This is a genomic window from Geodermatophilus sp. SYSU D00710 (assembly GCF_054050195.1).
In genome coordinates, this window is record NZ_JBJGYX010000017.1 from 1 (window position 1) to 57,671 (window position 57,671).

The 57,671-nt window shown below is 69.4% G+C and carries 48 protein-coding genes and 1 pseudogene (1 of these 49 running past the window's edge); 37 read left to right on the forward strand and 12 right to left on the reverse strand.

Translation table 11 applies throughout. The features are described from left to right. Positions 1-113: 113 nt before the first annotated feature. Positions 114-935 carry an SDR family oxidoreductase gene (locus ACI78U_RS10220; protein WP_456875196.1) on the reverse strand — a complete coding sequence of 274 codons (822 nt, stop codon included), beginning with the start codon at positions 933-935 and terminating at the stop codon, positions 114-116. After that, positions 932-3,001, reverse strand: a complete 2,070-nt coding sequence (locus ACI78U_RS10225; protein ID WP_456875197.1) for a SpoIIE family protein phosphatase — start codon at positions 2,999-3,001, stop codon at positions 932-934. The genes ACI78U_RS10220 and ACI78U_RS10225 overlap by 4 nt, the downstream gene beginning before the upstream one ends. 477 nt (positions 3,002-3,478) lie before the next feature. Here ACI78U_RS10225 and ACI78U_RS10230 point away from each other — a divergent pair, with 477 nt between their 5' ends. After that, a complete protein-coding gene (locus ACI78U_RS10230; RefSeq protein WP_456875198.1) occupies positions 3,479-3,772 on the forward strand; it encodes a hypothetical protein in 294 nt (97 codons plus the stop codon). On the opposite strand, the gene ACI78U_RS10235 is transcribed toward ACI78U_RS10230, so the two are convergent. After that, positions 3,738-4,769, reverse strand: a complete 1,032-nt coding sequence (locus tag ACI78U_RS10235; protein WP_456875199.1) for a glycoside hydrolase family 3 N-terminal domain-containing protein — start codon at positions 4,767-4,769, stop codon at positions 3,738-3,740. The genes ACI78U_RS10230 and ACI78U_RS10235 overlap by 35 nt on opposite strands. Before the next feature lie 244 nt (positions 4,770-5,013). Here ACI78U_RS10235 and ACI78U_RS10240 point away from each other — a divergent pair, with 244 nt between their 5' ends. Beyond that, a complete protein-coding gene (locus ACI78U_RS10240) occupies positions 5,014-5,679 on the forward strand; it encodes a TVP38/TMEM64 family protein (protein ID WP_456875200.1) in 666 nt (221 codons plus the stop codon). A gap of 69 nt (positions 5,680-5,748) precedes the next feature. Here the strand turns inward: ACI78U_RS10240 and galE are convergent, their stop codons facing one another. Then, a complete protein-coding gene (galE, locus tag ACI78U_RS10245; protein WP_456875201.1) occupies positions 5,749-6,726 on the reverse strand; it encodes a UDP-glucose 4-epimerase GalE in 978 nt (325 codons plus the stop codon). A 131-nt stretch (positions 6,727-6,857) separates the two neighbouring features. Here galE and ACI78U_RS10250 point away from each other — a divergent pair, with 131 nt between their 5' ends. The 17 genes from ACI78U_RS10250 to ACI78U_RS10330 all read left to right on the forward strand — a co-directional run bounded on the left by ACI78U_RS10250 (position 6,858) and on the right by ACI78U_RS10330 (position 25,977). Continuing rightward, a complete protein-coding gene (locus ACI78U_RS10250) occupies positions 6,858-7,802 on the forward strand; it encodes a UDP-glucuronic acid decarboxylase family protein (RefSeq protein ID WP_456875202.1) in 945 nt (314 codons plus the stop codon). Between the two features lie 61 nt (positions 7,803-7,863). Beyond that, the gene (locus ACI78U_RS10255) at positions 7,864-8,709 is read left to right on the forward strand and encodes an ABC transporter permease (RefSeq protein ID WP_456875203.1); all 846 of its coding nucleotides are present in this window, start codon (positions 7,864-7,866) and stop codon (positions 8,707-8,709) included. Beyond that, entirely contained in the window at positions 8,699-10,012 is a 1,314-nt protein-coding gene (locus ACI78U_RS10260) for an ABC transporter ATP-binding protein (protein WP_456875204.1), read from the forward strand. The genes ACI78U_RS10255 and ACI78U_RS10260 overlap by 11 nt, the downstream gene beginning before the upstream one ends. Continuing rightward, on the forward strand, positions 9,981-10,931 hold the full coding sequence (locus tag ACI78U_RS10265) for a GNAT family N-acetyltransferase (protein WP_456875205.1): 951 nt from the start codon (positions 9,981-9,983) through the stop codon (positions 10,929-10,931). Before ACI78U_RS10260 ends, ACI78U_RS10265 begins: the two co-directional genes overlap by 32 nt. A 133-nt stretch (positions 10,932-11,064) precedes the next feature. Then, positions 11,065-12,192 (forward strand): DegT/DnrJ/EryC1/StrS family aminotransferase, encoded by a 1,128-nt coding sequence (locus ACI78U_RS10270; RefSeq protein WP_456875206.1) that lies wholly within the window; start codon positions 11,065-11,067, stop codon positions 12,190-12,192. Next, on the forward strand, positions 12,192-13,226 hold the full coding sequence (locus tag ACI78U_RS10275; protein WP_456875207.1) for a glycosyltransferase: 1,035 nt from the start codon (positions 12,192-12,194) through the stop codon (positions 13,224-13,226). Before ACI78U_RS10270 ends, ACI78U_RS10275 begins: the two co-directional genes overlap by 1 nt. Beyond that, positions 13,210-14,253, forward strand: coding sequence for a hypothetical protein (locus ACI78U_RS10280; protein WP_456875208.1), 1,044 nt, complete (start codon positions 13,210-13,212; stop codon positions 14,251-14,253). Before ACI78U_RS10275 ends, ACI78U_RS10280 begins: the two co-directional genes overlap by 17 nt. A 25-nt stretch (positions 14,254-14,278) precedes the next feature. After that, positions 14,279-15,040 (forward strand): class I SAM-dependent DNA methyltransferase, encoded by a 762-nt coding sequence (locus tag ACI78U_RS10285; protein ID WP_456875209.1) that lies wholly within the window; start codon positions 14,279-14,281, stop codon positions 15,038-15,040. Continuing rightward, positions 15,040-16,677, forward strand: a complete 1,638-nt coding sequence (locus ACI78U_RS10290; RefSeq protein ID WP_456875210.1) for a glycosyltransferase family 2 protein — start codon at positions 15,040-15,042, stop codon at positions 16,675-16,677. The genes ACI78U_RS10285 and ACI78U_RS10290 overlap by 1 nt, the downstream gene beginning before the upstream one ends. 223 nt (positions 16,678-16,900) lie before the next feature. Then, complete coding sequence (locus ACI78U_RS10295) at positions 16,901-18,376, forward strand: glycosyltransferase family 2 protein (protein WP_456875211.1); 1,476 nt, start codon at positions 16,901-16,903, stop codon at positions 18,374-18,376. A 149-nt stretch (positions 18,377-18,525) separates the two neighbouring features. After that, positions 18,526-19,797: an O-antigen ligase family protein gene (locus ACI78U_RS10300; protein ID WP_456875212.1), complete on the forward strand. Its 1,272-nt coding sequence runs from the start codon at positions 18,526-18,528 to the stop codon at positions 19,795-19,797. Next, positions 19,794-20,867 (forward strand): polysaccharide pyruvyl transferase family protein, encoded by a 1,074-nt coding sequence (locus ACI78U_RS10305; RefSeq protein WP_456875213.1) that lies wholly within the window; start codon positions 19,794-19,796, stop codon positions 20,865-20,867. Before ACI78U_RS10300 ends, ACI78U_RS10305 begins: the two co-directional genes overlap by 4 nt. An 88-nt stretch (positions 20,868-20,955) precedes the next feature. Then, complete coding sequence (locus tag ACI78U_RS10310) at positions 20,956-22,098, forward strand: Coenzyme F420 hydrogenase/dehydrogenase, beta subunit C-terminal domain (RefSeq protein WP_456875214.1); 1,143 nt, start codon at positions 20,956-20,958, stop codon at positions 22,096-22,098. Continuing rightward, positions 22,095-23,345, forward strand: coding sequence for a hypothetical protein (locus tag ACI78U_RS10315; RefSeq protein WP_456875215.1), 1,251 nt, complete (start codon positions 22,095-22,097; stop codon positions 23,343-23,345). Before ACI78U_RS10310 ends, ACI78U_RS10315 begins: the two co-directional genes overlap by 4 nt. Continuing rightward, positions 23,342-24,235 (forward strand): glycosyltransferase family 2 protein, encoded by an 894-nt coding sequence (locus ACI78U_RS10320; RefSeq protein WP_456875216.1) that lies wholly within the window; start codon positions 23,342-23,344, stop codon positions 24,233-24,235. The genes ACI78U_RS10315 and ACI78U_RS10320 overlap by 4 nt, the downstream gene beginning before the upstream one ends. Then, positions 24,232-25,341, forward strand: coding sequence for a glycosyltransferase (locus ACI78U_RS10325; protein WP_456875217.1), 1,110 nt, complete (start codon positions 24,232-24,234; stop codon positions 25,339-25,341). Before ACI78U_RS10320 ends, ACI78U_RS10325 begins: the two co-directional genes overlap by 4 nt. A gap of 345 nt (positions 25,342-25,686) precedes the next feature. Further along, a complete protein-coding gene (locus ACI78U_RS10330) occupies positions 25,687-25,977 on the forward strand; it encodes a hypothetical protein (protein ID WP_456875218.1) in 291 nt (96 codons plus the stop codon). Between the two features lie 536 nt (positions 25,978-26,513). Here the strand turns inward: ACI78U_RS10330 and ACI78U_RS10335 are convergent. Further along, entirely contained in the window at positions 26,514-27,056 is a 543-nt protein-coding gene (locus tag ACI78U_RS10335) for an acyltransferase (RefSeq protein WP_456875219.1), read from the reverse strand. A 385-nt stretch (positions 27,057-27,441) separates the two neighbouring features. Beyond that, positions 27,442-28,566 carry a glycosyltransferase gene (locus tag ACI78U_RS10340; protein ID WP_456875220.1) on the reverse strand — a complete coding sequence of 375 codons (1,125 nt, stop codon included), beginning with the start codon at positions 28,564-28,566 and terminating at the stop codon, positions 27,442-27,444. Between the two features lie 350 nt (positions 28,567-28,916). Here ACI78U_RS10340 and ACI78U_RS10345 point away from each other — a divergent pair, with 350 nt between their 5' ends. Beyond that, positions 28,917-30,290 (forward strand): polysaccharide biosynthesis tyrosine autokinase, encoded by a 1,374-nt coding sequence (locus ACI78U_RS10345; protein WP_456875221.1) that lies wholly within the window; start codon positions 28,917-28,919, stop codon positions 30,288-30,290. A gap of 83 nt (positions 30,291-30,373) precedes the next feature. Then, a complete protein-coding gene (locus tag ACI78U_RS10350) occupies positions 30,374-31,468 on the forward strand; it encodes a glycosyltransferase family 4 protein (RefSeq protein ID WP_456875222.1) in 1,095 nt (364 codons plus the stop codon). Between the two features lie 37 nt (positions 31,469-31,505). Here the strand turns inward: ACI78U_RS10350 and ACI78U_RS10355 are convergent, their stop codons facing one another. Continuing rightward, entirely contained in the window at positions 31,506-32,507 is a 1,002-nt protein-coding gene (locus ACI78U_RS10355; protein WP_456875223.1) for a hypothetical protein, read from the reverse strand. A gap of 444 nt (positions 32,508-32,951) precedes the next feature. On the opposite strand from ACI78U_RS10355, the gene ACI78U_RS10360 reads away from it, so the two are divergent. Then, the gene (locus tag ACI78U_RS10360) at positions 32,952-33,614 is read left to right on the forward strand and encodes an arsenate reductase/protein-tyrosine-phosphatase family protein (RefSeq protein ID WP_456875224.1); all 663 of its coding nucleotides are present in this window, start codon (positions 32,952-32,954) and stop codon (positions 33,612-33,614) included. A 22-nt stretch (positions 33,615-33,636) separates the two neighbouring features. On the opposite strand, the gene ACI78U_RS10365 is transcribed toward ACI78U_RS10360, so the two are convergent. After that, the gene (locus ACI78U_RS10365) at positions 33,637-34,242 is read right to left on the reverse strand and encodes an arsenate reductase/protein-tyrosine-phosphatase family protein (protein WP_456875225.1); all 606 of its coding nucleotides are present in this window, start codon (positions 34,240-34,242) and stop codon (positions 33,637-33,639) included. Between the two features lie 283 nt (positions 34,243-34,525). Between ACI78U_RS10365 and ACI78U_RS10370 the strand changes: the two genes are divergently transcribed. Continuing rightward, a complete protein-coding gene (locus ACI78U_RS10370; protein ID WP_456875226.1) occupies positions 34,526-35,281 on the forward strand; it encodes an SGNH/GDSL hydrolase family protein in 756 nt (251 codons plus the stop codon). Between the two features lie 293 nt (positions 35,282-35,574). Continuing rightward, entirely contained in the window at positions 35,575-37,173 is a 1,599-nt protein-coding gene (locus ACI78U_RS10375; RefSeq protein ID WP_456875227.1) for a sugar transferase, read from the forward strand. Positions 37,174-37,689: 516 nt separating this feature from the next. On the opposite strand, the gene ACI78U_RS10380 is transcribed toward ACI78U_RS10375, so the two are convergent. After that, entirely contained in the window at positions 37,690-38,766 is a 1,077-nt protein-coding gene (locus tag ACI78U_RS10380; RefSeq protein WP_456875228.1) for an LCP family protein, read from the reverse strand. Positions 38,767-38,982: 216 nt separating this feature from the next. On the opposite strand from ACI78U_RS10380, the gene rfbB reads away from it, so the two are divergent. The 12 genes and pseudogenes from rfbB (at position 38,983) to ACI78U_RS10440 (ending at position 51,832) form a co-directional block, all read left to right on the forward strand. After that, a complete protein-coding gene (rfbB, locus tag ACI78U_RS10385) occupies positions 38,983-39,978 on the forward strand; it encodes a dTDP-glucose 4,6-dehydratase (protein WP_456875229.1) in 996 nt (331 codons plus the stop codon). Further along, positions 39,975-40,820: an SDR family oxidoreductase gene (locus ACI78U_RS10390; RefSeq protein WP_456875230.1), complete on the forward strand. Its 846-nt coding sequence runs from the start codon at positions 39,975-39,977 to the stop codon at positions 40,818-40,820. Before rfbB ends, ACI78U_RS10390 begins: the two co-directional genes overlap by 4 nt. A gap of 277 nt (positions 40,821-41,097) precedes the next feature. Next, on the forward strand, positions 41,098-42,420 hold the full coding sequence (locus tag ACI78U_RS10395) for a UDP-glucose dehydrogenase family protein (RefSeq protein WP_456875231.1): 1,323 nt from the start codon (positions 41,098-41,100) through the stop codon (positions 42,418-42,420). A 302-nt stretch (positions 42,421-42,722) separates the two neighbouring features. Next, positions 42,723-43,607, forward strand: coding sequence for an LCP family protein (locus ACI78U_RS10400; protein ID WP_456875232.1), 885 nt, complete (start codon positions 42,723-42,725; stop codon positions 43,605-43,607). After that, the gene (locus tag ACI78U_RS10405; RefSeq protein ID WP_456875233.1) at positions 43,604-43,855 is read left to right on the forward strand and encodes a hypothetical protein; all 252 of its coding nucleotides are present in this window, start codon (positions 43,604-43,606) and stop codon (positions 43,853-43,855) included. The genes ACI78U_RS10400 and ACI78U_RS10405 overlap by 4 nt, the downstream gene beginning before the upstream one ends. A 161-nt stretch (positions 43,856-44,016) precedes the next feature. Continuing rightward, positions 44,017-44,721 (forward strand): sensor histidine kinase, encoded by a 705-nt coding sequence (locus ACI78U_RS10410; RefSeq protein ID WP_456875234.1) that lies wholly within the window; start codon positions 44,017-44,019, stop codon positions 44,719-44,721. Positions 44,722-44,728: 7 nt separating this feature from the next. Further along, positions 44,729-45,382, forward strand: a complete 654-nt coding sequence (locus ACI78U_RS10415) for a response regulator (protein WP_456875235.1) — start codon at positions 44,729-44,731, stop codon at positions 45,380-45,382. A 43-nt stretch (positions 45,383-45,425) separates the two neighbouring features. Further along, positions 45,426-46,091 carry a response regulator transcription factor gene (locus tag ACI78U_RS10420; protein WP_456875236.1) on the forward strand — a complete coding sequence of 222 codons (666 nt, stop codon included), beginning with the start codon at positions 45,426-45,428 and terminating at the stop codon, positions 46,089-46,091. Between the two features lie 473 nt (positions 46,092-46,564). Next, positions 46,565-47,923, forward strand: coding sequence for a sugar transferase (locus ACI78U_RS10425; RefSeq protein WP_456875237.1), 1,359 nt, complete (start codon positions 46,565-46,567; stop codon positions 47,921-47,923). 166 nt (positions 47,924-48,089) lie between these two features. Next, positions 48,090-50,651 carry an Ig-like domain-containing protein gene (locus ACI78U_RS10430; protein WP_456875238.1) on the forward strand — a complete coding sequence of 854 codons (2,562 nt, stop codon included), beginning with the start codon at positions 48,090-48,092 and terminating at the stop codon, positions 50,649-50,651. A gap of 215 nt (positions 50,652-50,866) precedes the next feature. Then, positions 50,867-50,995, forward strand: a pseudogene (locus ACI78U_RS10435) (DUF1565 domain-containing protein); the annotation flags it as partial. A 78-nt stretch (positions 50,996-51,073) separates the two neighbouring features. Continuing rightward, positions 51,074-51,832, forward strand: a complete 759-nt coding sequence (locus tag ACI78U_RS10440) for a right-handed parallel beta-helix repeat-containing protein (protein WP_456875275.1) — start codon at positions 51,074-51,076, stop codon at positions 51,830-51,832. 46 nt (positions 51,833-51,878) lie between these two features. On the opposite strand, the gene ACI78U_RS10445 is transcribed toward ACI78U_RS10440, so the two are convergent. Further along, positions 51,879-53,231 (reverse strand): hypothetical protein, encoded by a 1,353-nt coding sequence (locus ACI78U_RS10445; RefSeq protein WP_456875239.1) that lies wholly within the window; start codon positions 53,229-53,231, stop codon positions 51,879-51,881. A gap of 147 nt (positions 53,232-53,378) precedes the next feature. Continuing rightward, positions 53,379-54,836, reverse strand: coding sequence for an O-antigen ligase family protein (locus tag ACI78U_RS10450; RefSeq protein ID WP_456875240.1), 1,458 nt, complete (start codon positions 54,834-54,836; stop codon positions 53,379-53,381). Between the two features lie 280 nt (positions 54,837-55,116). Between ACI78U_RS10450 and ACI78U_RS10455 the strand changes: the two genes are divergently transcribed. Then, entirely contained in the window at positions 55,117-56,631 is a 1,515-nt protein-coding gene (locus ACI78U_RS10455; protein WP_456875241.1) for a lipopolysaccharide biosynthesis protein, read from the forward strand. 32 nt (positions 56,632-56,663) lie between these two features. Here the strand turns inward: ACI78U_RS10455 and ACI78U_RS10460 are convergent, their stop codons facing one another. Next, a protein-coding gene (locus ACI78U_RS10460) for a sugar-transfer associated ATP-grasp domain-containing protein (RefSeq protein WP_456875242.1) crosses the window boundary here: on the reverse strand, positions 56,664-57,671 show its 3' portion. It continues 48 nt past the right edge of the window; only the last 1,008 of its 1,056 coding nucleotides appear in the window; its start codon lies off the right edge, out of view — the gene reads right to left on this strand; it ends in the stop codon at positions 56,664-56,666.

Below are 57,671 nucleotides of genomic sequence, written 5' to 3' on the forward strand. Positions count from 1 at the left end.
CGCGCCGACCCCCCCCCCCCCGCCCCCCGCCCCCGCCGCCCCCCACCCGGCCCCCCCCCCCCCCCCCCCCCCCCCCCCCCCCCCCCCCCCCCCCCCGCCCCCCCCCCCCACGACTACGCGCGGAGGTGGTCGGAGAAGGTCCGCGGCGGGCGGCCCAGCAGCGCGGCGAGCACCCGCGGGCTGCCCGTGAACCCGTGCGCCCGGTACTCGGCGAACATCGTCCGCAGGCAGCGCCGCGCGTAGCTGCCGTCGTCGTCGGGCGGGTCGGCGTCGACGGCGGTCACCTCGCGCCCCAGGTGCGGGGTGAGCAACGCGGCGACGTCGGGCGCGGTGAGCTCCTCGGGCCCGGCTGCCTCGAACGTGCCGCTGTCGAGGCCGTCCTCGGTGAGCAGCACGGCGGCGGCCTCGGCGACGTCGCGCAGGTCGACGAACGACTGCGCCCGCTCCAGTCCCCACGGGCTGCGCAGCTCCCCGGAGCGCGCGGCGGCGGGAACGGCGGTGTCGAGGTTGTCGGCGTAGGCGCACGGCTGCAGCACCCGCCAGCGGGCGCCGGTGCCCGCGACGGCGCCGTCGAGCGCCTCCTCGACGCGGTCCTTGGCGGCGTGGTGCGGCATCGCCCGCACCTGCGGGCGCAGCACCGAGTGGTACACCAGCCGCCCGACCCCGGCGCGGGCCGCGGCGCGCAGCACCGCCGGGGCGGCGTCCTGCTCGCGGGGGTCGAAGTTGGGCCACACCAGGTACAGCGCGGCGGCGCCGGCCAGCGCGGCCGAGACGTCGCCGGCCAGGTCCGCGACCACGACCTCCGCACCCAGCGCGTCGAGCTCCGGCCGGGGGCCGGGCGTGGCGACGACGGCGCGCACCCGTTCCCCCCGGTCGCGCAGGGCGCGCACGACCGCGGTGCCGGTGGGGCCGCCCGCGGCGGTCACGACGATCACCCGCCCGACCCCGCCGGGCGCGGCCGGTCCTGCGGGTGCAGCCGGACGGCGACCAGGGCGACGTCGTCGTCGGGTCGGCCGTCGACCATGCGCTCGACGAGCAGGTCGCACAGCTCCGGCAGGGGGCGCCCGGACAGCTCGGCCAACGTCTCGACGAGCCGGGCCTGCCCGGCGTCGAGGTCCTCGTCGCGTCGCTCGACCAGGCCGTCGGTGTAGAGCAGGACGGTGGCGCCCCGGTCGAGGCGGGCCACCGACTCCCGCCGTTCGCGGTCGGGGTCGACCCCGAGCAGCATGTCGGCGCGGCCCCCGGCGAGGACGGTGACCGCGCCGTCGGGGCCGAGCACCACCGGCGGCGGGTGCCCGGCGTTGGACCAGCGCAGCCGGGTGGTCCCGTCGCCGACCTCCTCGGGGGTCTGCTCCAGCCGGGCGACGGCGGCGGTGGCCAGCGTCGGCAGCCGCAGCAGGGCCATGGACCGGTCGAGGTCGCACAGGACGTCGGCCGGCCCGGCCCCGGTGCCGATCGCGATGCCGCGCAGCAGGCTGCGCAGCTGCCCCATCGTGGCGGCGGCCGCGGTGTCGTGACCGGCGACGTCGCCGATGACCAGGACCGTCGCCCCGTCGGGGGTGAGGAAGGCGTCGTACCAGTCGCCGCCGACCGCGGCCGCCTCGGCGGCGGGGAGGTAGCGGACGACGATCTCGGCGTGGTCGGGCTCCGGGGGCGCGGTGAGCATGGAGCGCTGCAACTCCAGGGCGAGCTGCCGCTGGGTGCCGTAGAGGCGCGCGTTGTCCAGCGCCATGCCCAGCCGGTCGGCGACGTCGCGCAGCGTCGCGACCTCCTGCTCGGTGGGGACCCGGTCGCCGGTGTAGAGCAGCGAGACCAGGCCCAGCGGGCGGTCCCGGCCGCGGAGCGGGAGGGCCAGGGCGGCACTCGGCCGCAGGGCCCTCAGGAGCTCGCGAGGCTCGCCGTCGGGCGTGGTGGCCACCGCGTCGTGGCCGGGGAGGCTCAGGACCTCGCCCCCGGAGATGGTGCGGGTCACCGCCGGGATGGAGGTCAGCGAGGACAGTCGCGACCGGGCGTAGCGCTCGAGCAGGTCGCGCTGCGCCTCGTCGGCGTGCCAGGTGCTCACCGACCGGCCGTGTCCGTGCTCGTCGAGGACGCTGACGATGCAGGCGTCGGCCAGCACCGGGACCACCAGCCGCGGCACCTGCCCGGTGGCGACCTCGGCGTCGAGGGACCCGGCCAGCTCGGTGCTGACCCGGGCCACCGTGGCCACGCGCTCCGCGGCGCGGCGGAGCTCCTCCTGGGCCCGGACCCGCTCGGTGACCTCCAGGAAGTAGACCGACAACCCCTCGGCCGTCGGCCAGGTGCGCACCTCGTACCAGCCGTCGAGCGGGGCGGGGTAGTAGGCGTCGAAGGTCACCGGCTCGCCGGTGGCGGCCGCGCGGCGGTAGGCCTGCTCGAACACCGAGCCGCGGGCCGCCGGGAAGGCCTCCCAGATCACCTGGCCGACCAGTTCGTCCCGGGAGCGGCCGAGCATGCGCTCGGCCTCGGCGTTGACGTGCGCGAAGCGCCAGTCGGGGGTCAGCGCGTAGAAGCCGGCCGGCATCGCCTCGAGGACGCGGGCCACGCCGAGCTGGTCGGTGACGTCGGAGGCCGCGCCCAGCAGCCGGGTGGCGACGCCCGTCACGTCGCCCAGCGCGCGGCCACGGGCGGAGATCCACCGGGTGGTGCCGCCGGGGAGCCGGACCCGGTAGAGCGCCTCGAAACCACCGCACGTGTCGATCGCGCGCTGGACGGCCGCGGCGACGTCGTCCCGGTCGTCGGGGTGGACCCGGGCGGTGAAGGTGTCGACGGCGCGTCCGGTGGGGGTCCCGTCGTCCTCGAACACCCCGGCCAGCCGCTGGTCGCGCTCCAGCACCCCGCTGACGAGGTCCCAGTCGAAGGTGCCGATGCCGGCGGCCTCCATGGCGAGTTCGGCGCGCAGCGCCGTGGCGATCTCGTCGACGTGCCGCTGCGCCTGCCGCGTGTCCGCACCGAGCGGATCCGGTCCTGCTGAGTCCTCCACTGCGCCTTTCCTGCTCCGCCTGTCCGGGGAGGTGCCGTCCCGGTGGCTGGAGACGCGCTCGACGGGCCTGTTTACCCCACGGGTCCGATCGTGTGCAACGGATCGGGTGGACGTCCCCATCCGGGAACGCTGCGCGACCGCCGATCGTCTCCTGGATGGCGTCGACGCGCAGCACGGGGGCCGGGGACGACGGCTGGGGGACACGTGCCGTGGTGGGGATGGGCGCTCCTGGGATGGGCCGCCCTCGCGCTCGTCCTGGGTGTCGTCTTCGGCAGGGTGATCCGGACGGCCGAGCGCCGGGAATCCGGCGACGGCGGCTCGGACGAGGCCGAGGAGGACGGTTCCCCTCGGATGGGTCGCCTCGGGCGAGGCAGTGATCCCCGGCAGGCCCCCGGACGGGCTCGGCGCCCCCACCAGGATCACCTGACCGGGTAGGTCTGCGCGGCGTCCCCGCGTGACGCGGCTACCGTGCTGCTGGTGTCTCGCTGGACCTGTGCCGTCGTCGTGGGCGTGGTGCTGTCCGGCTTCACCGTCCTGCTCCTCACCGGCGAGTACGTGAGCGAGGGCCCCATCCTCGTGCAGGTGGTACCGGATCACGGCCTGCACCTGGGGGACGTGTTCGTCCTCGCCGCGTGGGCGGTGGCGATGGCGCTGCTGGTGGTCCTGGTGCGGACGCACCGACGACCGCCCGGCGACGCGGGCTCGCCGTGGAACGCTGCACCCGACCCGTCGCGCGTCAGTCCAGGAGTCCCGCCTCGGCCTTGGCGGTGAGCGCCGTGCGCACGGCGGCGTCGACGACGGTGGAGAAGGTGGGGTCGGCCTCAGCGCGGGCGAGGACGGCGTCGACCATCTCCGGGTAGACGTCCTCGGTCACGGTGAGCACGAGGGTGCCGCCGGCCTCGAGGAAGCGGACCGCGCGGTCACCCGGCGGGACGTCGTCGAAGGCGACGGCCGCGCCGACGTCGTCGGTGATGACCACGCCGTCGAAGCCGAGGAAGCCCCGCAGCAGCGTGGTGATCACCTGCCGCGAGAAGGTGGCCGGCGCGTCGGGGTCCAACCGCGGGTAGGTCGCCGACGACACCATGACGAACGGGTCGGCCTCGGCGCGGGCGAGCTCGCCGAAGGCGGCCACCTGCTCGCTGTCGGCGGTGGTGACGGGGTCGGTGACACCGGCGGCCTCGTCGGTGTTCCGGTCGACCAGACCCAGGCCCGGGAAGTGCTTGACGGTGGCGGTGACGTCGTGGGCCGCCAGCCCGTCGACGACGGCCCGCACGTCGGGGACGGCCTCGGCGGGCGTGGCGGCGTACTGCCGCCCAAAGGCGCCGATCGGGTCGTTGGCGGCTTCGGTGCCGGCCGGGACGACGTCGGCGACCGGCGCGAGGTCGAGGTTGATCCCGGCCGCGGCCAGCGAGGCACCGAGGCGGTCGGCCAGCGCGGCCAGCTCCTCGGGCGGCAGCCGCCCCTGGTCGACGGCGGGTGGCAGCCGCTCGAAGCCGGGGCCCTTCAACGCCTGCACCGCGCCGCCCTCCTGGTCGACGGCGATCCACGGCCGGGGGCCGGGGGCCGACTCCGCCCAGCGGCCGGTGACGGCGGCGAGGTCGGCGGCCGGGGCCTGCGAGCGACCGGCGAGGAAGAGCCCGCCCACGCCGTCGGCGACCAACGCGTCGCCGGGGGAGAGGTCCTCGAGCTGCACGCCGACGACGAAGAGCTGCGCGACCTCGGCGCGACGGTCGAGGTCGGCGAGCGCGGCGTCGACCTGCGCCTGCACCGGGTCGGCGGGTGTCGGCGGTGCGGTGCTGCTGGCGGCCGTGCTGTTCGGAGCGGTACTCGTGCCGGGACCGGCGGTCTCCCGCTCGGCGGAACCGGAGCAGGCGGTGAGGAGGCAGAGCAGCGCGCCGAGGGCGGCCGGGCGGGTGCGGGCGGGCAGGGCGTTCCTCTCCTCGGTGCGGCGGGACCACGGTGCTCCCAGTGTGCCTGCCGGGGTGGTGGCGGTCGTGGGTCACCATGGTCGGGTGCGGGGGACGTGGGTGCGGGCCGGCGCGCTCATCCTCGTCCTCGCCGTCGCCACGCTCGCTGCGCTGACCCTCGACCTGCCCGACGTCGCCGCGGTGCGCGGGTGGGTCGAGCGCGCCGGCACCCCCGGGCTCGTGCTGCTCACCCTGGCCAAGGGGCTCGTGGTCGTGGGCCCGGTGCCGCGGTCGGCCCTGTGCTTCCTGCTCGGCGTCGTCCTCGGCTTCCCCGCGGGACTCGCGGTGTGCCTCGCCGGGGGCGTGCTCGGCGCGCTCCTCGCCTTCGGCCTGTCCCGGACGCTGGGCAGGAACGCCGTCGTCCGGTTGGCCGGACCGCGGCTGACGGCCGTCGACCGGGCGTTGAGCAGCCGGGCGTTCGCGGCGGTGTTCATCGCCCGGGTGCTGCCCTTCGCGCCGTTCAGTGCCGTCAATCACGCGGCGGGGCTGAGCGCCGTCCCGTTCCGGCCCTTCCTGGCGGCAACCGTGCTCGGGCTCGTGCCCGGCACGGTCCTGCAGGTCGGGGCGGGTGCATCGGTGCCGCAACTCCGCGAGTGGGCCGCACGCGCCGGGTCACCGGCGGTGGTGGCCGTGGTGTCGGCCGTCGTCGTCGGGGCCGCCGTCGTCCTCGTGTGGCGGCGTCGCGCGGGGTCGGGGACGACGTCGCGCTGAGGGAACCCGTTCTCCCGATCGAAGCGGCCGGCGGCGGGCCGCGCCGGATGGTGAGCCGGCCGGAGGGGCTCAGCCCGTCCCGTCGGCTCCCGTCTCCGCAGCCCAGGCGCTGCCGACCATGTCGGCGAGGTCGTACCGCGCCGTCCAGCCGAGTTCATGGGCGATACGGTCGACCCGTCCGACGATGCGGGCAGGATCACCCGGACGGCGATCGACGACGTCGTGCTTCAGCGGCCGGCCGGTCACCGCGCGAATTACGTCGAGGACCTCCAGCACGCTGCTGCCCTCGCCTCGGCCGACGTTGAAGGTCGCCGTCCGCGGTCCACCCTCGAGTACCTCGGCGGCGCGGACGTGGGCATCGGCGAGGTCGCGGACGTCGACGTAGTCACGGACACATGTGCCGTCTTGCGTGGGATAGTCGCCGCCGAACACCCGCGGACGCTCACCGTGTGCCAGCGCTCGGAAGACGAGCGGCACGAGGTTGTAGGCACCAGTGTCCCGCAGCTCGGGCGCGGCAGCGCCGACGACGTTGAAGTAGCGGAGGTTCACCACCCCCAGGCCGTACGCGGCAGCCGAGGCGTCGAGAACTCGCTCGCCGTAGAGCTTGGACTCCCCGTACGGGCTCTCCGGGACCGTCGGGGCGTCCTCACCGACAAGGTCGAGATCCGGCGTGCCGTACACCGAGCAGCTCGAGGAGAAGACGACCCTGGTCCCTTCGGTGGCACGGAGTGCCTCCACCAGGCTGACCACACCACCGACGTTCTCGCGGGCGTAGAGGAGCGGGTCGGCCATCGACTCGGTGGGCGACTTTTTGGCGGCCAGGTGCAAGACGCCGGATGGGCGAACCCGCTCCAACAGCGACGTGAGTGCGGCAGTGTCGAGGATGCTCATCGGCTCGAAGTCGACCGTCGTTGGCACCCGTCCGGCCAGGCCGCTGGAAAGGTCGTCCACCACGAAGGCGTCCCGGCCGGAGTCCAGCAGAGCCTGCACGACGTGCGCGCCGATGTAGCCGGCCCCGCCCGTGACCACCCATCGTCGCCGTGGCATGCGACGGAGGGTAGCCGCACCGCTCGTACGGGTTGGTCATCCGCGACCAGAATTGCCCGTGACCCGTTCGCTTTCCACAATGGGCGGGATCTGCCGACTGGCCGGTCGTCCACGCTGACGGGGAGCGTGCTGTGACGCGTGTCGTCGTGACAGGAGGCGCTGGCTTCCTCGGGTCACACCTGTGCGAGCGGCTGCTGGACGACGGGTGTGAGGTACTCGCTCTCGACAACCTGGTGACCGGTGACCCGGAGAACGTCGACCACTTGCTGACCCGTGAGGGGTTCCGGCTGGTCAAGTACGACGTCACCAACTTCGTGCACGTTGTGGGCCCGGTTGACGCGGTGCTGCACTTCGCCAGCCCCGCCTCTCCCATCGACTACCTGCGGCTGCCGATCGAGACGCTCAAGGTGGGCAGCGCCGGCACTCTGCACGCGCTCGGCCTGGCGCGTGCCAAGGACGCCCGGTTCCTGCTCGCGTCAACGAGCGAGACGTACGGCGACCCCCAGGTGCACCCGCAGCCGGAGACCTACTGGGGGCACGTGAACCCGGTGGGTCCGCGCGGGGTGTACGACGAGGCGAAGCGGTACGCCGAGGCCCTGACCACGGCCTACCGCACGTACCACGGCGTCGACACGTCGATCGTGCGGATCTTCAACACCTTCGGTCCGCGGATGCGGCCGAACGACGGACGCGCCATCCCGACCTTCATCCGTCAGGCGCTGACGGGCGAGCCGCTGACCGTGGCCGGTGACGGCAGCCAGACCCGGTCAGTCTGCTACGTCGACGACCTGGTCGAGGGCATCGTCCGGCTGGTGCGTTCCGGCCATCCCGGGCCGATGAACATCGGCAACCCCGGTGAGATGTCGGTGCTCGATCTGGCGCAGCTGGTCCTCGAGGTGACCGGCTCGGCTTCGGACATCAGCTTCATCGAGCGCCCACAGGACGACCCGACCGTCCGCCAGCCCGACATCACCCTCGCCCGGGAGGTCCTCGAGTGGGAGCCTCGGGTCTTGATCTCGGACGGGATGACGCGCACAGTGGATTGGTTTCGTCGATGCGGATCGTTGGCTTGCTGATGGCCATCCAGCGTCGGATGCAACATGACAATGACTCGGCCGGGCCGGGTGGAGTCATCGTATGACCGACATGACGCAACCCGGGTCAGCGCGAGCCACGGTCATCCGTCCCTCACGAGGGCGTCCTTCGGTGGGCTGGTCCGAACTGTGGGCCTACCGGGACCTCTTCTACTTCCTGACGTGGCGAGACATCAAGGTCCGTTACAAGCAGACCGCACTCGGCGCGGCGTGGGCCATTCTGCAGCCATTCTCCACCATGGTCGTCTTCAGCATCTTCTTCGGGAAGTTGGCGGGCATCCCTTCAGGTGATGTTCCCTACCCGGTGTTCGCGTATACTGCGCTGGTTCCCTGGACCTTCTTTGCCACAGCGGTCGTTCAGGCCAGTAACAGCATGGTGGACCAGGAAGCCATCCTCACCAAGGTGTACTTCCCGCGCCTAATCGTTCCCACCGCGGCCGTGCTCGCCGGCGTGGTCGACGTCAGTATCGCATTCGTCGTGCTCGTCGGCATGATGCTCGTCTACGGGATCGTGCCGTCGGTCGCGATCGTCACTCTGCCGTTGTTCGTGTTGTTCGCAGCCTTCACTGCCCTTGCGGTGGCGCTGTGGCTCTCGGCACTGAATGTGCGATACCGCGATGTCCGATACACGCTGCCCTTCCTCGTGCAGCTCTGGCTCTTCGCGTCCCCGGTTGCCTATCCCTCGTCCCTCGTCCCCGAGCCCTGGCGACTCCTCTACGGGCTCAACCCGATGACGGGAGTGGTGGATGGGTTCCGATGGGCGCTCCTGGGCGAGGCGGTCGCCCCGGGGCCCGAGTTGCTCGTCTCGGTGGCAGCTGTGATCGTCCTGTTCGCCGGGGGGATCGTCTACTTTCGCAAGATGGAGAGGTCCTTCGCTGATGCCGTCTAGGGATCAGGACCTGGCGCTCCGGGTCAGTGGTCTCGGGAAGCGCTACAAGATCGGGGAACAGGAGCCCTATCTCGCTCTTAGAGACGTCATCACGAGAGCGGCCAAGGCGCCGCTGGCCAAGATGAGACGTCCGGCTGAGGCCTCCTCGTCGGAGGGGAACACGTTCTGGGCGTTCCGAGACGTCAGCTTCGAGCTGCGACACGGGGAGGCGCTCGGGATCATCGGACGGAATGGCGCGGGCAAGAGCACGCTGCTGAAGATCCTGTCGCGCATCACGGAACCGACCGAAGGTGAGGTACTCCTCCACGGGCGAGTGGGCGCCCTGCTCGAGGTCGGGACCGGCTTCCACCCCGAGCTCACCGGCAGGGAGAACGTGTTCCTGAACGGGGCGATCCTGGGGATGCGTAATCGAGAGATCCGGACGAAGTTGGACGACATCGTCGAGTTCGCGGGTGTCGAGCGATTTCTCGACACTCCGGTGAAGCGGTTCTCGACGGGCATGCGGGCGCGGTTGGCATTCGCCGTTGCAGCCTTCCTCGAGACGGATATCCTCGTGGTCGACGAAGTGCTGGCGGTTGGTGACGCGGAGTTCCAGAAGAAGTGTATGGGGAAGATGGGTGACGTGGCCCGGGGTGGACGCACCGTCCTGTTCGTCTCCCACAACATGGCCGCGATGGAGACGCTGTGTCGGCGCTCCATCTGGTTGGAGAGTGGTCGGTGCATGGCGGACGGTCCGACGCCGGAGGTCGTCTCCCGCTACCTGTCGACCTCGTTCTCCGCGTTGAGTGAGCGTTCCTGGCCGGATCGAGAGACGGCGCCCGGCAACGATGCCGTCCGCCTGCGCCGCGCGGTCGTACGCCCGGAAACCGGGTCATCGGACGAAGTCGTCGATGTCCGCACCCCCATCGCGATCGAGATCGAGTACTGGAACCTCCGGCCTGGTGCACGGCTCAATCTCAGCCTGCACCTCTACAACGAGCAGGGGATCAAGGTCTTCAACGCCCTCCCTTATCTGGAACGGGCGTGGCAGGGACGGCCCTTCCCGGCTGGGTTGTACCGCGACACCTGCCACATCCCGGCGAACCTGCTCAACGACGGATTGCACCGCGTCGAACTGATGGTCGTCGAGAACTCGAACTACGTCATCTACGAGATCGAGGACATCCTGGTGTTCGACGTCCGGGACGACGCCGCTGGACGGGAGGGCTGGTTCGGTTCGTGGGAGGGGGCCGTCCGTCCGCAGCTGACCTGGGAGACGGAGCAGCTCCTCGATGATGATGCTCTGGAACGACTCCGTGAGTGAGGGACCCGACCTCGGCTACGGCGACCCACGCTATGTCGCCTCGCTGGCCGAGTTCGGTGACCCCGTCAGACTGCCCGGAAGTGGTGGCTGGGTACTGGATCGACCGGTTCCGAGATCGCAGTGCCACGACCTCATGGGGCCTTATCCGCTCTTCGCCTGCCGTGACTGGTCGAGGCTGGGGGGAGATCTGGAGGACCTCGCGGAGAACTTCGTCAGTGTCGTCCTCGTGGCCGACCCCCTAGGCGGTGCGGATCTGCCGATGCTGCGGACAGCCTTCCCGCATCACGTGAAGCGGTTCAAGCAACACCTCGTCCGCGACTTGACCGCGCCGGTGTCGCTGCCGATGCACCACCGTCGGCAACTGCGACGAGCGGAGCGGTGCGTCGACGTCGAGGTGTGTCTGAGGCCGCTCGATCATCTTGACGACTGGGTCGACCTGTACTCCCACCTCGTCGCTCGCCATGCGGTCACTGGGGTGAGTGCTTTCTCCTCGCAGTCCTTCCGTGAGCAGCTCGCCATGCCGAACATGATCGCGGTGCGCGCGGTGAGGGACGGTGTCACGGTCAGCATGGCCTTGTGGCTCCAGGCGGCGCAGCGCGCGTACTACCACCTCGGAGCCTCGACCTCCTCCGGCTACGAGGTGGGTGCCTCCTACGCCGTCTTCGCTGCCGCCCTCGAGCACCTGGCGAAGAGAGGAATACGACACGTCGACCTCGGAGGCTCGGCCGGCGCGGGACCTCACAGCGATGGCCTGTTCCGGTTCAAACGCGGCTGGGCCAACCTCGAGGTGCCCGCCTATCTGTGCGGCCGGGTCCTCGACCCACGGAGGTATCTGGAGTTGAGCGGCGCGGCACACGACGCCGTCGGCTGGTTCCCTGCGTACCGCGCCCCGCACGTGCTGAGGTCGGTCAGCGGGTGATGGGCGCATGGTGAGGAATGAGGGACCCCGGCGGGACGAGGGCCGAGCGGACTTCGCCATCCTGGGTGGACCGCCGGCGTTCGCGACACCTCGGCACGTCGGACAGCCGAACGTGGGGGATCGTGACCGGCTCATGCAGAGGATTGAGGACGTCCTCGACCGTCGGTGGCTCACGAACAACGGACCCATGGTCACCGAGTTCGAGCGTGCGGTGGCATCGGTTGCGGGAGTGCGGCACTGCGTCGCGACCTGTAACGGCACGGTGGCGCTCGAGATCGCTGTTCGCGCCGCGGGATTGCAAGGCGAAGTCATCACCACACCGTTCACCTTCGTGGCCACTGCGCATTCCTTGCTATGGCAGGGCATCACCCCGGTGTTCTGCGACATCGACCCGCGGACACACAACATCGACCCAGCGAAGGTCGAGCGCCTGATCACGCCACGGACGTCCGGCATCCTCGGCGTGCATGTCTGGGGGCGGCCGTGCGCGGTCGACGAGTTGGCCGCCATCGCGAAGAGGCATGGACTCACCCTGCTGTTCGACGCCGCACACGCCTTCGCCTCCTCCGACCGAGGGCGGATGGTCGGAGGCTTCGGCAGTGCCGAGGTGTTCAGCTTCCACGCCACGAAGTTCGTCAATGCGTTCGAGGGTGGCGTGATCGCGACGAACGACGACGGGTTGGCGGAACGCGCTCGCCTGATCCGGAACTTCGGGTTCGCGGACTACGACCAGGTCAGCATGCTGGGGACCAACGGGAAGATGATCGAGGTGTCCGCCGCGATGGGCCTCACCTCACTGGAGTCCTTGGACGAGTTCATCGACACCAACCACCGCAACTACGAGGCGTACCGCGTGGGGCTCACCGATGTCCCCGAGGTGGAGCTCATCCGCTACAGCGATCAGGACCGCACCAGTCGCCAGTACGTCGTCATCGAGGTGGGCGAGGAGTCCCCACTGTCGCGCGATGACCTGCACCAGGTGCTGTGGGCGGAGAACGTCCTCGCGCGCCGGTATTTCCACCCCGGTTGCCATCGGTTGGAGCCCTATCGCTCCATGTACGACGGTGTGGCCGTCAGGATGCCGGAGACCGACCGAGTGGCGAGGCGGGTGTTGAGTCTCCCCACGGGAACCGGGGTTGGGGAGGAGGACATCGAGGTCATCACTCGTGTCATCCGCCGGGCGATGAAGGCCGGTCGGACTCTGGTGCGGGAGATGCCGGCACGGAAGCACTCTGCGTCGAGCAACAGGGGTGTCGAGTAATGACGGCCGCGGCGTCAGGTGTGCGCGTCAGCGTTCTGGTCACAAGCTACAACCACGAGCGCTTCATAGGTCGGGCGCTGGACGGAATCCTGCAACAGCAAGGCATGGGGTCCGTGGAGGTCCTCGTCGGCGACGACTGCTCGGCCGACGGCACGCGCACCATCATCATGGAGTACGTCCGAGAACATCCTGACATCATTCGACCGGTGTTCCCTGAGGAGAACCTGGGCGCTGGCGGCAAGCTCATCTTCGCTGAACTCATCAAGCTGTCCCGCGGTGAGTACATCGCCGGGCTCGACGGAGATGACTACTGGACCTCTGGCGACAAGTTGCGCCGCCAGGTCGAGTACATCGACGACCATCCGGAGTGCTCGATGGTCTTCCACAATGCGGTCCGCCGCGACGAGAGTGGACGAGTGTCTGATGTGTTACATACCCCACCCGGGATGAGTCAGACGCTGACACTCCACCAGTTGCTCGACTTCAACCCGGTGGCCGCCTGCACTCCCCTCTTCCGGAGGCAGGTGCTCGATCCGTTGCCGGACTGGTACCTCGAGCTGCCCTGGGGTGACTGGCCGCTCTACTTCCTCGCTGCGCGGCACGGCGAGATCCACTACCTGCCCGACGTGATGGGCGTGTACCGCATTCACCACGGCGGCATGTACTCGGGGATCTCGCGGCTGGGCGGACTCCACCTCATGGCCGTTTTCCTCGATGGCATAGCGAACGTGGTCCCGTCGGAAGTGGACGGCCACCGGCGACTCCGACTCGCCGCCACCCTGGTCGAGGCCGCGCAGGAACACTTGCGACGGGGAGATCGACCTGCTGCCCGGCGTTGCCTCTCGGACAGCTTCCGAGCGTGGCCCCTCGATGTCCGCAAGTTGAAGCGTGGGCAGGTCGAGCGTGCTCGGCTTTCACTGTGGTCGAGGTCCAGGGCGGTCTCTCACTCGCCGCGTCTCCCTTCTCACGACGCAGAGGGACCGGGAATGCTCGGCACAGTGCGGGAGGGGCACGCCGGTGCAGATGAAGGTTGAGCCGTCCGTGCAGGCGCTGATCCCACTCGAGGACCGCAATGCGTGGGAGCGAGCTCTCCACGGGATCCCGCACGCCTTTGGTCATACGTGGGCCAATTGTCGGGCGATGCAACTGACAACCGGCTGGCCGACCTTCCTCTACACGTGGGAGGCCGGTTCGGCGCGCGTCGTGTGCGCCGTTGCAGAGAGGGGGGAGGAAGGGCTAGTCGACGTCGTGACACCGTACGGATTCGGCGGCTTCGTCGGTATTGGAGCGATGACCGGGATGCTCAAGGACTGGGACGAGTTCGCCCGGGAGCGTGGTTACGTCTGTGCCTACATCGGGCTGCATCCGGAGTTGGCGCCTGCGGTGTGCCGGAGCACTACGGACTACTACGAGCACAACGACGTCTACATCTTGGAACTCGACAGCGGGGTCGATGTCCTTCATCGGGGGCTGTCTTCGAACAGGCGCCGGCAGTTGCGTGCATTCGACAGCGGTGCAGCCCGGCTCGTCGACGACCGACCGAGGCTCGAGGCGTTCTTCTTGGACAACGTTGCGGACTTCATGGCGCGCAAGGGAGCCAGCGCCACGTACTCGTTCAGCGACCGGACGTGGCACGCCCTGCTCCGTGAGGACGCCATTTTCCTGCTGGGGGCAGAGTCGCCCGAGGGTGACCTCGCCGCTGTGTGCGTCTTCGCCTACACCGCCTACAGCGGGGAGTACCTCTTCGGGATATCGCGCACTGACGGCGACCCGTTCTCCGCCCCCCTGCTCTGGGCCGGCGCCGTGATGCTGACGGACATGGGGATCCCACGGTTGAACCTCGGTGGTGGCGTGCGGCGAGGGGACGGCATCGCCGAGTTCAAGCAGCGCTTCGGGGGGAGGCGATGGCCACTCGGGGCACTCAAGCAGGTCTTCCGACCTGCCGTGTACGCGGATCTTTCCCGGGCCGTGGGAGCCGACCCGTCGGATCGGACAGGCTTCTTCCCGCCGTTCCGTGCGTCCGGGGCTCTTGCCGCGGACGTGTCTCGACGTCTTAGTTGATCATGCCACCTGCGTCTGGAGAGCCATGTTCACCAAATCAGCACCGTTCTACGACGCGCTGTACAGCTTCGTCGACTATGAGGGAGCGGCGGCCAAGCTGCGGGACGTGATCGAGGCACGAGCTCCGCACGCGTCGACACTTCTCGACGTGGGCTGCGGCACAGGCCAACACCTGCAGCACTTCAGCAGGTACTACGACATCGAGGGCTTGGACCTTGACGGGCAACTGCTCGATGTCGCGCGTCGGAGGCTCCCCCACAGCCCTCTGCACGAGGCCAACATGGTGGACTTCTCCTTGCCCCGGCGCTTCGACGTGATCACCTGCCTCTTCAGCGCCATCGGCTACGTCCAGACGCGTGAGGCGATGCGTCAGGCGGTGCAGAACATGGCCGACCACCTCCAGCCGGGTGGACTCCTCATCATCGAACCCTGGTTCGAGCCGGACCATTACTGGACCAACACGATCACGGCCAACCACGTCGACCAGCCGGGCCTGAAGATCTGCTGGATGTACACGAGCAAGCGGGAGGACAACGTCTCGGTGCTCGACATCCAGTACCTCGTCGGCACGCCGCAACGGGTGGAACACTTCTCGGAGCGACATCGCATCGGGCTGTTCACTCGGGACGAGTACGAGTCCGCATTCGCCGATGCGGGGCTCCAGGTCACCTTCGATCCCGAGGGGCCGTTCCAGCGCGGCCTCTATGTCGGGCAGTCCGTGGAGGACACAGCCGGCGAGCTCCGCGAGGAGCCCGCATCCTCGGCGCCTCCGCGGAAGGCGTCTTGATGAACTCGACCGTCTTCAGGATCCTCACCCGGCGACCCGGTCGTGGCGGACGCCTCCGTAGGCCGGATGGACGTCCTTTCGAGAGCCTCGTCATCGCCGACGTGGACATGGAGGCCGGCGTCGCGACTGCCCAGCCGACATGGACACGCCCTCATCGGGATCCGGAGGGCGTTCATGCGCTCGTGTGGTACCACGGCGAGCCCATCGGGGAGGTCACGCGGGCGGGGTCGCCGGACGATGTGCTGCGGACGCTTCCCTACCTCGCGCGGCAGGAGCTCGATGACGCGTTCGTGGAGCACCAAGTCCGGGACGCGCTGACGACCCCGGACGGGTGGGAGGTCGCCGTGGCGGCAGGGCTCGAGGCAGTCCCCCACCCGGCGCGAGCAACATCCGCAGCTTCGGACGTCACTGTCGCCGTCTGCTCTAGGGACCGACCCAATGACCTTCGCCGCTGCCTGGTGGCGATCTCGCGACTCAGCACGGAGGTCGCGGAGATCCTGGTCGTCGACAATGCCTCGCAGGACGGGCGTACGCGCGATGTGGTCGCCGACTTTCCGTTGGTGCGTTATGTCAGGGAGCCACGGCAGGGCCTCGACTGGGCCCGCAATCGGGCCCTGCTCGAGGCGAGGACGCGGGTGGTCGCATTCACGGACGACGACGCACTCGTTCATCCCCGCTGGATCGACGGACTCCTGCAAGCCTTCGCTGATGAGCCCTCGGCCGTGGTCGTGACGGGGCTGGTCGTCCCTGCGGAACTCGCGACACCCGCTCAGGTGCTTTTCGAGATCGAAGGCGGATTCGGTCGCGGTTTCCGACGCATGTACTTCGCTGCGGCGGTGGAGGACGGAGAGGTCGCAGCCGACCGGTACACCGGGATCGGCCGAGCCGGCACCGGGGCCAACATGGCAGTCCTACGAGAAGCGGCGCTCGCCCTGGGTGGCTTCGACCCCGCCCTGGACGTCGGCACCCTCAGCGGTGGGTGCGGGGACTTGGAGCTGTACTTCCGGGTCGTCGCAGCGGGGCATCTGGTGGTCTACGAGCCCTCAGCGGTGGTTCGGCACTGTCACCGGCCCACGATGGACGGACTCGTCCGGCAACGACGCGGTGACGGAACCGGCTCATCCAGTTGGTTCCTCGGTGCCGGGCGTCACTACGGGAGAGATCAGTTCTTGTCGATCCTCCGGTTCGTGATCGTGTGGAGCGTGAAGCACCACATCAAGGGCAACATCGGCCGGCTCGTCTGGCCGAGGGTCCTGCCCCCAGGCACCCGGCTCGCCGAAGCCCGTGGGGCCCTCGACGCGATCTTCGGGCGCTACTACGAGCGCGCGCAACGCCAGGCGGCGGAGCGGGCCGCGGCACATCCGCACGAGCCGACCGCCCCACCGCTCGTCCGAACGCGGGCCCGTCGTCGGAGGCTCCGAGCGGGCAGTCCGGTCGTCCCAGTGGACCTCTCGGTGGGCGGGAAGGCTGCCGACGACCCATTCATGGCCTGCGCGGCCCGTGAGACGGTTGTCGAGGTGCGCCGGGATGGTGCACTCATGGACCGCTTCCGCGTGCACACCGGCGGCATCGCCATGACTCCGGCCCGCTTGCGTCGGGAGCTGGCTGCGCGCCTCGGATCGGCGGCCATCAGCTGATGGGCCATCGAAACTGGGGTAACGCCGGCAATCGTGACCGGCGCACAGAGCGGCCGCGCGATGCCGGCAACCCCTCGACGTGCCGATCTCCCCGGCTTCCGTTTTCGCTCAGACGTCCGGACCATGACGGTCCTGCGTCGTATCGACCAGGGATCGCAACGAGGAAGCCATACGCCTCCACTCTCCGGACTGGCCCTGAGCTCGGCTGCGAGCGGAGCACTCGATGGACCACGACGCCCGCGCGGAAGGTCATCGGGTGGTGAACTCGCCCGCCCTGGTGGTCCGGAGTGCGCTCGATAGGCTCCGTGGGAGCGCCAAGCTCCGTCGGCCGGACGGCCGCTCGTTCTACACCTCGCTCCTGGTTGCCGATGTCGATCTCGCCTCTCGCTCCGTGACGGTTCAGCCGCCCCTGACGGCGTCCTGCCACGAACCTGACGGCGTCCACGCCATCCTCTGGAACGGGGACGTACCGGTGGGTGAAGTGACCGTCCCGGGACTTCCGGAGGCCGTTCTACCGGGCCTTCCCGACATCGCCGCTGGACTCCTTCACACTTCTGGGCGCGGCCACCGCCTGCCGGCTCCCTGGCCTTCGCAGCGCGCGGTCCGTTCTGCCGACGAGGGAGGGACTGGGGCGCAGCGACCGTCGGGGTCGGACGCGAAGGACGTCACCATCGCGGTGTGCACCAGGGACCGCCCGGAGTATCTTCGCGACTGCCTGGCTGCCATTAGTCTGCTGAACGCCTCGGTGGCGGAGGTGCTCGTCGTCGACAACGCTTCCCGCGACGATCGCACACGGGAGGTCGCGCACTCCTTCCCGTTCGTCCGCTACGTCCGGGAACCGCGACAAGGGCTGGACTGGGCCCGCAATCGGGCTCTCGTGGAAGCGAAGACGCGGATCATCGCGTACACCGATGACGACGTGCTCGTGCACCCCGGGTGGGTGGACGGCATCCTCCGCGCGTATGCGGAGGAACCGTCAGCGGTCGCCGTGACAGGCCTCATCATCCCCGCCGAATTGAGCACGCCGGCGCAGATCTACTTCGAGGGGCGTGGTGGCTTCGGTCGGGGTTTCGAACGCCGGTGCTTCCTGGGCAAGACTGCGGAAGCCGGTGCGCCGATCGACGTCGGTCTGGGTGCCGCGGGCTCAGGGGCGAACATGGCTCTGCTCCGTGACGCTGCACTCGAGCTCGGAGGGTTCGACGTCGCTCTGGATGTCGGCACTCCGTCGGGAGGGGGAGGCGATCTGGAGATGTTCCTCCGGGTCGTGTCTGCTGGTCACCTCCTGGTCTACGAGCCGACGGCAGTCGTGCGACACCGACACCGACGCACCATGGAGGAGTTGGCCCGGCAGAAGCGTGGTGACGGAACCGGCAACTACAGCATCCTGCTCGGCGCAAGTCATCGGTACGACCAAGAGGTGCGCTCGCGGCTGCGTCGTCTGGCGTTGTGGTGGCTCATCCAGCAGTACGGACGACGCGTCGTGTGCAGCATCATCTGGCCCGCCCTCTGGCCTCCGCGCCTCGTCTACTCGGACCTGCGCGGAGTGCTCGATGCGACCCTCGGGCGCTACTACGCCAAAGGCATTGCCCAGGCGGACCAGCAGGTGGAACGGCATCCGGGAGAGCCACCGGGACCTCGGCCGCGCGGCAGATTCGGTGCGGCTTCGGCCAACGTGGGGAGAGTCCGACGTAATCGGTGAGTGGCCTAGATGCGCGGACTCACTGGCGTGTATGCGCCGTTCGTTACCCTGTAGAGGCAGGAACATGCAGGGGATCCCCTGGCATGCGCCCGTAGAGAAGGTGGGGAATCAGTCGTGAAGGTAGGTCAATGACAAGCCTCCTGGGGGCTGTGATCGCCTTCATTGCGGGCGTCGTGCTAGTGCTCCTGGTCATTCGCGCTCGCACGGTCCTGACCGTGTCGACGCATGCCGTGGTCGGCATGGTCTATTGCGCCGGTTCATTGTCAGCAGTCCTTCCCACTCGGTTCCTGCTGATTCCGGTCGTCCTGACAGCCGTCGCTGCATGCAAACGGACGGACCGGAATCCTCGTGGGTGGCTTCTGTGGGCCAACATGCTCGTGCTGACCGCAGCCTTCGCGCTCTTCGCGGCCCTGAGTTGGATGACCTGGTGGTCACAAGCCGCTGGAGAGGTTTTCGTCAGGTACCTACTTCTCTTCATCAGTGCCGCATGGTTGGGGCGAGAATTGCTGCGCGGCGACAAGTTGGCCGGCTTTGGCTCGGTGTACATGAAGTGGTCGTTCGTGATGGCCGGCCTTGCGATGGTCGAGTACCTCCGGGATGCGACCCTGATCGAGCGAACGGACCTTGAGTACAACATCGTCCGAGACGGGCGCATCAGGTCCATCGTCTTCGCCGAGCACCCCCTCGTCCTGGCCACCCTGCTCACGCTGGCACTTCCTGTGGTGATGCGCGCGAGCAGCAGGACGCGGCAGGTGATCGGTGCAGCGGTGGTCCTCGCTGGGATCTATGCGACGCAGAGTCGCGGTCCACTCGTCCTGGCCCTGCTGTACGTGTCCGTGCGCCTGTTCCTGCCAGCGAAGCCACGAGTCGTCGTCTCCGCTCGCAGTTTGGTCTTCCCTACAGCGGTGCTCGCCATGGTGGCGAGCGGAGTCGCCCTCATCGCCGGGCCCACTGTGACGTCCGGTGAGTTGTCCAGTTACGACCCCGCGCAGGCGAGCCTCCAATACCGTGTCGCTCTCTACGTTCGCGTGGCAGACAGCCTGATCGCTCGCCCCTTCGGTTGGGGGCCGATGGGGCTCCCCGAAGGTGTGTACCTGATCGACTCACCGCTGGGTACCGTCGACCTGGCGGTCAGTATCGACTCCGAGCCGGTCCTGCTCGTGCTCGAATACGGCGTCGTGGGGCTGATCCTCTTCCTCGCCGTGTTCACCGTTGCGGTGGACCGACTCCTGCGGGTCGGCAACTGGTCGAGCGATGCGTCGATGCTCCTCGTGGCCTGCAGCACGTTCCTCGCCATCCACTCGTGGACGGGATTAGGGACGGCGGCATTTCTCTTGATCGGCGCTGCAGGGGCGGCGCCCGTGCAGCGCGGTGCACCTGCCGCCGATCGCCCGACTTTGATAGGAGTTGCACGAAGATGAGAACGCTTGTCGCCTGGGCTGATCCCGAGTCGCCCAACATGGGCGTGAGGGTGCTCGCCCAAGGGCTGCGGGATGGGCTTCCGTCGAACTGGCATCTCGAGTACGTCAGTCACCGCTCTCCCTTGGCCAGTGGCCCTCTCCTGGCAAGGCGGTCCCTCGCCGCGATGGCGGCGCCCACCGTCACACGCCGCGAGCTAGCCGACTACGACCTGATGATCGATGTAGGTGAAGGGGACAGCTTCGCCTCCATCTACGGGCTCAGGAGACTCCTTCGCATCACGGCGCTCAAGGGCGCGGCGCGTCGTGCCAAGGTGCCGGTCGTCCTGGCCCCGCAGACTCTCGGCCCTTGGAGGGGGCCTGCCGCGCAGGCGCTCGGCTACCTCGGGTTGAGGGCGTGCGACGCCGCGTGGGCCCGGGACTCGAGCAGTGAGCGCAGGGCCGAGCGCTATGCCGTAGGCAAGGTCCGGCTTGCGTCGGATCTCGTCTTCTGCGTCAAGGCGCCCAACAGCGGGGAGGACAGTGGCGACTCCTCGCCAATAGGGCTGAACGTCAGCGGATTGTTGTGGCAACCGAACAATCATGTCCCATCTGACCGATACCAGGCCTTCGTTCACGCACTCCTCGCGCAACTGCAGCGAAAGTCAGTGCCCGTCCGACTCGTGGCCCACGTCATTGCTGCGGGCAGTCAGGACGACGACTCGGCGTGCACGCGGGAGCTCGCTGCTCAGTACGACAACGTGGAGCCTGTCATCCCCGCGGACCTCACAGGTCTTCGTGCAGCCATCGCGGGTTGTTCGCTCATGCTCGGAGCGAGGATGCACGCGTGCCTCAACGCCCTGAGCCTCGGTGTCCCAACGATCCCGCTCGCCTACTCGGACAAGTTCGCATCCCTCTTTGCCGACCTCGGATATCCGGCAGGCTGGGACCTGCGGCAGTTGGCCGACCGGGTCCTCGACCCGAATGCGGTCCTCGCCTCTGCACCAACCCTCCAAGAGACCCGACGAGCCCGAGCCGACGGGATCGCCCGATCCGCAGCCTTCATCGAGTCGCTGGTGTGCAGGTATGCCTGACCGCGTGTGGACACCTGAGTCAGTCGCTCGAGCTGAGTTGTGCATCGGATGCGGCCTCTGTGCAGTGATGGCGCCAGAGTCGGTGAGGATGGTGAAGGACGCGCGGGGTTTCAGGGAACCCCGAGAGATCGGCGAGCCTGTCAAGCGACACGACCTCGAGGCATTCAATCGCTATTGTCCCGGGCTAGGGTACTCAGCTCCTCCGGGAGACCATGCGCCGACTGTCGACGATCTCTGGGGAGCCGTCCGTGCCGTGCGTGTGGCATGGGCCACTGATGAGGCAGTACGGCTGCGCGGTAGTAGCGGTGGCGCCCTCACTGCCATGATCCAGAGCCTGCTCACCGCGCAGGTCGTCGACGTGGTGCTCGCCCTTGGCTCAGACGGGAATGATCCATTGTCCAATGTCGCTTGCCTGATCACTCGGTCGGCGGACGCTCAGACAGCCGCGGGTTCCCGCTATGCACCTGGATCGCCCATGGACGGTCTGCTAGGCCTGGATCCACGTATGCGCATTGCCGTCGTGGCGAAGCCCTGCGACATCGCTGGGTTGCGCCGAGCCATCGCGGTCGACCCCGGGCGCTTCCCCGTGGTGGTCGCCATGCTGAGCTTCTTCTGCGCTGGGCAGCCAAGCGGACTCGGTACCAGCGCCTTACTGGATCGGCTGGGTGTCGACCGAGGCGAGGTCGCGCAGATCAGCTATCGGGGGAACGGCTGGCCGGGACCCTTCTCCATCTACACTCGCGACGGGCGGACCTACGAGATGCCTTACAGCGAGGCCTGGGGACGAGTTCTCAACCGGCATCTTCACAATCGCTGCAAGACCTGTGTTGACTCCGTGGGTCAGCATGCCGACGTCGTCGCCGCCGACTATTGGAAAACGGACGACAAGGGTTATCCCACCTTCGAGGAGATGGACGGCCGGAGCGCCGTGATCGTCCGCACCTCGATCGGATCGGAGCTCTTTGAGACCGCCGTGAAGACGGAACACCTCTCTTATCAGCAGCTGGACCTAGAAGACCTGAAGCGCGTACAGCCTTACCAGGTCGAGCGGCGGAAGTTCGCGGCCGTACGGGGGTTGGGCTTTCGCCTAGCTGGCCTGCCAGTGCCCTCCTGGCGTGGGTTCAAGCGATACCGGTGGGCATGGAGGCATCCTGTGTTCGCGGCACGGCAGGCCGTCGGATCGTTTCGTCGCGGACGCGACCGCAGCGGGGCTTCAGGTTCCGCTCCATGAAGGCAGGGGTCCTGCACGGTCTCGGCAACCTCCTTCCCGGAGTGACCGGCATCATCACGGCACCGTTGACCGCTAGAGCGCTGGGTGTCCAAGACAGGGGCGTCTCGTCCGTACTCATCACCGCCTTCGCCCTGTTCTCCGTAGCCGCTGCTGCAGGTCTCGGTTGGGGGGCTCGCGAGGCGACGATCCGGCATCCGGGCGCTGCCCCCGTGTGGGTACGACGCGCTTGGTGGGTGTCCTTGGTGTCTGCCGTGCCGGCTGCTCTCTTGACCTTCTGGCTCGCCCGCGGGCTCGCCTTGGAGCGAACTGAAGTCGTGGCCCTGATAGTGCTGCTCGGCTTCGCCTCCACATCCGCGGTCCGTAGCGTCCAAGCCAATGTGCTCCTTTCGCGCGGTGCAATTGCTGCTGTCGGGCTTGCCAACATCGTCATGGCTCTCGCGACCACCGCTGCCCTTGTGGCGTTCTTCTTCGCCGAGCGACTCACCGTTGCGACGGTTGTCGCGCTGAATGCCCTGGGCCTGGTGGCTCAATGGTCCGTACTTCAAGTGGCTCTCCGTCGAGACAGCAGATCAGAGCGCGTCCTCGCTTCGGGCGGCCCGGCAGGATTCAAAGCGCCAGACGCCGACGTACGAACCTACTTCCTCACGGGCGTCGCCCAGACTCTCGACGCATTGTCGAGTCGACTTGACATCCTGTTGGTGGCCATAGTGGCCTCTTCGCGATCCGTCGGCCTCTACTCTGTCGCCGCCGTACTGCCTCAGGTGGGCTACTTCCTGTTCCTCACGTTGGTTCAACGCAGCTTCGCAGTGTCCCCGTCGCTGTCTATCGAGACACGAAGCCGACATCTGTTCATCGCTTGCACGGGAGTTGCGGTCGTATACGCGGTGGTTGGTGGCGCGCTCGCCGCGCTGGCTATCGTGCCCATCTTCGGGCAGGAGTTCGAGGAGGCTCGGAGCTATCTTTGGCCGGCCATGGCCATGACAGTCGGCTTGGCCGCGCTGGCCCCCACTCTCCTGCGTTGGCAGAGGGGCGGGAGGTCGGTCGTTTCCTCCTTGTCCGCGTTGCTAGTGGTCGGGGCGCTTGCGGCGTTCGTTGGAACCGCGATGGGCGACTGGTGGTCCGTGACCGTCTTGGGAATTGGGCTCATCGCTCTAGGCCTGGTTGATCACGTGAGGCAATGGGGCTGGTCGGACGTTTTGAGGGGTCATCGACAGGCATGGCGCGTCGTGGTCCGGGGAGTGTCATGACATCGACGCAAGGCGACGACTGCGCAGGTCTAGGAATTGTCATCGTACACTTCCACAACGAGGTTGCGCTGACTCACACTCTCGAGGTACTGGACCGCGAAGGCCTCTTGAGTCTCCCGGTTTTGGTCGTCAACAACGGTGGTGCGGTAGAGAGCGTTACTGCCTTGAGACGGATTCATCCTCAAGTCCGATGGTTGGAGCTGGCCAATCCGGGCTACGGGGCGGCCGTCAATGCGGGGGTGGCAGCGCTCCCGCCGGACGTCGCGTACATCTGTGTCCTCACCCATGAGGTCTCCCTGACCCGGGAGACGGCCCGGGCCATGGTGGCGGCCCTTGCCGAGGAACCGATGACCATGGTCGGTCCGAAACTGGTTGACGGCCGAGACGGCTCTCTGTGGTCACTTGGGGGGATCCAGAGCACCTGGACAGGGAAGCCGCGGCACGTTACGCGGGCTACCGACGGGCGAAAGACATTGGAGGCGCACTGGCTGGACGGCGCGATCTTCGCTATGCGCAGGTCCGACTTCAAGCGGATCGGCGGGGTCGATGAGAAGTTCTTTCTCTATTTCGAAGACGTGGAGTTGGGTTGGCGCTTACGTCAATACTTCAGCGGCCGGGTCCTCGTCCTGCCCGAGGTCTCGGCTGAGCAGTCCCCTGGAAGCGCACTCGATCAATACCTGGCCACCCGCAACATGATCTATCTGCTGTGGCGCCAGCAGCGGTGGCTCTCGCTCTTCCTTTTCGTATTGGAAACCATATTGCGCCTGACCGTGGGAGTGCTTTTGAAGCCGGAGGGTGCGCTGACGCGTAGCGACAGACGTTTCAGGGGATTGATCGCCGGGATACGCCTCACTTGTAGCGAGCGGAAGGCAACATGGACACGAGGGTGATCGTCCTCAGCTTGGCCAACCCGAGTGGTCAATCACACGGCGGCGAGGCGCGTATCCGTGGGCTGACGTCGGCCATTGCCGCCAACGGATACGGAGTGGAAACTTGCGAAATCCCGCAGGCGGCGACCGGCGAAGCCGCCAGTGGCATTTGGGACGTGGTCGGACGACTCAAACGGCAGTTCCTTCCCCTTCCCTTGGTCCGCCGGCGACTGGTTCCGCAGACTGCAATCCAGCGTCCACCTGGTGTGGTGCTGCTGTCCACGGTCCCGCATGTGACCTACGCGATGACTGCGCATGGGTATTCGGTCGACTGGGCGGATTACTTCGATCTGCCCTTTCGATTTGCGGAGTCCGAGGCTGCCAGTCGGTCCGGGCTTGCGCGTTTGAGCTCCCAGGTTCAGTCGCGGGCTATGGCTGCGCACCATCGACGCGCTACGCGCCAGTCGAGGATGTCCACGTACGCGGGCTATGGAGATTTCAAAGCAGCCGGAGCGACTTCCCGGTCGGTTTGGCTGCCGCCTGTCGTCGAAGCGCCGACCGCGCTACCGCGACCGCAGCTCCAACGCAGGACAGCTGGCTTCATGGCCAACTTCAACTACTGGCCAAATCTTGATGCATTGACGAACCTGTTGGAGAATTGGCTGCGGCCTCTGCGTCGTGCCGGTTTCGACGTCGTCGTGGGCGGCTTCGGTGCAGAGCGACTTTCTGCGCTCCCGAGCGGCGTTAGGAATCTAGGCCAGTTCGAGAAGGTCGAGGACTTCTATGCTCACGTCGACGTGGTGGTCCTTCCAGTGCGGCGTGGAAGTGGCATCAAGGTGAAGGCCATGGAAGGCCTCCTCTCAGGGCGGCCCGTGCTGGTTGATCCGCATGTCCTCGACGGCTTCTTGCCAAGTCACGCAGCCTGCTTCGAAGTCTTCACGGGTGAGCCCGTTACTTGGGAGAAAATGAGCATGCGCAGAGCGGCGATGGCTGGCGTCGCAGAGGCGGCTGCGAAGGCGTTCAGCGCGCAGACGCAGAAGGAGGCTATCGCGCAGCTACTCGAAAATCTCCTATCGCGGTCCACAGGCATTGGCCCTAACCTGCAGGACGGTGCTGACTCGAAGTAGCCGCAGACCCAATCGGTGACACCCTGTCATTGACGCGGCCGATCGGAGGTCTGATCACATTGGCGTAGTGCTGGCGTGCGAGAGGCCAGCACCAGCAACTTCTGCGGCCTCCCGCTGAGGTTCATTCGTAGAGGAGCTACGCGATGGGCTGGTGCGGGTCTTTCCTGCTCTATCTCCGTGAGACACCGAGGCCTGCCGCGGTCGATGACTGCTGCCGCACAGCCACCGAGCCACTCGACCAAGCGATGATCGAGGTGGAGCCGAGCGGTGTTGGCCCGCACGAGCGCACTCGATGCCGCAGCGCTCAGCGCAATCGGCTCCCGATAGCGGCCTCTCACTACCGCCGTGATTTCGGAGTTGCGGATCTTGATGTGGACCGCCGGCTCGTTCTTCTATTGTTACTGGCAGCGGCGGCGGATCGATGGGGCGCTGTTGGCGGTGGCTTTCGAGGCCCGTCTGCACGGCGTCCGACCTGCGGGGTCGATGGGGCGGTTCTGGGGCCTGGTGCCGATACCGGAGTCTTCGCTTGCGAGGTATCCGCCACCTGCGCTGATTTCGATGACGAGATCGATGCTTGCGCGACTCCTCGCGCTGAGCAAGCTGCTGTACGGGGGCGGGGTGCTGATGTCGCCGTGAGCCATTCTTAGACCTGCCGTGGGTACAGCCCCTCGTAGAACATGCGTCTGTCGGCCATCGTCGGTAGCCGTCACGGACCTGCTGCGTGGCAAGGAGTCGAGTCCGGTGCGGCAGGGGGCGAATGCACTTCAACTCGGTCCGTGATACCTGCGCCGGCGGGATTGGCACCAGGATGGCCGGGAGCCCGTAGGTACTGACAAAGCAACTGCCGAAATCCCTGAGCCTAGAAATTGCCGTAGGCCAGGCATATCTTGTCGTGACCCCGGGCGGCTGGGACGAACGTCTGTCGATACCGGGCCGCTCGCCGAGTGCCGCATCAACTCAGCTGACGCCACACTCGCGTGTTGGGCACTGGGACACGGCCAGGTCCGACTGGCACACAATATGGCGGAGAGGCTTGCAGGGCACGACCTCTCGCGCCCGCACTAGCGCGAGACTGCGCGGTGTGGCGATCGTCATCGGTCTCAGTCGCATATCCGCAGTACGAGGCCTCGCAGGGGCCCTGCGAGTTGACGGGCTTGCAGCGTAGCGGCGCATCAAGCGTCATGGATCAAGCGGGCAGGCACACCCCCATAGAGCGCGTGCGGCTCGCAGTCCTCGGTCACTACGGCGCCCGCAGCGATGACACAGCCTTCGCCGATGGTCACGCCGGGCAGGATCGTGGCGCGCGCGCCGATCCAGGTTCCGTCGCCAACGACGATGGGTTGAGCCGTGTTGAGCCCGGCGCGTCGACTCCGGTCGCCGGGCTCATGACTACTAGTGGTGAAGAGTACCTGCATTGCGATGTTGCACCGGGCGCCGATAGTGATTGGTGCACTGGTGTTGAAGAAGCAGCCGGTGTTGATGAAGGTCCCTTCGCCGACCGACAGGCGACTACTGCCGATCCACACATCAGGCGAGATTCGGCTCTTGGCGATCTCGAGGCCGTAGGCGCGAAGCAGTCGCCACCGCAGGGGAACTGGCACCAACGGCGATGCCAGCAGGCGATTCAGGACGATGTCCCGGCCTAAGCCTGGCCAGTCCCGCGTGATGGCCTGCGCGAGGGCAGCCCCAGTCGTCATGATGCCCCGTGGCGCCATGGGTGGGACGATACGCGACAGTCTCGCCAGTGACCTCGACGCTCGCTGTTCGGGGCGCTACGTATGTCCGTACGGGACAGCCAAGATGCCCGCAGTGTCGATGTGACCGTAAGGCTGACCCGCTGATGTGGGTCGTGGGTCGGCGTGTCTGTGGTTCTGGCGGCACGAGCATCCAAGAGCGGTAGGTGACCGTCTCGCGCAGTCGGTGCGGATCTGTACTGGCGCTGTTGGGTTGCGTACGCTGGAGATGCGGTACCACCTGCTTCGTTGCCTGACACGACGGCGGAAGTCGTTACGCCTCAGTGGTCGTGGCGACGGGCACTTCGCGTTCCGAAGACGACCTCGGTGCCGGCTGTGCGACTCAATGGTGACGAATGGGGCGGTTTCAGCCATTGACGAGGTGCGACAAGACGGCCTCGTATGCATTGATTACCTCATCCCAACTGTACCTCCTGGCGACGATCTCGTAGCCGCTCTGCATCATCTTAAGTCGACGGCGATTATCGTCATACAGGTCATCGATGAGCGTCGCCAAGTCCTTCGTAGAGTGCGCGTATGTCACCCCATCGGCGCCCAGTACCTCACGGTTGTACGGGGTGTCCAGTGCGATGGTCGGAGCGCCTGCGCCGAGTGCTTGGAGGAGGGCGGGGTTCGTGCCGCCCACCGAGTGGCCGTGCACGTAGAGATTGCAATTCTGCCACAACTGGTTTAGCAGGTCCTGGTCGGAGATGTGCCCCAGCCATCGAACGTGGCTGTTCGTCGCCGTCAATGCGCGGAGCCGCAACTCGATGGACGTCATGCCGGTGCCAGAGCCGACTACAACCACGGGCGGCCTGCGCTCCGATACCCCCACGGCATCCAGGAGCAGGTCGACGTTGTTCTCCGGAACCAGGCGGGCCACTGCCAGGACGTACGAGCCCGGCTCCAGCCCGATTGCGGCTATGCGGTCGTGACCCAGCGGCGGGAGGACGTCCGCGCCGTAGGGGATGAAGCGAGAGTCGCGCCGGTACTCGGACAACCAGTGTGCAGCGATTGCCTTGGCGTCCGCGACGATGACGTCCGCGTAGCGGGCAGTGAGGATCGCGCCCGCTCTGAAGGTGCGCTTCGCGAGCGGCCCCCATTTGGCGCGCAGCCATTCTAGGCCGTCCACGTTGACTGCAGTCGGTATGCCGGCCGCGTGGAGAAGCGGAAGGTAGAAGCCGTTGGCCACATTCAGGACGAGCGCCGCGTCCGCTCGATCGGCCAGCGTGTGCGCCGAGGCTGTGAGTCCGTGGGTGAGCGTGGAGAAGCTCGATCGCTGTGAGCCTCGCGTATGAACCGACCAAACCCCATCGGCGTGGCGTTCTCGACGGGCCAAGTCGTGGGATCGACCGTAGACGGTGACGTGGGCCCCGTTGGCGACCAAGGCCGGCGCAAGGCGCCGCACCAGAGTCTCAAAGCCGCCATAGGTGCTCGGATAGCCCCGGCTACCGATCAGGCTGATTCGGGCGCCGACAAGTGACTGAGTCATACCTGCAGTCTGGGGTACCGCAGGTGCGGCATCACGTCGCCTCGTAGAGGTCGTGCGCTCGCAGTGCCGAGGGTAACCGCAGCTCTCGGCCAGCAACCCCTGGGGCCGGAGGTGCCGAGTCCGTCCTGCGTCTGGAGGAAGGCCTGTTGCTCGCGCGCCTCGCGGTTGCCCCTGTGGCGCTGGGGGGCTTCCCACCGAGGTCCACAGCGGCCTGCTCTGACACACAGCCCTGAGCCCTCACTATGAGTGAGGTGCTTGTCAGCGGTCGTGAGGGACGATGCTCTGACCTATCGTGACCCGTCGTAGCGTGGCGACACCAGTGACGGCCCGTTGATCGAACCGGAGGCCCTGTGCAGTTCAGAGAGGTCTGGGCCGCGCTCAGAGGCGCCTGGTGGCTTCCGCTCATAGGCCTGTTGATTGGGGCCACGGCAGCACTCGCATTCAGCCTGACGCAGACCCGGTTGTACGAGACTTCCACACAGCTGTTCGTGTCGACGACCGACTCTGCGACCGCGTACGAGGCGCTCCAGGGAAGTCAGTTCCTGCAGGAACGCGTGAGCTCGTACGCACAGCTCGTCCAAGGTGAGGAACTGTCAGCAAGAGTCGTCGATGACCTCGACCTCGAGTCGACTCCTGAAGAGGTCTCTTCACAGCTCACCGCCAGTGTCGTCCCGGACACGGTGTTGATCAGCGTCGCCGTCACCGACCCGTCGCCCGAGCGCGCTCGGGACATCGCCAGGGCGATCGGGGTGCACTTCCCGCGACTGGTGGCGGAACTGGAGACCCCCGAGGGTCTGCCAAGCTCACCAGTCAAGGTCACTGTGGTGGATCGCCCAGAACTCCCGGACGTGGCGAGCTCGCCGATGGTCTCGCGCGACGTCGTCATCGGAGGGCTTGCGGGGTTCCTCCTGGGCGCCCTCGTCGCGGTCGCCCGTGCTCGGTTGGACCGAACGATCCGCCAGGCAGAGGAGGCTGCGGAGCTCGCCGAGGCGCCCGTCATCGGTGCGGTCCTGCGGGACGAGTCGCTGGAGCAGCGGCACACCATCGACCGCGGGGTGGGTACCAGAACAGCTGAGGACTACCGGCAGCTGCGTACGAACCTGCAGTTCCTAAACGTCGATGCCCCGCCCACGGTGATCATGGTGACCAGTGCCATGCCCTCGGAGGGCAAGACCACGGCCGTCGTGAACCTCGGGCTGGCCCTGGCCGATGCCGGTCGCAAGGTGACCATCGTCGAGGCCGACCTCCGGCGCCCGAAGGTGACCCGCTACCTCGGCATGGTCGGAGGCGTGGGGTTGACGAACATCCTCGCTGGGTCCGCTGATCTCGATGACGTCCTGCAGTTGTACGGTGACAAGCGCTTGTCCGTGCTCGCATCGGGTCCAACGCCTCCGAACCCTGGGGAACTGCTGGCCTCCAGCCACATGCTCGCGCTCATCGACAAGCTGCGTGCGGAGAACGACTTTGTCCTCGTTGACTCTCCTCCAATCCTGCCGGTGGCGGATTCGACGGGCCTGGCCGTGATGATGGATGGAGTGCTCATCTCCGTCCGGTATGGCAGCACGCGTAAGGAACAGCTACAGCAGGCTTCAGCTGCGCTCCGACAGGTGGGTGCCAAGACGTTGGGAGTGATCCTGAACATCGTCCCGGCCAAGGCCGAGGAAGCAACTGCTTACGGATACGGCCGCAATTACGGCTACGAGGCGCGCCACCTCGAGGCCTAGACGAGACGCGTATAGGCCGGATGGGTGGATGCGACAAGGCATTGTACGTCATGATGAATGTGGCCGTGCACCCTGGTTCCGACATGTACGGCAGCGATCGCGTGTTCCTCGAGAGCGTCGCGGCGATGAGGGAGCCGGTGCTCGCCGTGGTACCGAGCGAGGGTCCCTTGACCAAGGCCTTGACGGCTCGTGGCATCCCCTTTGAGGTGGTCGACTTTCCCGTTCTGCGACGTGTCGAACTGCGGTCGCCGATCGCAGCTATGTGGTTCGCGCTCCGATTTCTGGTGGCGGTGCCGCGGTTGGCGCGGTGGCTGAGGAAGAGAGGCCTGGGTCTCCTCTATGTCAGTACGATCATCGCTCCAGTTTGGATCTACGCCGGCCGCCTAGCCGCTCGTCGTGTGCTCTGCCACGTCCATGAGAACGAGTCCACGATGTCCCGCGTGGCCAGCCGGGTGCTCCTCTGGCCGCTCCGGAGTGTGCATCGGATCATCGCCAACAGTTGCGCGACGCAGGACTGGATCATCGGCTCGACCCATGCGGACACGAAGGCTCGGTGCCGCGTGGTGTACAACGGCGTGGCGGAACCTGCCTCTGTCGGCGCGGCGACATGGCGAGCGCGAGGGCGGAAACGGTTGGTCGTCGTCGGGCGTGTGTCCGAGCGCAAGGGGCAGGACCTCGCCATCAGGGCTACCGCGGAACTGCGTAGTCGGGGCTATGACGTCGGCCTGACCGTCATCGGCGACTGCTTCCCTGGCTATGAGCACGTCCAGACCGTGTACGAGCGACTGGTGCAGGAACTGCACCTCGACCAGTACGTGTCCTTCGAGGGTTATCGGGACCCGAGCGCGTACGTCAAGGGTGCGGACGTCGTCCTGGTCCCGTCGCGCGGTGAGTCCTTCGGGCTCGTCGCGGCAGAGGCACTCATGCTGGGTCGGCCGACCGTCGCCAGCCGCGTCGGAGGCCTGACCGAGGTGATCGCTGACGGGAAGACAGGCCGCCTCGTCGATGTCGATGACCCGATCGCGATCGCGAACGCCGTGGCTGACTTGCTCGACCATCCGGAGGTTGCATCAGCCCTCGGGGAGAAGGGGCGAGCTGACGTGCGGACCCGGTTCTCCGCGACCACCTATGCCGACCGGTTGCGAGAGGCCCTGCAGGCCGGTGACGGGCGGGCCTGACAGGAACTGCCGGCGGACGAGAGGCCGGAAGCATCGATCATCGCCGCGACGTCGGCCAGGTCTGGAACAGCCTCACGATGTCGGATCGGGCGACCCCTGCACGGTCGACCAGTCCGTATTGACTGGGCGGTTCGCCAGGGACCGTGTCAGTGATCGCCCAGGCCAACGCCCCCATGAAGCGCTTGTCCGACCTGACGATCGTCTCTGCCGCTCGGTAGCGCAACGCGCGAGCGGACGAGGGTGCCGTGGTGTTCTCGCCCACCTCTCCGATGAGGACGGGCTTGTCTGCCCATGGTGTCCTCAGGAGTCTGCGGACGTCCGTCGCTGGTTGGGCCGGGGTGTAATAGAGGTGGAAGTCGTAGAAGTCACTGATGTCCTGCAGTCGACGACCACGCGGAGTCACCCAGTCGGCTGCGCCTAGGAGCACCTGCGAGTGTGCGATCGGTGTGGCTGTCACCTGGCGCAGCGCGCTGGTGAGGGCTCGGAGCGTCGCGAAGACGCTCTCCTCGCTCCTACCGGCCGAGACGATGCCTTCGCCGAAGGCCTCGTTCGTGACGTCGATTCCCAGGACGTGGTCATACCGGTCCACGAGCGCGCCCCAGTCCCGGTAGATGTCCTGTGCCTGCTCATCGCTTGTCGATGACCAGTGGCCAAGTCCTCCGCCACACGGGTACACCCATGTCCCTGTGTCGGCGGTGTAGTCGAGGAACTGCTCCCAACGGCCGAGGTACTGCGACAACGAATAGCGGCCGTCTGTTATGCCGCCGATGCCGCCGATGAGCCGGACCGTGTTGCCGCCCAGGGCGGCGAGGGCGTCCACCTGCCACTTGATCCAACCAGCCCAGTCCCAGTTCGCCCACAGGCCCGCCCACGGGGTCGCGTCGACCGTGATGTTGGCGCCACGGATCATCGGAGGACTTGGGGCCTGCTGGTTGCCGCGCTGCGGCGAGCCGCAGGCGGTCGCGGTCACACCCGAGGCCAGAGCGGCCAGGAACACGCGCCGGTCGAGTCGTAGCTCGCTCGGCCGGCGCGCTGCCATGGTCGCCGCTCCTCGACTGTCCGGCATGGTCCCGTTGTCAGTCTGACGCCGATCTCAGTCCGTACACGGGGACGATCTGAGCGCCCAGTGGTCAAGACGGCGGATACGTGCCAGCACGGCAGATGAGCCTCGCAGAACTGCTGTGTGTCGTCGGTGACTCGTCGTCCGTCGCTGACCGATGGGCAAGGACATGTCCATGCTTGTCCATGACGCACCCCTGCACCAGGGCGGCACCGGCGGGGAGCTCGGCAGCCGAATGGAGGTGCCGGGTCCGGTTCGACGATGTCTCGGAGTCGGTGGCTCGGCACCCGGCTCGCCACTCGGAACTGACCGGCGTCCGGAACGTGAGCGCCGGGCTGCGACCGATCGACGTGCGGACCCCTCACCGTGCCGTTGGGACGTGCTCCGCAGGTCAGGGGCTCACGACCGGATCACAATGTCGTGGTGCCCCGCCTCACGACACCCGAGCCGGTCTTCACCGTGCTCCTCGTCTGCACGGGGAACATCTGTCGTTCGGCGCTGGCGGAGCGGCTCGGCCGGGCCTATCTCGACGAGGCGATGGAGGGGTCAGGTGCCGTCCGCCTGATGAGCGCCGGCGTTCGAGCGGTCGTTGGAGCGCCCATGCACCCCAACAGCGCACTCGTCCTTGAGGGCCTGGGCGGGGATCCCGACGGATTCCAGGCGCAGCAATTCGTCGACGACATGGCCATCGACGCAGACCTGACCCTCACCATGACGCGGCAGCACAGGGGGGACGTGCTGTACGGAGCGCCACGCGTTCTGTCGCGGGTCTTCACGCTGCGGGAAGCGGCGGCCCTGGTGGAACTGGTGGGGGAGGACGTCGAGATCCGCGGACCGACGCTCGCCGAGCGGGCGCGCCACCTCGTGCGCGGGCTCGCCGCAGCCAGGCCTCGCCGGCAGAGCGGCTCGTACGACGACGTGGTCGATCCCATCGGCCTGCCGGTGGAGGTGCACCAAGAGGTGGGAGAGGTCATCGCTGCCTCGCTCATCCCCGTCCTCGCCCGCATCGCTGCCCTCCGTCCGACGATGCTGACTAGCGAAGGGAGCAGGGACCAGGACGACGTCGTGCCGTCGCGGCGCGCTTGAGGGGAGGCGCTCCGGCGAGAGGTCAGACCGGTACAGGGACGGGGAGCTGCATCCGCACGCTCGTGAACAGCACCTCGGTGAGCGGACGCAGCGCCGTGGCGATGCTGTCGGCGATCTCCCGGTGCACCGACGCCCGCCGGCCAAAGGGGTCAGCGATGTCGTCGCCGTCTGAGCTGGTGCGCATCGCTCGCGCGGTGTCCAGGCGGAAACTCAGCTCTCGGGGTCGTTCTGCGATCGCGACGAAGGGCAGTCCCCCGAGGTCCGCGCTCCCTAGCAGATCAGTTGTCTCGCTGAGGGTGAAGGTGCGGCGCAACCCTCGCGGCGCCATCTCGAGCACCGACCGTCGCTGCCGGCGCGTCATGGTGATGATCAAGTCGGACGTCTCGGCCAACTCGCGGGTGAGGACCCGCGGGCGGAAGTCCTCCGGGTCGCCGCCTCGCTCCAGGAGAGCGGCGACCGTGTGCGGATCCATGGTGAGGTGGTGCGATGCGACGAGACCGGCACTACTGATGTGGACGTCGGCGACCTCAGGACTCTCGGCGAGCAATTCCCGAGCCCGGGCTCTGGCCAGTCGTTCGGCCAGTGGGGACCGGCACACGTTTCCCGTGCAGACGAAGAGAATGTGCACCAGATGACGCTATGGGGCTCGTGCCCGTACTGACCTGCTCGGGTGCTGTTCCTCACTCAAGCGAGGGAACGACTCGAGCGCGGTGAACTGAGATGAGAAACGTCTGATGGGCGCGACGGCGGTGGTTGCTGCGCACGTGGTGAGCGACCGGATGATCTGAACCCTGCGATGTCTACAGCGCCACGGCCTCCGACCGCGTCGCCTCGGCCGGTCCGGGTAGCTTCCGGGGATGGCGCGGGGGGACCACTGGTGGAACGAGCCGCCGCGGTGGGCGTGGGTCACGATGGTGACTGCCCTGGTCGCGATCGTCGTGATGCTGTCGATCGCAGCCAACCGCACCGGTCCCAGGTCGAGCGACGCCGGGGGAGACAGGACTCCGAGGCCGAGCAGTCCCGCCGAAGTCACTGAGAGCACCGAGCTCTCTGAGTCCCCGGAGTCCTCGGGTGTCGCGCGGATCCTGGTGATCGGCGACAGCGACACGCGGGGGACGGAAGAGGGAGGTCAGGACGACGCAGGGTGGCCCTCGCTGCTCGAACGGGGCACCCCGAACACCGAGATCCAAGTTCTCGCGACCGAGGACGCCGGCTACGTCACGACCACAGGTGACCCGACCCTGGCTGACCTCGTCCGCGACGCCGACCTGACGGACGTCGACATGGTCATCATCTCCGGCAGTCGCTACGACGCGGCCGGAATCGCCGACCGGGTCAGTGCGGCGGCCCAGCAGGTGGTCGACTCGCTCCGGAGCCGGGCACCAGAGGCGACGCTGCTAATCATCGGACCCGCCTGGCCTGGAACCGACCCACCAGCAGGCATCCGCAACAACCGTGACGTCGTCCGCGCTGCCGCGGAGGCCGCCGATGTCACATTTGTCGATCCGTTGACAGAGGGCTGGCTCACTGATGCGCCCGACCTGGTCGGAGCCGATGGCGTTCACCTCACCGACGAGGGGCACGCTTATCTGGCCGACCGGGTCCAGCCCCTCCTCGAGGAGGCGATCGAGGGCCGTGCGGCGGAGTCGACAACACCCGGAGGCTGAGCGGGCCACGCCATCGGGTTCAGACACTTCGTTGGTGTACCCGGCGCCGCGTCGACGTCCTGGCCGGGATCAGGTGCCGTGCCGTTGTCGCCGACGTCAGCAACGCTTGGTATCAACCGCCCTGCCGATCGCTCAGGTCCTGTCAGCCCCCAGGCGGCGCGAAGGGGATCGTCGGCGTTCCGGAGCCGGCTGAGTTTCACTTCGCTCGAAGTCGGACATCGCGTCACCTCAGTGCCACAGGAGAAGCAAGGCGCGTTCCGAGAACGTGGACCTCGTCACCTTTCTCCCATTGCATGCAACCGATAGCCTGTCAGTGGTTTGCGGACGACGACGTCTACGCCGGTCACCCGGCCGGACGCGCCTGCTTCATCAAGTTGCCACGGGGGGCAGCCATCTCCATGCTCGACGTCCGTGACGGATCGGTTCGTCGTGTTTTCCCGCCGGACACCTCCGGGTGGCTGCGGTTTGCGGGGCCGCTCCGTGGCGAGGGGACGGCGGCGCGGCGTCTCTGGCAAGCGAGCTATGTCCGCCGCACCGTCGTGTTCGATGCCATCGCCGCTGGCATCGCCGGCCTCATCGGCTATCTCGTCCGCTTCGCTCCCGACCAGGCAGCAGCAACCTGGGCGTCGGTCTGGCTGGCCGCCTTGCTCCCGCTGGCCTGGGTCGGCGCCATGCTCGTCGCCCGTGCCTACGAGCAGCGATTCCTCTGGGTGGGTCCTGACGAGTTCCGTCGTGTGACCACTGCCGCCGTCGGGATGCTCGCCGCCGTCGGCACTATCTCGTGGGCTCTCGACCTCGATGTTGCCCGCGGGCTCGTCGTCGTCGCGCTCCCCCTGGCCACCGCCCTCACACTCGTGGCTCGCTATGCACAACGGCAGTGGCTGCACAGGGCACGAGGGCGCGGTCGTTATCAGCAGACGACTCTGCTGGTGGGCCACCGCAGCGCCGTCGCCGCTCTCGATGAGCAGATCGAGCGCGAGGCCTATCACGGGTTGCGCGTCGTCGGGTGTTGTCTCCCTGCAGGGCGGGACGCCTTCCAGGGGCTACCCGTCCTCGGTGACATCGAGGAGGTAATAGACGTCGTCCGCCAGTACGAGGTGGACACCGTTGCCGTCCTGCCCTGCCCGGAACTGGACGGGCCCGCGCTGCGCCGGCTGGGCTGGGAGCTCGAGGACACGCAGGCCGAGCTCCTGCTCGCACCGGCTGTCACCGAGATCGTCGGCCCGCGTGTGCGGATCCGCCCAGTCTGTGGGTTGCCGCTGTTGCACATGGAGCGCCCGGAGCTCAAGGGTGTCCGCCGGCTGACGAAGGTGGCATTCGACCGCGCCAGCGCTTCTCTGGGCCTGCTGCTCCTCCTCCCGGTCCTGCTCGCGGTGGCCGCAGCCGTCAGGGTGACCAGTCACGGGCCCGTGCTCTTCAAGCAGGAACGGGTGGGCCGCGATGGGCGGCCGTTCCGTATGCTCAAGTTCCGCACCATGGTCGTAGGGGCTGAGCACATGGTCGACGACCTCGCCGCTCAGACCGACGGCAACGGGGTGCTCTTCAAGAAGAAGGCCGACCCGCGAGTCACTCCAGTCGGGCGGGTGCTCCGGCGGTTCTCGATCGATGAGCTGCCGCAGTTGCTCAACGTCCTCAAGGGGGACATGTCCCTGGTCGGCCCTCGTCCGCCGCTGCAGCGCGAGGTCGAGCAGTACGGCTACGACATGCACCGCCGATTCCTGGTCAAGCCAGGACTCACCGGTCTCTGGCAGGTGAGCGGCCGCTCGGACCTCTCTTGGGACGACTCGGTGCGCATCGACGTCCGGTACGTCGAGAACTGGTCGCTGACGTTCGACTTCATGATTCTCTGGAAGACGGTCGGCGCTGTGCTCCGTGGCTCCGGGGCCTACTGAGCTCAGGCCACCGCAACGACTGCGACCCGGGCTCCAGCGAAGGTGTCCTCAAGGTGCCAGCCCAGCCGCCGGAGGACCACACCGTGGAAATCGGGACCGGGCAGGGGCCGTAGGCCCCGAACACGTCGAACCAGATCCAGTAGCCGACGAGTCCCGGCGAGCGTGGCGACGACAGCGTCCAGCGCCGAGGTGCGCCAGACGTACCGCTGGCGCCACGCCCGCCGGGCCGCGGTCACCTCCCCCGCATGCCGGGAGCAAACAGCTGCCGGCTGTGCGGCAGTGGCGGCACGCACGGACTTCTCTGGTCTCAGACATGTCGTACTACTCCCCGTTGGCCCCGTGTACGGCGGATCCCGGAACTGCAGGTCACGCCCGTGTCGTCGCGCCACGGAGCCCGCGGCCTCACCACTCCCGGGGCCCGCGGGACCGCCGGACGGACGCGCCCCGACCGGCAGCGAGCCGTGCCGATAGGGAAGGGCGGGTCGGGTCGGGCGGCATCCGGCCGTCAGCCGGGGTTCAGCGGGGGACGTCGGGGAGTGACTGCGAGCCGAACTCGTCGGCGTTCTGCGAGAGGGAGTCGTTGCGCAGGTAGCCCCACATCCGCTCGCCGGTGACCTCGTCGAGATAGACCACGCTGGCCGACCCCTCGGTGCCGGTGCCCAGCACGGGGGCGGTGAAGGACTCGACGTCCTCTGGCCGGAGGTCGCGCAGTGAGTACGCCAGCCCCAGCAGGTCGCTGTTGGCGAGGGTGTCGTCGACGGCGACCGCGCTGGTGATCGCGAGCAGGGCGGCGTCGAGCCGGCCGGGGTCGGTGAGCGTCCCGGAGTCGAACAGCTGGGTGAAGACCGCCTCGAGGTACTGCTGCTGCCGGCGGACGCGGTCGAAGTCGCCGCCCTCCAGGCCGTACCGCTGCCCGAGGTACCAGCGCGCCTCGTCACCGTCGAGGTGGTTGACACCCGCCTCGAAGGTGTAGGGCCCGTTGCTGGTGGTCTCGGCGACGACGACGTCGACCCCGCCGAGATCGTCGGTGACCTGGACGATGCCCTCGAAGTCGATGGCGACGTAGTGGTCGATGCGGACCTGGGTGACCTGTTCCACGGTCTGGATCAGCAGGCTGGGCCCGCCGAAGGCGTACGCAGCGTTGATCTTGTCCATGCCGTGGCCGGGGATCTCGACCCACGAGTCGCGCGGGATGGAGACCAGCTGCGCGTGCCGCCGGTCGGCCGAGAACCGGGCGATCATGATGGCGTCGGAGCGGCCGCCGGCGGCGACGCCCTCGTCCGCGGAGCCGCGGCTGTCGGTGCCCACGAGCAGGAAGGTGACCGGTGCTGCGCCGGCGGCCTCGGCAGGCGTGGCGGGAGCGGGCCGTGCTCCCTCGTCGAGGCTCGTGAAGACGTCGGAGACCCGGTCGATGTTGCCTGCGTAGCGGTCGGTGAGGTACCACAGGCCCCCACCCACCACCGCCACCAGGACGACGAGCAGCACGACCAGTGCGGTGAGGAACCGGCGCACGCCCCGCCGACGACGCCGTGGCGCCGCGGGTGCGGCCGGTTCGTCGAGCAGCGTCGACCCGTCTCCTGTCTCCCTGCTCATCTTCACCCCCGTGACGACCGGCCCCCGGCGAGGCTAGGCGCAGGTCGGTGACCTGCTCACTCGCCCCCCTCGGACGGGTGAGGGGGATGTGGGGCGCGGCCGGCCCCGCGCATGCTGCCCCGGACGGGACGAGGGCCGTCGGACTGGGCTGCCCGGGCGTCCGGCAGGATCACGACCGGCCTCCGGGGAGGTGGCCGAGACGACGGAGGAGGGCGCGTGCGCCTGCTCGTGACCGGCGGTGCCGGCTTCATCGGTGCCAACTTCGTGCACCAGACCGTGCGGGACCACCCCGAGCACGAGGTGACCGTCCTCGACGCGCTCACCTACGCGGGGAACGAGGCCTCGCTGGCCGGCGTGCGCGGGTCGATCACCTTCGTGCGCGGCTCGGTCACCGACGCGGCGCTCGTCGACGACCTGGTCCGCGGTAGCGACGCCGTCGTCCACTTCGCCGCGGAGAGCCACAACGACAACTCGTTGGCCGACCCCGCGCCGTTCCTGCAGACCAACGTCGTCGGCACCTACACGCTGCTGGAGGCCGTGCGCCGGCACGACGTCCGGTTCCACCACGTCTCCACCGACGAGGTCTACGGCGACCTCGAGCTCGACGACCCGCAGCGGTTCACCCCCGAGACGCCGTACAACCCGTCGAGCCCGTACAGCTCGACGAAGGCGGCCTCCGACCTGCTGGTGCGCGCGTGGGTGCGGTCCTACGGGGTGCGGGCGACCATCTCCAACTGCTCGAACAACTACGGCCCCTACCAGCACGTCGAGAAGTTCATCCCGCGGCAGATCACCAACGTGCTGGCCGGCCGGCGGCCGCGGCTCTACGGCGCCGGCCACAACGTGCGCGACTGGATCCACGTCGAGGACCACAACACCGCGGTGCACGACGTCCTGGAGCGGGGCCGGACCGGCCACACCTACCTCATCGGTGCCGACGGCGAGGTGGACAACCGCACCGTGCTGGCCACGATCCTCGAGCTGATGGGGCAGCCCGCCGACGCGTTCGACTCGGTCACCGACCGCGCCGGGCACGACCTGCGCTACGCCATCGACGCCACCAAGCTGCGCGAGGAGCTGGGCTGGCGGCCGCGGTACACCGACTTCCGCGACGGCCTGGCCGCCACGATCGCCTGGTACCGGGACAACGAGGACTGGTGGCGCCCGCTCAAGGAGCAGGTGGAGGCGGCCTACGCCGCGCGCGGCCAGTGACGGCCGTCGTCCTCGGCGCCCGGGGTCAGGTCGGCCGCGCGCTGACCCGCCGGTTCCCCGGGGCCCGGGCGCTCGACCGGACGGCGCTGGACCTCGCCGACCCGGCCGCCGTCGCCGCGCACGACTGGTCCGGGGTCGACCTGCTGCTCAACGCCGCCGCGTACACGCAGGTCGACGCGGCGGAGGACCCCGCCGAGCTGCCTCTGGTGCGGGCGGTCAACGTCGACGGCGTGGGCGCACTCGCCCGGGTCGCGCGCGACCGCGGGGCCACGCTGGTGCACTTCTCCAGCGAGTACGTCTTCGACGGCTCCGCCCGCGGGCCGATCCCCGAGGACGCCCCCGTCCGCCCGCTGAGCGTCTACGGGCGGAGCAAGGCCGACGGCGACCGGCTCGTCACCGCCGTCGACCGGCACCTGCTGGTCCGCACCACCTGGGTCGTGGGGGAGGGGCGCAACTTCGTGCGCACGATGGCCGACCTCGCCGACCGCGGGGTCAGCCCGTCCGTCGTCGACGACCAGGTCGGCCGGCTCACCTTCGCAGAGGACCTCGCCGCCGCCGTCGGGTGCCTCCTCGAGGCCGGGGCCTCCGGCACCTACAACGTCACCTGCGCCGGGCCACCGGCCTCCTGGGCCGACGTCGCCGAGGTCGTCTTCGCCGCTCGCGGGCGCGACCCCCGCGACGTCCGCCGGGTCGGCACCGCCGAGTACCTCGCCGACAAGCCCGGCGCCGCGCCGCGGCCGCTCAACAGCGTCCTCGACCTCGCCCGGCTCGAGGCCACCGGGTTCCGGCCGCGGGACTGGCGCACCGCCCTCGACGCGTACCTGTCCGAGCTGCCCGTCTGAACCATCGGGCGCCAGATCGCGCGGTCCGGCACCATGGCGACGTGCCCCCGCTCCCGCCCGTCGAGCCCGAGCACCCGGTCGTCCGCCGGCGCTTCCACTGCCATCGGTTCCGCTGGGTGAGGGAGGACCCCTTCAGCGGTGCCAGCCTGTATGCGTGCCGGTGTGGGATGGTCCTGCCGGCTCCCTGAGCAGATCACCGGACCGGGATCTCCACGCCCGCCGCCCGCCGTGCCATGGTGCACTCCGCTGCTGAAGTGTCCGACGGGAGGGGACGGCGATGCGCATCTCGGTCATCGGCTGCGGTTACCTGGGAGCGGTGCACGCGGCGTCCATGGCCGAACTCGGGCACGAGGTGGTCGGCGTCGACGTCGACGAGCCGAAGATCGCGGCGCTGCGCGACGCGCGCGCGCCGTTCTACGAGCCCGGGTTCGAGGAACTGCTGCAGCGCACCCTCGGCACCGGCCGGCTGACGTTCACCACCGACGTCGCGGACGCGACCGGCGCGCAGGTGCACTTCGTGTGCGTCGGGACCCCGCAGAAGCGGGGGGAGTACGCCGCCGACATGCGCTACGTCGAGGCCGCCGTCGAGTCGCTGCTGCAGATCCTGCAGCCCGGCGAGCTCGTCGTCGGCAAGTCCACCGTGCCGGTGGGCACGGCGGCACGGCTGGCCGAGCTGGTGGGGGAGAAGGTGCCCGGCGCGCTCCTGGCGTGGAACCCCGAGTTCCTCCGCGAGGGCTTCGCGGTCCAGGACACCCTGCACCCCGACCGGCTGGTGTACGGCCTGCCCGCCGACGGTGACGGCGACACCGCCGAGCACCTCCTCGACGAGGTGTACCGGCCGATCGTCGATCGCGGCACCCCCAAGGTCACCAGCGACTACGCCACCGCGGAGATGGTCAAGACCGCGGCCAACAGCTTCCTCGCCACGAAGATCTCCTTCATCAACGCCATGGCCGAGCTGTGCGAGGCCACCGGCGCCGACGTCAAGCTGCTCGCCGATGCCATCGGCTACGACGACCGGATCGGCCGGAAGTTCCTCAACGCGGGTCTCGGCTTCGGCGGAGGCTGCCTGCCGAAGGACATCCGCGCCTTCATGGCCCGCGCCGGCGAGCTGGGCGCCGACCAGGCGCTGACGTTCCTCCGCGAGGTCGACAACATCAACATGCGCCGCCGCATCCGGATGGTGGAGCTCGCCCGCGAGGTCCTCGACGGCTCGCTCCTCGGCAAGCGGGTCGCGGTGCTGGGCGCGGCGTTCAAGCCCGACTCCGACGACATCCGCGACTCCCCGGCGCTCAACGTGGCCGCGCAGCTGCAGCTGCAGGGTGCTGTTGTGCGGGTCACCGACCCCGCCGCGATCGACAACAGCCGCCGCGAGTGGCCGCAGCTCGACTACGCGCAGACGCCGGAGGAGGCCGCCGAGGGGGCCGACGCGGTCCTCGTGCTCACCGAGTGGCAGCAGTACCGCGCACTCGACCCGGTGTCCTTCGGACGGCTGGTCCGCCAGAAGCGGGTCCTCGACGGGCGGAACGCCCTCGACCGCGAGGCCTGGACCGCCGCCGGCTGGACCTATCGCGCCCTGGGCCGCCGCGCCGGGAGCTGAGGTCCCGGGACGCGGAGCGGCTCGGCGCGGACGGGGTGCCCATTCCTCGTCCGAACGGGTGAAGATGCCCCATGGCCGGGAACCTCCCCAGTGACCCCCGTGGCACCGCGCCGGGAGAGGGGGAGGACCCGCCGGGGTCGGAGACCGGGCCCCGGACCGCGGCGGTGCTGCGTCCTCCGGTCACCCACCACCGGAGCGGGCTCGACCGGCGCCCAGGCCCGTCCCAGTGGGCACCCCCGCGTCCCGTCCGACCGCGCCGCCCCGCGCCGCGGCGCCGGAGCCCCCAGACGGCCTTCCTCCTCATGGTCATCGGGATCTTCGTCGTCGCCAGCGGGCTCGCGATCGCCGCGGCGACCTGGACGACCCAGCACATCGACCGCGCCCTGACCCGCGTCCCCGACGTCTTCCCGACCGGGGAGCGCCCCGCGCCGGTGGGGGAGGGCTTGACGTTCCTGCTCGTCGGCAGGGACCCCGAAGCGGTGACGAGCCGGGACTCGCTCGCGGACTCGGTGATGCTCGTCCGCGTCACCGGCAGCCGGACCGAGGCCCAGGCGGTCTACCTGCCGGTGTACGCCGCGGCGGAGCCCGGCGGCCCGACGCTGGGCCGCGTCTTCGGCGACGGCGGTCCGCCCCGCCTCATCGGCGCCGTCGAGCAGCTCACCGGTGTCCGGGTCGACCACTACGCGGAGGTGGACTTCGAGGGGTTCGAGACGGTCACCGACGCACTGGGCGGCGTGGACGTCGACGTGCCGGAGCGGTACGTCAATGACGGCCAGGTCTTCGACGCGGGCCGCCAGCACCTCGACGGGGCCGCGGCTCTCGCCTACGTGCGCGATGCCGGGCAAGGGAGCGAGGACACCTCGGAGGAGCGGCAGCAGCTCGTGCTGAGGGGCTTGTTCGAGCGCATGAGCGACCAGGGCATGTTCACCGACATCGGGCGGCTCACCTCGACCCTCGAGTCCCTGGCCCGCGCGGTCAGCATCGACGACACCCTCAGCGACGTCGACCTGGTGCAACTCGTGTGGAGCCTCCGCTCCCTGTCCGAACCGGAGTTCCTGACCGCCCCCGTGACGGGCGACCCCGTCGGCCCGGGGGGGACCGTGACCTTCGACGAGACCCGCGCCGGACCGCTGTGGCAGTACCTGCGCGAGGACCGCCTCGGCGACCACCTGGACGAGTTCGCATGAGGAACACCACCGCTGCGCTCCGACCGCGTCGGCTCTGGCTGACGGTGCCGCTCTACGCCGTCCTGCTCGCGGTGATGGTGGCCGACGTGTGGGCGGCGTCCTTCTGGCTGGCCGTCGGGGGGTCCCTCGGACTCACGCTCGCCGGTGCGGCGGTCGTCGTCGTCGTCGTGCTGGCGGTCCTGCTGCTCACGGACCTGCGTCGACAACGGCGCCTGCACCGGCTGGCCGCCGTACAGCCGGCCGACTGATGCACCCGGCACGGCAGCCTCCGTGGGAGGGGGACCTGCCGGGACTTTCGTGGCCTCCCGCTCGTCAGCGTCTGTTCACCCGACCGTCACCCACCTACCGTGGCCGTCACGCCGGACGTGCGGCGGGGGCCCACGGGACGCAGTCGGTGGAGGAGGTCTCCATGGCAGGGGGCTCAGAGCATGACGATGAGGGCACGGGAGGGGAGTCGATCGCGGCTCTGAGGTCGTCGGGGCTCCTCCTGCACGAGATCCGGCAGCCACTGGCTGCCGTCTTCGCGCTCGCGGAGGCGGCCCGGAGCCGTCCGGGCGTGCCCGCGGACGTCGACCGGTACCTGGAGCGGATCGTCGAACAGACCCGGGAGATCGCCGACGCGGTGACGAGCGTGCTCGACCGACGGGCGACCGACACCGGGCCCGTGGACCTCGACGAGGTCGTGGACTCGGTCCTCTCCGCCTTCGCGCACACCTGGAGCGGGACGCTGAGCCGGCGAGGAGCGCGGAGGGACCTGGTGGTCCACGGGGACCGGGCGACCGTGCGGCGCTGCCTGGTGAACGTCGTCGACAACGCCGTCCGGGCTGCCGGACCGCGGGGTTCGGTCACCGTGACCGTCCGTCGTGACGCGACGTCGGTCCGGGTCCTCGTCGAGGACGACGGGCCCGGGTTCGGGTTCGTGCCCGGTGGCTCGGGACTCGGGCTGCCCGTCACCCGCCAGGAGGTGGAGGCGATGGGTGGCCGCCTCGCCACCGGGCTGCCGTCCTCCCACGGCGGCGGTCGCGTCGCCATCTCGCTGCCGCTCAGGCCGACCTCCCGTCACCGCTCCACAGGCTCGACCGAGGCGCCCGGGCGACCTCTCCGGCACGGCTGAGGCTCCCGTGCGACTCCTGCTGTGCGACGACCACCGGCTGTTCGCGGAGGCGATGGCCACGGCCCTCGAGAGCCGAGGGCACCAGGTCGTCGTGACGACATCGCTCGCCGAGGCGCTGCACGCGGTGGACGAGGAGGAGCCGGACGTCTGCCTGGTCGACCTGCGCTTCCCCGACGGCGGCGGTGCGCACGTCGTCGCCGCTCTGCGCGCCGGCCGCCCGTCCCGCCGGATCGTCGTCCTCTCGGGCTCGGGCGGTGCCGACGACGTCGCCGCGTCCATCGCCGCCGGTGCGGTCGGCTTCCTCGACAAGGCGCAACCGGTCACCGAGGTCTTCTCCGCCCTCGACCGGGTCGCGGCCGGGGAGCCGCTGCCGCGGCCTCCGCGTCCGTTCCCGGACGCCTCCCCCGACCGGGCCTCTCCCGACGAGGCTCCTGCCAACGGGGTGGGCGTGCGCCGACTCCTCGACGTGCTCACCCCTCGGGAGCGGGAGGTGCTCGACCTCATGGTGGCCGCCGAAGACACGGCCGGGATCGCCCGGGCGCTCCGGGTGGCGCCCAGCACCGCTCGCACCCACCTGCAGAACGTGATGCTGAAGCTGGGTGTCCACAGCCGCCTGGAAGCCGTCGCTCTGGTCGCGGGTGTGTCCGCCCGTGAGGGTTGAGACCCGGATCGGACGAGATGCCACGCCCGAGTGGCTCGACCCCGTGGCGGATGGGGGCCCGTCAGCGAGGACGCGCCTGCTCCTGGCAGACCACCACCGGTCCTTCGTCCAGGCACTGGCCATCCGGCTGGACCAGGAGCCCGACCTCGAGGTCGTCGCGGCAGTGACGGATGCCCAGGAGGTGCTGGAGTTCGCTGACGGCCGGCTCATCGACATCGCGGTGCTGGACGTGGCGGAGCCGGGTGGGTTCCTCGAGGCGAGCGATCGGCTACGGGTGGCCAGGCCGCAGGTCCACCTGGTCGCCGTCGCGGCGGACGACGACGTGGCCGTCCTGGCGCGGGCGGTCCGTCAGGGCTTCCGCGCCTGGGTGTCGAAGGAGCTCGGGGTCGCCGCGCTGCTCGACGGCCTGCGGGTCGTCCGACGCGGCGGGACGGTCATCCCGCCCGTGCTGCTCACCCGCCTGCTGACGCACCTCCTGGACGAGCAGGAGAAGCAGCGGAACGCGGACGTGCTGCTCACCCTGCTCACCTCCCGTGAGATACAGGTGCTCCGGGCGATGACCCGTGGCCTCCCCCGTTACGAGATCGCGGCCGAACTCGGCATCTCCCTGAACACGGTGCGGACCCACGTCCAGGGCATCCTCGCCAAGTTGGACGTCAACACGTCACTCGCCGCCGTGGCCCTGGCACGCCGTGCGGGCATGGGCTGACCTGGACGGAGAGCCCCTGGGCGGTCACAGCACGCTCCGACATCCGGAGAGTCGGCCAGCGTCTACGACATCCTGCGTAGGCCGGTTCGTCCCTGTGACGGATTCACCCGGAAGGAGCCGCGGTCCTAACGTCCCCTCCGCAAGACGGCGCGCCGCAGCGTCGGGGGCACGAAGGCGGGGGGACCCATGCACGCCGTGGCCAGGGCCGAGGAGACACCGACGCCCACTCGAGCCGGCGGGCTCCCGTCGCCGCGCTGCTGATGTTCGGGCACGGAACCCTGGCGGCCGGCGAGGACCGGACGCGGACGGGCGCGGGCGCGGCGAGCGAACGACGTCCGCACGGCACCCTCCCGAGCAGCAACCGCCTCCACCTGCTCTACACCTCGCGTCTGCTGTCCTACCCCGTCTCGACGGACCCCGGCGAGAGCGTGAGGCCGGCCGGGACCGGGGACGCAGATCCGTCCCCGGTCGCCATGGACGTCCGGGAGGCGACGCCGCAACGTCCGGTCGGCCGCGGCCTCGTCGTGCCGGTCGCCCTGGTGGCCGCGGACCTCGTCGCGTTCGCGGCCGCAGTGGCCCTGACCTCCAGGCCGGGCGTCAAGACCCTGGCCCTGCTGGCGATCATCGTGGTGCTCTTCCACACCGGTGGCCTCTACCGCTCGCGGTTGTCACTGTCGGTGCTCGACGACCTCCCGGCGATCATGGGGCGCGCCCTCGCCGCCGGTGCCGCTGCCATGGTCCTGGGCGGTCTCGACGATGGCGTCGCCGGTACGGCCCGGCTGGCCACGAGCGCCGTGTTCGGACTCCTGGCTCTGGGGACCCGGGTCGTGGCCTACACCGCGATCCGGGTCGCCCGGCGCCGCGGATCCCTCCGTCGCCGCACCCTGCTGCTCGGCGCCGGCAGCGTGTCGGGAGCGCTGGCGAGCAACCTGCTGTCCCACCCCGAGTACGGCCTGCTCCCGGTCGGGATGCTGGACGATGCGCCGTTGCTCCTCGAGGACGAGCGCGCCGTCCCCCTGCTCGGCGGCTACGCAGACCTCACCCGGGTGCTGCGCGCGCACCAGGTCGACGTGGTGATCGTCACCTACGGGTCCCTGCGGGAACCCGCGGTCGTGCCACTGCTGCGCGCCTGCGACCGGCTGACCTGCGAGATCTACTTCGTCCCCCGCCTGTACGAGGTGCACGCCGTCACCCGGGACACCGAGGTGTTGTGGGGCGTTCCTCTGGTCCGGATGCGGCGGGCGCCCTTCCGGACCGGGGCGTGGACGGCCAAGCGGCTCAGCGACCTGGTCATCTCGGCCGTCGCGCTGGTGGCACTGCTCCCCGTCCTGCTGATCTGTGCGGCCCTCAGTCGATGGGCGACCGGCTCCGTCCTCTTCCGCCAGACGCGCGTGGGTCTCGACGGGCGGCCGTTCACCTTGTTGAAGTTCTGCTCGATGCGGCCGGCGGCTGAGTCCGAGGGGAGCACGCGCTGGTCCATCGCAGAGGACGGGCGCGTCGGGCGGGTGGGGCGGTTCCTGCGGCGCACGTCGCTCGACGAACTGCCGCAGCTGGTCAACGTCTTCCGTGGCGACATGAGCCTGGTCGGCCCGCGTCCGGAGCGTCCCTTCTTCGTCGACGAGTTCACCCGCCGCTATCCCTGGTACACGGCCCGCCACCGCGTACCCGCGGGACTGACGGGCTGGGCCCAGGTCCACGGCCTCCGGGGTGACACGTCGATCGCGGACAGGGCCCGCTTCGACAACTTCTACATCGAGAACTGGTCTCTGTGGGGAGACTTGAAGATCATCATCCGGACCGCCGCGCAGGTGCTGACCGCAGCCGGTCGATGACGCGTCGTCAGGGCGCGGACGGATCCGCACGCGAGAGCTCCGGACCCGCACAGAAAAGGTCCGGATCCGCTCGTCGCGTGGTTGTCCTGGCGTCCCGGGGCTGCTTACGTGTGCGGCCAACCGGAACGGGGTGAGCCTCGTCGACACGAGCTATCCGGGAGCACTCATGGAATCGACCCGTGGACGGCAGGCCGTCGGCCTCCGCCGGCGCCTGCTGGTCGCGGTGGTCCTCGCCGTCGCGTGCAGCATGCTGGCGTCGCCCCCGGCCCACGCCGAGGTCGGGGTCCCTGTCACCTATGTCGACCACGCGTTCGCATCGGGCGTGAGCAGGCCGTCGCAGGACAAACCGCAGAGCAAGCTCTGGTTCCACGACGGCGCCTGGTGGGCGCTGATGGTCCAGGCCGGCGGCACGCAGGTCCGCGTCCACGAGCTGCTGCCCGACCACACCTGGCGCGACACGGGCACCGTGATCGACAGTCGGGCCAACAGCACCGGCGACGCCATGTGGAGCGCCCGGGACGGCAAGCTGTGGGTCGCCAGCCGGGCCAGCGGTTCGAACCTCGCGGTCAGCCGGTCCTCCTACGACTCGGCCACCCGGTCATGGACCGTCGACGCAGGTTTCCCGCTCAGCCTCAACACCGGGGGTGGGTCGGAGTCGGCCACCATCGACCAGGACTCCCTCGGTCGGCTCTGGGTCACCTACACCCGGGGCTCCCGGGTCTGGGTCGCCCACTCCTCCGACTCCACCGGTGCCTCCTGGACGGCTCCCTTCCAGCCCGCCGTCCCGGACACGGTCATCTCGGCGGACGACCTGTCCGCCCTCATCGCCTTCGGCGACAGCGTGGGCGTCATGTGGTCGGACCAACAGTCCGGCGCCTTCCGGTTCGCCATCCACGACAACGCAGCCCCGGACAACGTCTGGCGGGTGGAGGACGCACTGACCGGGACGGCCGTCGCCGACGACCACATCAACCTCAAGCAGCTGATCGGCGACCCCCAGGGCCGCATCTTCGCCGCGGTCAAGACCTCTGCGGGAGACGCCGCGGGAGCTGCACCGGGAGACACCCTGGTCGGGGTGCTGACCCGCGTGCCCGGGCCCGGCGGGGTCGGGCAGTGGTCACTGGCGCCAGCCGGCACCGTGGGTGACGACCACTCGCGACCGATCATCGCGATCGACGCCACGAACCAGGAGCTGTACTTCCTCGCCACGGCGCCCGGGAACGGGGGCGACGTCTTCTACAAGAAGGCCCCGCTGTCGAACGTCAGCTTCCCGGCCGGCCGGGGCCAGCGGTTCGTGGACGCGCCCTTCGCCGTGAACGACCCTGCGGGCGCCAAGGACCCGATCACGGCGCAGACCGGGCTCGTCGTCATCGCATCGTCCTCCGCACAGCTCCGCTACGTCCACGCCGAGATGCAGTTGGTCGGCGCCGTCGACACCAGTGCGCCGACGGTGACCTCCCGGTCCCCGGCGGTCGACGCCACGGGAGTGTCGGGGACGGCGAACGTGACCGCCACCTTCAGCGAGCCGGTGCAGGGCGTCGAGGCGGCCACGTTCACCCTGACCGACCCGGCCGGTGCGGTGGTCCCCGCGGTGGTGTCGCGCAACGGCACCACCAACCAGTGGATCCTCAACCCGAACCCGACCCTGGCCCTGGGTACCCGGTACACCGTGACGCTGACCGGCGGTGCGACCGCCATCCGGGACGCGGTGGGCAACCCGCTGACGACGGTCTCCTGGTCGTTCACGACCCTGGCCGACACCAGTGCGCCGACGGTGACCTCCCGGTCCCCGGCGGTCGACGCCACGGGAGTGTCGGGGACGGCGAACGTGACCGCCACCTTCAGCGAGCCGGTGCAGGGCGTCGAGGCGGCCACGTTCACCCTGACCGACCCGGCCGGTGCGGTGGTCCCCGCGGTGGTGTCGCGCAACGGCACCACCAACCAGTGGATCCTCAACCCGAACCCGACCCTGGCCCTGGGTACCCGGTACACCGTGACGCTGACCGGCGGTGCGACCGCCATCCGGGACGCGGCGGGCAACCCGCTGACGACGGTCTCCTGGTCGTTCACGACCCTGGCCGACACCAGTGCGCCGACGGTGACCTCCCGGTCCCCGGCGGTCGACGCCACCAACATCGGCACGGCGACGACCAACGTGACCGCCACCTTCAGCGAGGCGGTGCAGGGCGTCGAGGCGGCCACGTTCACCCTGACCGACCCGGCCGGTGCGGTGGTCCCCGCCACGGTCTTCCGCAACGGCACCACCAACCAGTGGGTCCTGGACCCGGCTGCCAGCCTGGTCAGGGACACCCGGTACACGGTGACGCTCACGGGCGGGCCGAACGCGATCCGGGACCTGGGCGGCAACCCACTCGCCCCAGTGACCTGGAGTTTCACGACCGGCCCACCGCCGACCGTGTCGACCCGCACGCCGGCGGCCAACGCCACGGGCGTCGCAGTCACCTCCACGGTGACGGCCACCTTCAGCGAGGCCGTGCAGAACGTCACGGCCACGTCCTTCACCCTCACCGATCCGACCGGCGTCGTCGTCCCCGCGCAGGTGGCGCGCAACGGCACCACCAACCAGTGGGTCCTGGACCCGGACGCGGACCTCACGGCCAACACCCGGTTCACGGTGACGGTGGTGGGAGGGGCCGACGGGGTCGAGGACCTCGCCGGGAACCCCCTCGTGAGCAACGTGACCTGGACCTTCACCACCGCCCCATGAGCGGCGGCGGACCACTCAGTGGCTCGACCGGGTCACCGTGCCGGTGAGGGACGGGTGTGAGCCCGCGGCCGAGGCTCCACCTGCCCTCGGGCGCATGGGCGGTGGGGATCGTGGCAGTCGCCGTGGTCGCCCTCCTCACCGCGGTCGCCGTCAGCGGGGACGGCCAGCCGGAGCGGAGGCCAGCGGCCGCGGCTGAGCCTGCCTGCACCCACTACGTGTCCCCCAGCGGCTCCGACGAGGACCCGGGCACCGCGGAACGTCCCTGGCGCACAGTCACCGCAGCACTGGCCAGGGCGGTCGCGGGGAACACGCTGTGTCTGCGCCGCGGGACCTACGACGAAGAGGTGACCGCGAGGCCTCCCGCTGGCCGCCCTGGAGCTCGGATCTCACTGATCGGCATGGGGGAGGGCGGCGAGCGTCCGGTGATCCGAGGGGGCTTCGCCCTCATCGACCCCGACTACTGGACCATCGCCGGGCTCCGGTTCACCAACCCCGTGCCCGCCAACCCGGATGACCGGCTCGTCTCGATCCTGGGCGGCACCGGCTGGGTGTTCGAGAGCAACGAGGTGGTCGACGGCCCCTATGCGGGCCTGCTGGTAGGCGCCTCCGAGTCGGGAGGGCCACCGATGGACTACACCATCCGGGGCAACGTCATCCACGACACCGGAGCCACCAACCTCTACCTCAACCCCTCACGTGCCAGCACCGGTGGTCTGGTGGAGCGGAACCTCTTCTTCGACGCGGACACCGAGAACGTGAAACTCGGTTGGGGTGGGGACCGAGGGTGCCGGGGGCGCAACTTCGCCGACTTCGGGATCGGCGGGGTGACCTTCCGGTACAACACCCTGCACGGCGCCGAGCGCGGAGCGCTGATCATCGCCGAACCCGGTGGCCTCCACGACGTCGACGTGTACCTGAACCTGTTCACCGGCCAGCCCGACCACCTCGTGCGGTACGACTCCGTCGAGGGGTGCCTGGGCGACCGGGTGCACGTCTACGACAACGCCGGTGGGCTCGCTCCCCGCTTCAGCGAGGACTTCGGCGACTCACCCGAGAACGTCGCGCACGAGCGCGACAACCTGTTCCCGATCGACCCGGACTACGACTCGACGGAACCGGACGGGTTCGTCCCGGATAACGCGACGGCCCAACGCTACGGCCACTACGGCTTCGGCAGGTAGCCGCGCCAGTGGATCGGTGCCGTCGCGAGCCGGACCTGCGGCCGGCTCAGGACGCGCGGGTCGCACCCGGCGTCGGCAGCGGAGGCCTCCCGTCCAGGCTCGGCTCCGGCCCGAGGTCACGGACTCCCCGCCGTCGCCGGACCGCGTCGGTGAGCAGGACGACGTACATCGGTGCGGGGGTGAGGGACTCCACCAGGCGGGACACCGCCTCCGCCTCCTCCATCCGCGTACGGCCCGCCACGGCGGGCACGATGACGGCATCGGCGAACTCCACGAACTGGTTGGCGGGATAGGGCCCCGGCAGGCGCGGCGCGTGCACGATGATCGTCTCGTCACCCCGTAGCCGCCGGAGCAGGTGGGTGACCCGCGATCCGGCCAGCGCGGCGGGGGAGACGTCGACGTCCCCGGCGGGCAGGAGGGAGATGCGTCCACCGTCGGGCGGCACGAGCTCGGCCATCTCCTGCGGGAGGTACTGGTCCGACAGGGGCAGCCGCGACGTCGCGACGTCCGACCGACCGCTCAGACCGTCGAAGAAACCTGGCCGGCCGTGCAACCCGAAGATCGCGGTCAACCCGCGCTCCTCGGGCTCCGCATCGATCAGCAGCACGTCCCGGCCCGCCTGGGTGACCGCGGTCGTCAGCAGCTGGACCAGTCGCACGCTCGGGCGCCCACCGGTGCCCAGGACGACGATGCGGCGGGCGGCTGGCGGCCAGCCGATCGGGAGCACGTCCTCGGGGAGGTCCAGCGAGTGGGACCGCCACGACCCCGAGCCCAGGATGGGCAGACTCGCGTAGAGGGGCGCGGAGAACGCCGCGGCCGCGTCCGTCTCCGACCTGATGCGGCGGGAGCGGCGTGGCCGCCAGGTGGCCAGGCCAGCGCCCAGCAGCAGACCGAGACCGAGCCCGATGACGCCGTTGCGCTCCCGCGGGGGCTCGACGACCTCGGTCGTCGGCTCCCCGTTGATGGTGACGACCGCGTACTGCGTGATGTCGGGGATCTGAGCCGCGGCCTCGCCCGCGACCGTGCTGAGCCGGGCGACCAGTGCCGGTCCGGACTCCCGTGCCAGGGCCAGGCTGCGCGCGGAGTCGACGTCCAGCACGGAGACCTCGAGGACGGAGGAGTCAGGCGGACGGGCCACCGTCATGCGGTCGACGACCGCGGCCGAGCTCAGGTCCGTACCGGCGCGCGCGGCGATGTCGGCGGCGACCGGTGGGCTGACGAGAAGCGCCTCGAGTGACCGGACCACTGCCTCGTTGTCCGCGCGGTCACCCGTGTTCGGTACCAGCAGGACGGACGTGGACCGGTACTGGACGGGTTGGAGGAGGGTCACGCCGACCGCCGCGGCTGCCGCGATGGCCCCCAGCGCCAGCACGGTGAAGATCCGGATGGCCAACCTCACCAAGGACTCCCCGTTCAGCCGCACTCCCCCGACCTCCCGAGCGGTGGGAGTGCGTCGTGCAGGTCGGTCCCCGACCGCGCTCGGCGGCGGATGGTCTCCCGGAAGCGCTCCGCTCGGGCTGCGCCATCGGAACGCAGTGAGTGGACTCTAGGTGAGAAAGCCCGCTGAGCGGAGCCCCCGGTCGCCCTGCTTCGCGATTCCGCGACGTGGGCCCGCCGGGCCGGTCGAGCCGGCCCGCGGCGGTGCGAGCGACGCGGCCGCCCCCGCGGACGTGTAGCGCACGGAGGCGGCGGCCGCGGCCAGTCCCACGAGCATCCAGAGCAGCTTGCTGTTGGTCACGGACAGGAACACCGTCCCGACCGTGAAGGCGAGCAACATCGGCAAGAGGCAGCTGGTCGACGTGGCGTCGGCCCGGGCTCCACCGAACCGGACGATGACCACGACCGTGCCGACGAGGACCCCCAGCCACAGCAGGAGGCCGACCGGTCCCAGGTCGGTCAGGACCTCGAGGTACACGTTGTGTACCCGTATCCCGGTCCGCAACAGGATGCTGTTCGGATCGATGCCGACCCCGGGCGTGGTCTCCAGCAGCCGGCTGCTCTGGGACTCGAAGCCCCCGGCGCCCAGGCCGGACACCGGATCCCGGAGGTAGGCCTGCCAGGCGACCCCCCAGATGTCGAGGCGCCCGGTCCCCCGGTCCTGCGCGACGGCGGCGAGGCTCAGCCGCTGGTCCACCCTGCCGGCGGTGTACGCGAGCGCGCCGAGCGCGGTGGCGGTGCCGGCCAGGGCCAACACGGTGTGTCCCCGTGCCGCGCGGCCGAGGTCGCCCCGGACGAGGGTCACCGGCAGCAGGACGGCGAGCGTCACGAGCCCGCCACGGGACTGGGCCGCGAAGACCGAGGCGACCAGCGGCAGGACCAGGAGCAGCCAGAGCACCCGTCGCCAGGTGGTGGTCGTCGTCCGGGCCAGCATGCCGGCGGCGGGGACGGCGGCCACCTGGTAGAGCGCGAAGATGTTCGGGTCGCCCTGCAGTCCCACGGAACGGACGTCGACGCCGGCCTGCGCGAGGGCGATCAAGGACGCCAGCCCCGCCCCCAGGACGTAGGAGCGCAGGAGCTGGCGGACCTGCCCGGGGGAGTCGATCAGCGTGGCGAAGGCCAGGAAGTACGCCCCCGCCAGACCCATCGCACCGAGGCTCTCCTGCCAGGCGGCGCTCGAGACCGCCCACAGTCCGCTGGCCCACGTCCACGCGGCGAACAACAGTGCGGGCAACCACGCGAGCGGGGTGATGCGTCCCGGCCGCCACCCGGTCAGCAGACGGTAGGCCAGGAAGAGGGCGACCGCCACGGCCAGGACCCGTCCCAGCCGGACGGACCCGACGGCGACCGACTCGAAGAACATGGACAACACGAGGACGTGGAGCAGGACCGTCTGTACGCCGAAGCGGACCACGCTGACCGCAGCGACGGCCGCGGCAGCGACCACGACGGGCCCCCAGGGGACCGCTGCTCCCGCCGTGGCCGCGAGGACGAGGACCACCAGGAAGGTGACGACGCCGATCTCGAGACTCTCGGCCGATCCCCGGTCGGCACGGTGAACCGCCACGCAGCCGTCCCTCCTGAGATCGATCCGGGCAGGCGGATGATGCCGGACCGGTGGGTCCGGTGGTGCGCTTCGAGCGCGGTCCGGGGAGGCAACCGCACAGCGTCACAGCGCGATCGCAGGAGCGTCGGGCGTCCCGGGGCGGTGCTACGGTGCTGCGCCGATCCGAGGTCGGGGTCGCGGGAGCCCGTCGTCGGAGAGCCGAGCGGTCGGATCACGCGTCGCGGCATCCCGGTTCCAGTGTGCGGGAGCCGGACACGCGCCGGTGTGGGGGTGGCAGGGGATGCGTGCGGGGGGCGCTGACCGCGGCACGACCGTCGACCGGTCGACGGCACCCCCGGAGCGGCTGACCAGCGCGGCGGTCAGCTCGGTCGCGTGGCAGGGACTGTCGTTCACGCTGGGGAAGCTCTTCGTCCTCGCCGCGACCATCGTCCTCGCCCGGATCCTCGGCCCTGAGGAGTTCGGGCTCGTCAGCCTGGCGCTGGTCTTCGTCGGAGTGGTCGAGGTCATGGCCGACTTCGGGGTGGCCCAGGCCCTCATCTACCACCGGGACTCGCCGCGCTCGGTCGACGCCGCACTCGCCTTCACCGTCGTCTCGGGGGTGGTGCTGGGCGGCCTGACGGTGGTGGCGGCGCCGTCCCTCGCACAGGCGCTCGGGGATCCGGCCGTCACGGACTTCCTGCGGGTCCTCGCGCTGTCGTTCCTGCTGGCGGCGTTGGGCATCGTGCCCGACGTCCTGCTCCGCCGGGACCTGCTCTTCCGCCGCAGGGCCGCCGTCCAGCTGTCGGCGAACGCGACCCGGGGCATGGTGTCCGTCGGCCTCGCACTCGTGGGTCTGGGCGCGTGGTCCCTGGTGTACGGGCAGCTGGCAGCCGTGACGGTGATGAGCCTCGTCGCGTGGAGCCGCGTCCGCTACCGGCCCGACCTGCGCTGGTGGCGGTTGCGCTGGCCGGACATCCGTCCCCTGCTGGCCTTCGGCCTGCCGACCGCCGGCAACGGGCTGCTCAACACCGTCGTCCTCAACATCGACTACGTCGTCGTGTCGCACGCCCTGGGTGCGACGGCGCTCGGGTACTACGTACTGGCCTTCCGGCTGCCCGAGATGGTCGTGATCAGCACGTTCCAGGTGCTGTCGCAGGTCATGTTCCCGGTCTTCAGCCGCGCACGGGGTGAGCCCGAACGGATGCGCCGGGGATACCTGCGCGTGTGGCGGCTGCAGACCGCGTACGGCGTGGTGCTCGGCTGCGTCCTCGCCGCCCTGGCCCCGTACCTGGTCCCCGTGGTCTTCGGGGAGGAGTGGGAGCCCAGCGTGTTCCCGCTCCAGGCGCTGGCCGTCTACGCGGCCTTCCGGTCCCTGGGCATGGGCGTCGTGGACCTGCTCAAGGCCGTGGGCCGGCCCGGTCTCGCCCTGGGCCTGACCGCGGCCCGACTCCTCGTCCTCGTCCCCGCCCTCGTCCTGGCCACTCCCTGGGGCATCGGCGGTGTGGCCGTGGTCCAGGCCGCGGTGGCCCTCCTGTTCGCCGTGGTCATGCAGGTCGTCGCGGGCCGGCTCCTCGGGATACGCCTCACCGCGTTGCTCGTGGCCTGCGGACCGGCGGTCGGGGCGGGCATCGGCGCCGGGGTCGGCGCCGCCCTGACCGCGGCCCTCGTCCCGGGGGGCGACGCCGTGCGGCTCGGCGGCGGTCTGGCTGCGGCGGCGATCCTCGCGGTCGTCCTCCTCGGGGCCAGCCCGTCCATGCGCCGTGACCTGCGCTCGCTCGTCCGTCGGCGTGCGACCACGACCGGCCCGGACACCTGAGGGGGAGGACCTGGCCGGTACCGGCTCCCGCCTCAGCTCCGCTGGGCCGCGAAGAACCTCCGCAGCCGCTCGTCCACCAGGAGCGGACCGTGCATCTGGACGACGACGTCGCCCCGGTTGTTCCCCTCGATGATCGAGAACCCGTCCTCGGTGACTGCCAGGTCCCAGCCCACGTAACGATGGCCCGGCAAGGCCGCCGCGGCGCGACGGACCCCGTCCAGGACCTGCTGCCAGTGCGGGACCGACGTGCCCGTGATCCGCGCCCCGGTGTCGGGGTGCTCGTCGATCCAGACGACCTCCCGCGATCCGCCAGCCGCAGCGGGGCGCCGCCACAACGCGCGGCTCAGTGTCCCGGTCGGGATGTCGACGCCCACGCTCAACCCCCCGGCGCCGAAGTTGTCCACCGGCCCGGACCTTTCGGTGCCGAACCGGTGGGTCGCGAAGGCGACGAAGGGTTCTCCGGTGTCGACGTCCCGGAAGGTCATCAACCGCATCGTGTTCGTGGCTCCCGGGTAGATCGCCGCCAGCGCCGGGTGTTGCTCGACGAAGTCGGTGATGACGAGCGAGCCGTTGCCCAGCGACCGGGCCGGGTCGGCGACCGCTGTCCCGTTGACGTACGTGGTGTCGGCATCCCGCTCCAGCACGGCGAAACCGCTGCCGCCCGATCCGGACCGTGACTTGACGACCAGCCTGCGGCGCTCCTCGAGCAGTCCGGCGAGTCCGCCGACCGGAGGGACCGCGCCGAGCCAGACGACGTCACCGCCGTGGACGATCCCGTGCACCGTCGGCGTCGGGACGCCCATCTGGTGCAGGTACAGGTACGTGACGACCTTGTCGTCGAGGAGGTACCTGTTCTCGTTCATCGACGCGAGCCTCGTGGCCCGCTCGTAGTCGGAGACGTAGGACTCGAACCCGTACCGGTCGAAGTCGTACACCCTGGCGGAGTCGGCGTAGAAGCCGTGGCGCCACGCGGCCACCTGTCGCCGCAGCGGCACGACGTGCCGGTTCGCGAGCGCCGTCCGCGCCTCGCGCACCAGTCG

Excerpts from the sequence above, each read along its gene's own strand:
- galE (WP_456875201.1), bottom strand. The coding sequence starts at position 6,726 with ATGCCACGGCGACGATGGGTGGTCACGGGCGGGGCCGGCTACATCGGC.
- ACI78U_RS10255 (WP_456875203.1), top strand. The coding sequence starts at position 7,864 with ATGACCGACATGACGCAACCCGGGTCAGCGCGAGCCACGGTCATCCGT.
- ACI78U_RS10260 (WP_456875204.1), top strand. The coding sequence starts at position 8,699 with ATGCCGTCTAGGGATCAGGACCTGGCGCTCCGGGTCAGTGGTCTCGGG.
- ACI78U_RS10265 (WP_456875205.1), top strand. The coding sequence starts at position 9,981 with ATGATGATGCTCTGGAACGACTCCGTGAGTGAGGGACCCGACCTCGGC.
- ACI78U_RS10270 (WP_456875206.1), top strand. The coding sequence starts at position 11,065 with ATGCAGAGGATTGAGGACGTCCTCGACCGTCGGTGGCTCACGAACAAC.
- ACI78U_RS10275 (WP_456875207.1), top strand. The coding sequence starts at position 12,192 with ATGACGGCCGCGGCGTCAGGTGTGCGCGTCAGCGTTCTGGTCACAAGC.
- ACI78U_RS10285 (WP_456875209.1), top strand. The coding sequence starts at position 14,279 with ATGTTCACCAAATCAGCACCGTTCTACGACGCGCTGTACAGCTTCGTC.
- ACI78U_RS10290 (WP_456875210.1), top strand. The coding sequence starts at position 15,040 with ATGAACTCGACCGTCTTCAGGATCCTCACCCGGCGACCCGGTCGTGGC.
- ACI78U_RS10295 (WP_456875211.1), top strand. The coding sequence starts at position 16,901 with ATGGACCACGACGCCCGCGCGGAAGGTCATCGGGTGGTGAACTCGCCC.
- ACI78U_RS10305 (WP_456875213.1), top strand. The coding sequence starts at position 19,794 with ATGAGAACGCTTGTCGCCTGGGCTGATCCCGAGTCGCCCAACATGGGC.
- ACI78U_RS10310 (WP_456875214.1), top strand. The coding sequence starts at position 20,956 with ATGGTGAAGGACGCGCGGGGTTTCAGGGAACCCCGAGAGATCGGCGAG.
- ACI78U_RS10315 (WP_456875215.1), top strand. The coding sequence starts at position 22,095 with ATGAAGGCAGGGGTCCTGCACGGTCTCGGCAACCTCCTTCCCGGAGTG.
- ACI78U_RS10320 (WP_456875216.1), top strand. The coding sequence starts at position 23,342 with ATGACATCGACGCAAGGCGACGACTGCGCAGGTCTAGGAATTGTCATC.
- ACI78U_RS10335 (WP_456875219.1), bottom strand. The coding sequence starts at position 27,056 with ATGGCGCCACGGGGCATCATGACGACTGGGGCTGCCCTCGCGCAGGCC.
- ACI78U_RS10340 (WP_456875220.1), bottom strand. The coding sequence starts at position 28,566 with ATGACTCAGTCACTTGTCGGCGCCCGAATCAGCCTGATCGGTAGCCGG.
- ACI78U_RS10350 (WP_456875222.1), top strand. The coding sequence starts at position 30,374 with ATGTACGGCAGCGATCGCGTGTTCCTCGAGAGCGTCGCGGCGATGAGG.
- ACI78U_RS10355 (WP_456875223.1), bottom strand. The coding sequence starts at position 32,507 with ATGGCAGCGCGCCGGCCGAGCGAGCTACGACTCGACCGGCGCGTGTTC.
- ACI78U_RS10370 (WP_456875226.1), top strand. The coding sequence starts at position 34,526 with ATGGTGACTGCCCTGGTCGCGATCGTCGTGATGCTGTCGATCGCAGCC.
- ACI78U_RS10375 (WP_456875227.1), top strand. The coding sequence starts at position 35,575 with ATGCAACCGATAGCCTGTCAGTGGTTTGCGGACGACGACGTCTACGCC.
- ACI78U_RS10380 (WP_456875228.1), bottom strand. The coding sequence starts at position 38,766 with ATGAGCAGGGAGACAGGAGACGGGTCGACGCTGCTCGACGAACCGGCC.
- ACI78U_RS10395 (WP_456875231.1), top strand. The coding sequence starts at position 41,098 with ATGCGCATCTCGGTCATCGGCTGCGGTTACCTGGGAGCGGTGCACGCG.
- ACI78U_RS10400 (WP_456875232.1), top strand. The coding sequence starts at position 42,723 with ATGGTCATCGGGATCTTCGTCGTCGCCAGCGGGCTCGCGATCGCCGCG.
- ACI78U_RS10405 (WP_456875233.1), top strand. The coding sequence starts at position 43,604 with ATGAGGAACACCACCGCTGCGCTCCGACCGCGTCGGCTCTGGCTGACG.
- ACI78U_RS10410 (WP_456875234.1), top strand. The coding sequence starts at position 44,017 with ATGGCAGGGGGCTCAGAGCATGACGATGAGGGCACGGGAGGGGAGTCG.
- ACI78U_RS10425 (WP_456875237.1), top strand. The coding sequence starts at position 46,565 with ATGGACGTCCGGGAGGCGACGCCGCAACGTCCGGTCGGCCGCGGCCTC.
- ACI78U_RS10430 (WP_456875238.1), top strand. The coding sequence starts at position 48,090 with ATGGAATCGACCCGTGGACGGCAGGCCGTCGGCCTCCGCCGGCGCCTG.
- ACI78U_RS10455 (WP_456875241.1), top strand. The coding sequence starts at position 55,117 with ATGCGTGCGGGGGGCGCTGACCGCGGCACGACCGTCGACCGGTCGACG.